This window comes from Treponema sp. R6D11 (assembly GCF_054786075.1).
Genome location: NZ_BDHD01000003.1, coordinates 1 through 57,671 on the forward strand (window position 1 = coordinate 1; position 57,671 = coordinate 57,671).

The window sequence follows — 57,671 nt, forward strand, 5'->3', positions numbered from 1 at the left end:
ACAGAGCGTTAAATCTTCTTGACGGTCTTTTAATCGACAACCCTGACGATGAAGAAGCTCTTGCGCTTCAAAGCGCCATACTTAGTATGGATCGCAATAACAGCAACGGAACGGAAGCCTTAATCGAAGCGCAGCGTAGATTTCTTGAGGAACAACAACGGCAAAACGCCGCAATGGTTTCCAATATGCAGAGGGTAAACGTAAACGCAAGCGCCGATTCTACCGCAAATTCAAAGTCAGCGGCGGAAGCTGAAGCCGCCGCCGCGCGCAGAGCCGCCGCAGAAGCGGAAGCGGCGCGTAAAAAAGCGCAAGATGAAGAACTGGCTAAGACAAGCCGTGAAATGCAAGAGCTTATGCGGAAGGTAAATAATCTTGTCGCTGACGGCAAGGCAAGGCTTGCTTCAGATAACTATTCAGGCGCGGTGCAATTATTTAACGAAGCTAAAAAAATGCTTCCGCCCGGAGAGTCTCGTTTTGACGCTCAAAAGTTATCTGAAATAGCAGACGCATATTATGATTATGGTTCAAAAAATTCAAATTCCGCTAATGGAAAAGAAGCGACTAACAACGCGTCGCAGTTGGCAAACGAAGCTATATCGCTGGATTCGTCTCAGGCTTTGCCGCATTATGTTGTGGGGCGTATTGCGCGCGATGTTAACCAGAATGAAAAAGCAATAAGCGAATTCAGAGAAGCGGCGCGTCTTGATTCTACAAACGCCATGTACTTCCACGATTTGGGAAGAGTGTTATTTATGGCGAAACGTTATTCCGAAGCCAGAGACAATTTCCAGACGGCTACAAAAATAAATCCTGGGTATGAACCTTCATGGTACAATCTTGGCGGAACATTGCGCGCATTGAATCGCCCCGATGACGCTCTAGCGGCGTACAGGCAGGCTGTAGCCGTAAAAGCCGATTATTCAGCCGCGCACCGCGAAATTGGCAGGCTTCTTTTGGCAAAGGGCGATACGCAGGGCGCGATAAAATCTTTTACTAGCGCGTTACAATCGAATCAAAATGATTTTAATACAATATGCGAATTAGCCGCCGCTCACAGTCAGGCAAGAAATTTTACAGAAGCGGAAAATGTTTTTGCAAGGGCGATAAAAATAAACGCTTCTGATCCGCAGACAAATTACAATATGGCTGTAGTAAAATTGGAATTAAAAAAGAATAACGAAGCGCTTAGTTTTGCAAAAATGGCTGTAGACTCAAGCCCTAACAACGCAGTTTATGTATACACATTGGGGCTTGCGTGCGAGGCAATAGGAGCGTCAGATCAGGCTATTGCGGCGTACAAAAAAGCGGCGTCTTTAGACACAAAGTACGCGCGCCCCAGAATTAACCTTGGCAATCTTTTTCTTGCCAATGGAAATACTTCCGAGGCTATTTCATGGCTTAACGAAGCGTATTCAGCCGAACCGTCTAACTTTGAAGTAAATAACAATTTGGGCGCGGTTTACGCTAAACAGGAAAATTGGTCTTCCAGTATTAATCATTATGAGCGGGCTTTAAATGTAAAACAGAATGATCCTATAGTGCGTCTTAATCTTGCCCGCGCCTACACAGGAGCAGGCGATCTTCAAAAAGCTCAGAACTCTTACCAAGCTGTATTACGTTTAACACCAGATAACTGGGACGCTATGTACGAGCTTGGAATGACATGCGTATCGCTTGGGCAGACTGCCGACGCTAAACGTTATTTGCAGGATTTGGTAAGCCGCAACCCCAATTATTCGGGAAAAGCCGAAGCGGAAAGGATATTAAGAAGTTTATGAACGCAATAATTACAGTTGTAGGAACCGATAAGGTTGGAATAATAGCTAAGGTATCCGCTTTTTTGGCTGAACGAGGCATCAATATTGAAGACATATCGCAGACAGTTTTAAGCGGCAACTTTGTAATGATGATGATGGTAAGCCTAGGCTCCTGTTCAAAAGCGCTTGAAGAAATAAAAAAAGAACTTGCTACGTTAGGGGATACGCTCAATGTAAGTATCAGCTTGATGCACGAAAAAGTTTTTTCTACTATGCACAGGATATAGATGAAGAATATAACCACGAACCACACGAACCAATGCGAACCAAGAGATATTTTCTTGGGTTCGCTCCGTGTTCGTGTGGTTCGTGGTAAAAAAAATAAGGGATATTATGTTATTTACGCCGTTTGAAATTAAAGAAACTGTTGATATGTTCATGCGTTACAAGCTGGACATACGCGCAATAACGCTAGGTGTCTCTCTTTTGGATTGCATAGGCTCTACAGGAGAAGCGACACGCAAAAAAATACGCGAAAAACTTTTACGCGTCGCAGGTTCGCTCGTAAAAACAGGCTGTGATATTGAGACCGAATACGGCATTCCAATTATAAACAAACGCATATCTGTTACTCCGATAGCCCTTGTCGCCGCTTCTTGCGAAGAAAAGGACTATACGCCTTTTGCCAAAACTCTGGACTCCGTAGCGAAAGAATTAGGCGTTGATTTTATCGGCGGTTTTTCCGCTCTTGTTCAAAAAGGGATTTCCTCAGGCGATGAAAAACTTATCCGCTCCCTGCCTGACGCTCTTTCGCAAACTGCTCAAGTTTGCGCTTCTGTCAATGTGGCGGCGACAAAAAGCGGCATTAACATGGACGCTGTGCGTTTAATGGGCGAAATAATTAAAAAAACGGCGGAAGCTACCGCCGACAAAGACGGAATAGGTTGCGCTAAACTGGTTGTCTTTTGCAACGCTCCCGAAGATAACCCATTTATGGCGGGAGCGTTTCACGGAGTAGGGGAAGCTGAAAGCGTTCTTAACGTGGGAGTATCGGGACCGGGCGTAATAAAAGCCGCCATTGAAAACTGCCGTGAGATGACTTTTGACGCATTAGCTGACACTATCAAAAAAACAGCTTTTAAGATAACTCGCATGGGGCAGCTTGTAGGAATGGAAGCCGCTAACCGCATAGGAGTCCCCTTTGGCATTTTAGATCTCTCCCTAGCGCCGACTCCGGCTGTAGGCGACTCTGTAGCCAGAATACTTGAAGAAATGGGGCTTGAAGCCGCCGGAACTCACGGCACAACTGCGGCGCTTGCGATGTTAACCGACATGGTAAAAAAGGGCGGCGTAATGGCATCTACCCATGTAGGCGGCTTTTCCGGCGCGTTTATTCCAGTCTCCGAGGACGAAGGCATGGTGGCTGCTGTAAAAAACGGAACAATCTCCCTTGATAAACTTGAAGCGATGACATGCGTCTGCTCAGTAGGATTGGACATGATTCCCCTTCCCGGCGACACAACACCCGCTACAATCGCCGCAATTATCGCCGATGAAATGGCAATCGGCATGGTGAATAACAAAACAACCGCCGTGCGTGTAATTCCCGTCCCTGGCAAAAAAGCAGGAGAGTGGGCGGAGTTCGGCGGTCTTTTAGGCGGCTCTCCAATAATGGCTGTTAACAACGCAAAGAGCGACGCCTTTATCAACCGTGGCGGACGCATTCCCGCTCCGATTCACAGTTTTAGGAATTAAGAAAATATTTTCCCGTGAACTACAGGAACAAACATGAACAACGACAAGATTTCGGAGAATGAGTTTGTGATGTTCGTGTGGTTCGGTTAATTTGTTTCGGTTATCATTCTTGAACGGGCAATTTAGTAATTAATATCTTATCTATTCTATTGCCGTCTTTATCTAAAACTTTAAATTTGTATCCCTGATAATTAAAACTGTCGCCAATACGCGGGAGCTCTCCTGCGATATGCAGAATAAGTCCCGCAAGTGTGTGAAAATCTTTTTCCTCTTCAAAACCGGTAAGTTCCAGCGCTTTTGCCGCATCGTCAATATTAAGCGTGCCGTCCGCCAAGAAACTGCCGTCTTCCTGTTTAATGAGCGGTTCTTCACTTACGGCGGAAATTGAAAGCTCTCCGACTATTTCTTCAACTAACGATGTAATGGAAAGAAGTCCGGCAAGCCCGCCGTATTCGTCCATTACAAATAAAAAGTTTGATTGCCCCTGCTTAAAAGAGCTAAACGCTTTTATAGCCGGCATTGTTTCGGGAATAAATTGCGCTTTTTTCATTATTGCGCGTAACCCAAAAGGCGTCTTTAACGCGTGATCAATTATAATGTCTTCCGTGTAAACCGCGCCTACAATCTCGTCCGGGCTTGCGTTTACAACAGGGAAACATCTCTGTTCTCGATATTCAACCGCTTTAGCGCGGATTTCGTCATAAGGGGAATTAATATCCAATAATTGAATTTCAGAGCGGTGGGTCATAAAAGCTCGCACGGGACGATCCCCAAGATAAAAAACGCCCTCTACCATGTCGCGTTCCCCGCTTTCTACAACGCCTGATTTTTCGCCTTCTATAAGAGTGTTGCGCAATTCATCTTGGAGCTCAGCTTCTGTAATGTTGCTGTCGTCAATTTCAGAACGGATTTTTGAATTAAAAAACGAATTAAATTTTATTGCAGGAAGTATAAAAGGTATCATAAAAAAAGAAAAAAACTTCATGGCAGGTAAAAGAAGAGCGGCTATTTTTTCAGGTTTTGCGTTTGACAATAATTTTGGAAGGTTGTCTCCCAGTAGTGTGATAATTACGCCTAAAATGATTATATATAAAGCAATAAAAAAAGGAAGAAAAGTAAAATTTACTGAATGTTTAAACATAGCGATCAAAAATGATAAAACCGCTATTGCGGGAAATACGGCAAAAACTTTAAATATATTGCCCCATAAACGGCAGGAAAGCGATAACTTATGCGGAGCTTCCAATGTTTTTAGAACAGCCTTGTATTTCTTTGCCTCTTCTTTTTCTAAACGTGTTTTTCTGCATAAACTTAAAGCCGAATCAAAAAGAGAAAAAACTCCGCTTAAAATAATCAGTGCAAACGTGATTAATATAGAGATAAATAAATGAGAATCCATAACTAATTGTTGATCTCCATGCGTTTAAGCGGACGAACAATTGTCAGTACATCAGGAGCGGTTTGTACCGTTTTTATTTTTCCGTCGGGAGTGAATTCGTCAAAAACCTGTACAATTGGGAAACGCGGATTTTCGGGGTTTACGTCTACAACCTGACCTTTTTTTCCGTTAGATAAAAGCACATAAAGACCGATTGGGTAAATAGACAGACACAGAACAAGCGCTTTTACTATCGTATCGTCGTATTGTTTACCTTCGTTTTTTAACAATTCTAACATTCCCGTATAGCCGTCTTTGGCTTCTTTGTGCGGTCTCTTGGAACTTAACGCCTCGTATGAGCAGGTAACGGCTATTATTTTTGAATACAGGCTGATTTTTTCTTTAAACAATTTTCGCGGATAACCTGTTCCATTTTCACGTTCATGGTGTTCAAGCGCCGCTAAACAAACTGGAAGCGGAAAGTTAAAAGACTTAAGCATACCGTAACCAAGAACAGGGTGTGTTAAAATAGCTTTTTGCTCAACAGGATTAAGCGCCCTCTGGCTTAAATAAATATTCGACGGTAATTTTAACATTCCCGCTTCATGCATTAAAGCGGCTACTCCAAGCTCTATTAAGCGGTAGGTTGGCAGTTTAAGGTATGTGCCTATTATCATAGAAAGTATGGTTGTTCGCACCGAATGTGTGGCAAGATAATTTTTCCCTTCCGCAGGTTCAATATTTTTTAAAATCCTCATTAAAAAACGACGATCTTCTTTTATGTACTCGGCTATTTCCTTAATTTTTTCAGTTACTACTTTTTCGTCCAACTCGTCGGATACAGACGCTTTAACAAACATATTTTCCACATAGAAAAGAAAACTTGAATAAAATTCCTCAGCTTTTTTTAACTTGTCAAAATCTGTTTGCTGAGAAACTCCCGCTACTGTTCCTATTCCTACTCCTGTTCCGGCTCCCGTTCCTGTTCCTGCTTCTGGAATATAAGTGCCGGCTTCTCCGCTTCTGACGTATTCATTGCTGCTTTCACCTTCGCTGTATACAGTTTTAAAACTCCATTTATCCAGTAATTTTAATAACTCATCAGAAAAAGGAGTTTCCGGCGCGGTAAGCACAAACGCTTTATCAAGATAAACCGGTTTTGAGAAATAACAGTTGGGTTTTATATCTTTTACAGTAAAATCGTTCATTCTACCCCCTGGAATAAATAACAAACCCGGCATTGTTGACGTAACATGCTCTTTCTTTTATTATATCTATTATTAGGAGAATTTTCATTGAAATTCAAATATTTGATAATCGCTTTTAGCGTATTAATCATAATTATCGTTTTAATTACAGCGTTATTACCTTTACTATTCTCCGGACATGGAAGTGCGGTAACTTTCCGATACATTACTTTACCGCTTCTATTGTTCATGGCTATTCTCCTTATCTGCATGAGCATATTTTTCTTCTTTAATTATCGGCTTTTTTCGCTGTTAGAAAGAGAGGATTGGCCCGCTTTAGCGTATTATTTAGAGAAAAAAATCTATGTAAAACACAGATATTCCAACCGAAATGTAAGGCTTTTAGCCAGTTCTTATCTGGTAATTTCGGACTTTCCGTCGGTTTTAAAGCTGGAAAGTAAGGCTGTTTTAGCCAAACCGTCTGTAATTGGCAAAAATATACTGATTTTCGGCTCCGCAAGAGTTTTAAGCGGCGGTTATAAAGAAGCTGCTACTTTTTTTAACTCGTATATTGGAAAATGCAAGAAAAAAGATAAACAATGGGTTCTTTGGTTCTACGGTTTTTCACAGCTTTTAGGCAGCGACTTTAAACAGGCGGAGTCTGAATTTTCCTCGTTGGCTGTTTCTTCAGATAATGTTTTGATAACGGGGCTTTCAGCGTATTTTTTGCAGACTTCAATAGAAAAACATTCTTTAACTCCCCAAAAATGCCATGAAACGGCAGAAAATGGTCGTGAACGCGTGAAAAATGCGATAAATAACGCTGATAACTGGAAAAATGAAGCGGAAAAAATGGGCGCGGAAATACATATTGCCATAATAAAAAAATATATCGATGAAGCCGGAAAATGGCTTTTTACCGAAAAGCCCGCCGAGCCGCCGCTTTATGTTGATTTGCCGCCTGTTGCTGATGATAATGTGGAGAAAGAAAGCCAATGAAAAAGATAGAAAAATCGACAAAATTGGAAAATGTATGTTACGACATACGCGGACCTGTTCCAAAAGAAGCAAGACGAATGGAAGAAGAAGAAGGGGTCAAAATAATTAAACTCAATATAGGCAGTCCCGCCGCTTTTGGCTTAAATACGCCCGATGAAATTGTCCACGATATGATTGTAAATTTGCAAAACGCTCAAGCGTACGGCGAGTCACGCGGACTTTTTTCCGCGCGTAAAGCCGTAATGCAGGACTTCCAGTCCAAGGGAGTAATGGACGTAGGTATTGATGATATTTTTATTGGGAATGGGGTAAGCGAGTTAATATCTATGTCGATGCAAGCCCTCCTTGATTCAGGCGACGAAGTTTTGATTCCAATACCCGATTATCCCCTGTGGACGGCAGTCGTTACTCTTGCAGGCGGCAATCCTGTTCACTATCTTTGCGATGAATCTGCAGGTTGGAATCCCATTTTGGAAGATATTCGCTCCAAAATTACCCCGAAAACAAGGGCGATTGTAGTAATTAACCCCAATAACCCGACAGGCGCGGTTTATGACCGCTCCGTTTTGGAAGGAATCGCCCAAATTGCCAGAGAAAAAGACCTAATCGTATACGCCGACGAAATCTACAGCCGTATCACCTACGATGACGCTGTACATATTCCATTTTCCACGATAGCGCCTGATATTTTAACAGTTAGTTTTGACGGATTAAGCAAGGCATGGCGGGCGACAGGTTTCCGCGCCGGTTGGATGGTTCTTTCCGGCGATAAAAAACGAGCCGCAGGATATGTTGAAGGGCTTGATATGCTTGCAAGTATGCGTCTTTGCCCCAATATGCCCGCTCAATACGGCATTCAAACCGCTCTTGGCGGCTATCAGAGTATTAAAGACTTAATCCTTCCTGGGGGCAGATTAAGAGAGCAGAGGGACACGGCGGTTAACATGGTCAACGAAATCCCCGGTCTTTCCGTGGTAAAACCCAAGGGCGCTCTTTATTGTTTTCCAAAAGTAGACATAAAACGCTTTAATATAAAGAGCGATGAAAAATTTATGCTGGATTTACTGCACGACCAACGCCTGCTACTTGTGCATGGAACAGGCTTTAACTGGAAAGAACCAGACCATTTCCGTATCGTTTTCCTTCCAGACAAGACAACTCTTACAGATGCCATGCGCAGATTAGGAAAATTTTTAGAAAAATACAGGCAAATTTAATTATCTTTTTTTTCCTTCATTCGTGAGCGTACCGAAGTTACGCAATTCTTGTTGTTCTTGATAAAAAATTCTTAATGTGTTTCCAATATTTTTTCTATTTGATTAATACAATGATTTTTTGTCTCTTCAATTAATTCTGCGGCTGTTTTATTGTTCGTGCTACGGTGTTTGATGGCGGCGGCTGTGGGTAGAAGCGTTGTAAAAATTTGTCTTTGTTTTTCATTTAATTCGCTTGCGGGCAGAGCGACTATGTCGTTACGGTACTGTTCAAGAAACTCAATACCGCTTTTTTTTTGGTTCTCTGTAGCGCCAAAAGTGTAATTTTTATTGTTAGCGTTATGTGCTACTTTATTTGTCAGGTTAATTGGAGCGCCTTCTCCTTTAAAGGCGCTGATTTGCGCGTCCATTGCCGCCGCTTTTTCTTCCAATTTTTTTCTGTAAAAACGAAGTGACGATGTTTCATGATAAATTTGGTTTTCGTTTTCTTTTGGCAAAAAAGGACTACGATACAAAAAAGTTGACATTTGCGCTTCCGCAGGGGAGAGGCGATTTTGCCTTCTGTTAAAGTAAGGGTAGACGTATGTTCCCCTTGCGTAAGTTTGAGAGCGGACATAAGAAAAATCCGCGCCAAAGAGCGTTATGTGTTTTGCTCCGAGCGTTTGCGCAAGGGATAGACAGGCGTAAGTTACATTACCGCCTGAGGTATCAAGCAGAGGCAAAGAGCGCCAGTAACGCGATATGTACAACGCACGAGGGTGTCCGATAGAAAAAAAGACAGGCCAAGTTGCAAATCTTGAGAGCCATGTCGGCCTTGCGATGTCCAAAATCAGCGGAATTTCGCGTATGTTACAGCCAAAGAAATGATAGTGGCTGATATGTTGGCAGTCAATAGAAACTACAGCGTCAGGCTCAATGTTGTTATGCAAAAGGACGGGCAGGGCGGTATCGGAGCAGATAATAAAAACGCCTTTAGAGCTATATTCCGCAAGAGCGGTTATTTGCCCGTCAAGCGAAGGACCTGCCGCTACAATTGCTGCTTTATCTGTTTTTTTTACGCAAAAAGATTGATCCGCAGTTTCCGCTGTTTTTATGTTGCGTATAATGTTGGAAAACCAGCGAAGCCCAAAATGCGCCTGAACGCTAAAGTCCGAGGCGGCAATGTCTATCGCTTCCTGAATAACAGAGGCGGCTTTCTCAAACTTTTCTGAATCATGCTCTGTTCTTGTCCGCATGGGGAGCACTTTAATACCGCCCTGTAGAGCGGGGTTGTAGTGTTCAAGGATATATTTTTTTATTTCATCTAATGTAAAATCAGTTAAAAGGCTAAAACGTCCGTTGCTTAAAAGCGGCGTGTAGTCTTTTGATGATAAAAGTTCTTTAATGCCGTCTTTGTTAAAGTCTATTACAACAATCTGTGCACTAGTATTGGAAAGGGCGAGTTGTTGTGCAAAGCCGCCGCAAAGACCCAAAAAAATCACGAAGCCTGTATCTTGCGGTATGGTAGACACAAGCCTCTGCGCTTCGCGTATTGGGTCAATAGTAGAGTGTAATGGGCGAGATGAGCCGTCTTTTGTAATAATTGCAGGGACTATTTCACCTGTACGGGAAGTTAAAAACGTATAATGGGTATTATTCATGTAAGCGCCTTTATACAAGTTTCTTTTAATACGGTTTCCAATTCCTGCTCCGTTACTTCATTTTCGCCTGAAAAAAGCAGAGAATTAAGTTCCCTTTTTATATTTTGCGAATATTCTGGATTTTTTAAGGCGTTAAGCAAGGCTTGTATTCCATTCCGGCAAAAAACATTTGAGTTCTCAACTTTTACCGCTTTAAAAAAATCATCAGTCTTTTTTATACTGCTATGCGTGGAAGGTTCTCCGTGTTCAAAAATTTTATTGCCGCCTATAGAATATATCCGTTTTGACCATTTATTTAGCTGTTCCTTAAACCATGAAGCGTATATGTTCATGCTTCCACCTTCGTGAAGCAGTCTTGAACGTGAGTAACTTTCCGAATAAAAAGGAACAAAACGGTTAGCTCTACTGTAAAATAAATTGTCAAAACCGTACGGTTTTGCGTGGGTTCTTATGTCGCTAACTGAAAAATCCAAACCGGCAAGATAGATGTTTCCGCTTGAAAGAACCAAAGCAAGCTCCACGGCGGTTGCGGTTACCGTGCCTCTTTGCGGAATAATTACAGAAGGCAAATTGAGCTCATGAAGAACAATGTTTTGCCAAAAACTGCCGTCGTTTAAGATTAATTGCGCGTTGTTTGCGCATTGAGAGGGCAGGGCGGCACAGAGGTTTACGGCAAAAGCGGAAGTGTTTGAGTATTTTTTATCTCGGTAAAAAGGGTAAATATGTTTTAACGCCCAACTGCCGCCGTCTGTCGCAATGACAAGATCCGCAGTTATACCCGCAGACGACAGCGCAAGAACTGAAGAAGACGCGGCAATGATAATGCAGTTACCCTGCGCTTTTTGAATAACAGGCAAGGCTTGTTCAAGGCTTGGACCTGATCCTGTAACAATAACGGGAATTTCCATTTGCCTGTATAAAAGAGTATGATTAATATTACCGATGTTTTTAAAAAAGTTTTTAATCCATCTTTTTCCAAAGACGGCTGTTGTTCTTTTTTCAGCGTCCGCGCGTTTTAAGAATGCGGCGACAGCGGAGAGGGTTTTTACATAAGCGTCTTTAAAGTAATTAAGAGACGGACGCCATTCAATTACGCGGATACTGTCGGCGCTGATATTTTGAATATGAGTTTCTAAAAACTTATAAATTTCTTCGGTATCAAGGCTTGTTAGCGTGTGTACGTCTTGAAGGGGTTTAACTTCAAAGTTTTCAATATGAAGAACCAATATTTTGCTTTCTTTGAATCTTTCGCGTAGTACGGGAATTAAATAACCTAAGCCCGGCTCAATTAAAATAAAACATTCCGTTTGTTTGTTTAAATTTAAAGAGTCAATATAACGCTGCGCTTCCGCCTGAGGATTGTAACGTGAATGAAGTTGTGCGCCAAGCTCAGATAAATCGGCGATTATACCAGCCCCAAATCCTTAAAGAGTTTCTTGTAGGAATCGAAGTATTCTGATTTTGCGAACTCTTCGATTTTTTCTTCCGGTAATGATTCAAGAAGTTGATCCATGTAACTTAAAATATTTCTAAGCTCTGATCTTAAACCTGAAGGAATGACAAATGGAGACTTGCCTCCGACTTGTCCGCCGCCTCCGCCTCCTCCTGCTGCAACTATAGGAGCGCTGGCTTGAGGAGCGGGCTGTTGCGCAGGTTGTGGCGCAACTTCTTCCTGAGCGGGCGCAGGAGCTTTAGCGGCAGGCTGTGGAGCGGACGCTTTTTGTACAGGAGCTTCTTCCGGTTGCGATGCGGTATCACCAATAGAAGAAAAATCGTCTAAAGTATCTGTATCGGAATCAAGTGACAAATCGTCAAAAGAATCCATGTCAAAATCTTCTCCGTCTAAAGAAGGTTCCGCTAATTCGTCATTAATAAGATCCGTTGATAATTCCGGTTCGTCGATTACCGCGTCTGACAGATCTAATGATTCATTTTCAAGATAATCGCTGTTGTCGGGAGTTTCTGTTATGGGTGTAGCGCCTTCTTCGCGCAGTTTGTTCAATTCATCATCATCTTTAGCTTTGGCGATTGTTTCTGAATCTTCCTGTGAAATGTCGGCAAAATCGTCTATGGCAAGGTCGCCTGCGGCTGTGTCGTCGTCTAACGAAATGCCTGCAAAATCATCGTCGGCAAGACCGGCGTCGTTTGAAGCAGGGGCATCTGCCGCAATGTCATCTGACGCAAGGTCATCTGACGCAAGGTCATCTGACGCGAGGTCATCTGACGCGAGGTCATCTGACGCGAGGTCATCTGACGCGAGGTCAGGAGAAGAAGTGTCATCTAACGAAACATCTGCTGACGCTTCGTTTTCTGATGTTTTGTTATCAGATGAAATGTCGGCAAAATCGTCCATAGCAAGGTCGCCTGCGGTTGTGTCGTCGTCTAACGAAATATCGGCAAAATCATCGTCGGCAAGACCGGTGTTATCTAAAGCAAGGTCATCTGATGCGAGGTCATCTGACGCGATGTCAGGAGAGGAAGTGTCATCTAACGAAACATCTGCTGACGCTTCGTCTTCTGATGTTTTGTTATCATCAGATGAAATGTCGGCAAAATCGTCCATGGCAAGATCGCCTGCGGTTGTGTCGTCGTCTAACGAAATGCCTGCAAAATCATCGTCGGCAAGACCGGCATCGTCTGAAGCGGCGTCGTTTGAAGCAACATCATCTGTGGCTGTTTCGTCTAACGAGATGTTCGCAAAATCATCAGAAGCAAGATCGGCGTCGTCGGTTTTGGCTTGTTCGTCTGCCGTATTGCTTGTATCAATGTCTATGTCAATATTATCAATATCATCACTGGAAGGCTCTGGCTTATCGGCGGGGTTTTTGTCTTCCGCAAAGTCATGTTCCGGTGTTTTTTCGGGTTCCGATTCTTCGGGAAAATCCGCCGAGTTAAGGATATTGTCTAGTTCATCGCCTGTAAGCGCGATTGTTTCATCGTCATCATCATCATTTATTTCGTTGCTTATCTCGTTAGTTGTTTCGTTATCAATGGTTTCCGGTATTCCTTCTTCTGTAGTTCCGCCGGAGCTTAATATGTTGTCAAGCTCATCGCCTGTAAGCGCAATTGCTTCATCATCGTCATCGGAGAAGAAACCGCCCCCCTCGTCGGTTTTCCCTTCTTCGGCGGGAAGAGAGCGAATGTTGGCAAATTCTTTTTTAAGGTCTGTAAGTTCGCTTCTTATTGATGAAAGCTCTGTGGCAATCTTTTTAAGAAGATGAGTCGAAACATTCCCATCGCCGTCTTGAGCGGCGTCTAAATCGCTGGAAATAGAGTCAAGGTTGTTTTCGATTGATTTTACAGTTGGGATACTTAAATCTTCAGTGTCAAATTCATCGTTATCCGCTTTGCTGTCTAAATCATCAATGGCTAAACTGTCATCGCTGAAATCATTTGTTTCTTTTTCATCTCCAGACGAGGGAAGTTCAAATTCATCAAAAGAAGTGTCTTCTATGTCGATATCTTCGCTTCCAGATTTCGCGCCGAGGCTGTCGTCATTAGGTATACTAAGATCCGATAAATCTTTTTGAGAAGTTAAAGGATCGTCATCAAGATCAATGTCTATATCGTCATCGGGGAATTCAACTTTTTCAGCTTTTGGGCTTCCTGCGGCTCCGCTAACGTCGAATACCGCGTCGTCAAAAGTTAATGATTCGTCGCTGTCGGTTGATTTCCCTGATGAAGGCAAATCAAGATCATCTAGACCGGAAGATAAACCGTCTTTATCAAGAACTTGGGGTTCGCTCTTTACCCATACGCCGTATTCGTCCAGATCTTTTGCGCTGCCAATATGTGCGCGATCAGAGTATATCGAAGGTTTTTTATTACTAGCCATGAACCGCTCCCTAAATTAACACTTATGGTCAATTATCGGTACTTTTTCCTGTTTTCAAAAGACTATATCATATTAAGGATAACCTTTTGTCTTGTTGTTGTCAATGCCGCTTTTTGAATATAACTGTTTTTTTTGAGAAAAAGCGGTTTCTGGCGGTTTTTGGAAGAAAATTTAAGAATAATTAATAAATCTCCGTAAATCGAACTATGAGAGTCTTTAAATACCTCATAGGGGTTTGGACTGCAATAGTTGTATACACGCTTTTTTCCTTTCTGGGCGGTCCTTCAGGCTTATCATCATACAATTATCTGTTAGCCGAGAAAGAACGCCAATGTGAAAACATCAAAGATCTGGGGATTATTAACGAAGAATTGGAAAGAACAAGGTTTAATTTACAATACGACCAGGATACCATGCTAGTTCAAGCCCGCCAAATGGGTTATGGTCAGTCTGATGAACGTTTTATACGGATTGTAGGGCTTGGAACCCCAAAAAGCGCCGCTGTAAGGGCTGGAAATGTATATTCAACATCGTATCCAGACTATATTTCCGATAAAAATATTAAAATAGCCGCTTTTTGCGCGGGTTTATTGGTTTTTGCCTTCATTTTAATGATGGAAATTATAGAAAAAAAGTCCCGATAACACCAAAACATCTAAAAACTTCAGTTTTTAGATGTTTTCATAACCTAAGAAGAAAATCGCTCTACAAAAAATCTTTATTTTGTAATGTATTGACGATTTTCTTCAAGGAACATATAAAAACCTAACCGAGGTTTTTATATGTTCCACCATGCCTGAATTCACGGGCAATTTCACGTTTTAAGTCTTTTTCTCGTATTCCCGCGCGCTTATCATAAGCCTTTTTACCCTTACATAGCCCAATTTCTACTTTTACCCTGCCTTTTTTAAAATAAAACGACAGCGGGATTAGCGTATAGCCCTTTTCTTCAACTTTTCGCTGAATTCTTTTTATTTCGTCCTTATGCAAAAGAAGGCGTTTTTTCCTGTCAGGTTCATGGTTAAAAATTGATGAAAAAGGATTTTCCGCTACAATCAGTGAACGCAGCCATATTTCGCCGTTTATAACTTCCGCCCACGAATCGGGAAAAGAGATTTTTCCGTCGCGGAACGATTTTACTTCTGTCCCCAAAAGCTCCATTCCGCACTCATAAGTTTCATCAACAGAGTAATCATGCCGCGCTTTACGGTTCTGCGCGATGATTTTTACGCCTTCACTCATAATTTTTTAACTTTAGTTCCGATGGAGTAATAGCTATACGGAATGTTACAATTGGCGATGACAGATCGGGGGGCAGGGAAGCCCTTGTTTCCGCAGAAGTTGCCGTTTGTCTGCCGCGCAGAGAGCGTTCAGGGGAACCGACAAATTGTTTTGCTTGATTTGATACGGCTGTAAATTGAAGGGGAGCGTATGGGTCGTAGCACCATTCCCACCCTACATTTTTCATGTTGCCGATGCTTTGAGAGGCGATTGCCCATTCAACTTCCGTAGGAAGCCTTACTTCGCCTATGTACGGCGAAATGCGCGATGCTATCCAGTCGCAAAACGCCTGCGCCGCGTACCAAGTAACGCCTGTAATTATGTTTTTATCGACTTCCCATGGATAACTTGAAATTTCCTGTGGGAAATAATCGGTTTGATACTCTCTCCACTGCGGGTTTTCATTAAGAAATGTTTCAAATAAGGAGCGAGATACAGGGGTTTCGCTTATCAAAAAACCCGATGAAAACCTTATAAAATTTACCCCTCCTAGCCTTTGGCTTCCTGTTGGCGCGTTTGGTTTCATTTTTAACGATACAGCGGATTGTTTTTTAGCCCAGTCGGAAGATTCGATAATTGAGGCTTGTTCGCGAGGAAGTACCTTAGAAAGCCATTTTGCCGAGTCAGAGTTTTCAGATAAAAACGCCAATATGTCTGATATTGAATTAAGAAGCGCCGTAGAAACTGGCGCATTGCCGCAGTTATCTAAAAGTATTTTAGCGCGGATAAGGTCTCGCATTGCCGCCCTTGTAACGGCAAAACTGGCGGAGGCTTGTAATATTTGTTGCATATCATCATTTGAGCTTTTGACGTTCCCCGCGCGGTATGCGCCTTCCGAAAGACTCATAGGTATCTGCCAAGAAGCGGTAGGCTCTCCTGCAAATGTCCATTCGGCGTAATCTGCGGCATACATGGCAAAAGCCGCCGCCGCGTCTTTTGTTTTCAGTGTAAAATCGACATTGTAGCGCAAAGGGAAAAAAAGCGAACCCAAGTAACGGGCTGGGATTTTATGAATGGCGCTTTGCGTTTCAAAACCGGGCATAACCGCCTCTATTGAGTGGTTTCCCTTTGAAATGGGGATTTTACTGCCTGTTATGCCCATGTAAACGCCGTCTATCCTGACAGCCGCGCCGTCAGGCTCTGTTTTTACGATTAAAACCGCCCCTGGATTTTTTATGCCGGGATATAAAAGAAGGAAAAAGAGGATAAGAAGCAAAATAAATGAGTATAAAAAAGTAAGGTAAACGCCGGGGCGAATACCGTAAATAGGCTTAAATTTGACTTGAATTTCGTTATCAGTCTGTTTTTCCTGCATGAGGCATTATATAACTATTAATTGTTTTAATCTATAAAAAAAGAGCTGCCCGAATTTGTGTTTCCGGACAGCTCCATGCCCTTGAGGCATATCGGAACTATAGTGATTTGGGAGGGGAACTATAATCCCGACATTAAAAGTATCGGTTTAGGGGTCGTTTTTCATGAACCTTATTTTTATGATTTTTGCTAGTCTTCTTCTTGGACGTTAAGGTCTACAGACAGGGACACGCGGTAGGTTTTTCCGCGCTGAATATTTAAAGTTCTGGTTATTGTATAGTCGCTGACATGAAATTTAACCTCGTGCTGACCCGGATTTACAGTTACAGACTCGCGACCGCGGGGAATTAGGTTATTATTCAGATAAATTTGGGCATTTTGGGGAGCTTCAAAGATAATAATAGGGCTTGGATCTTGTAATTCAATCGTTAAATCAATCACTTTTCCCTTTTCTATGACAAAACGGCGGCTTTCGTTGCGGTAATCTTCAGAAATAACGACAAGATGATGCTCGCCTTCGCGTAAAAACACCTGATCTGATATGTTTGGGATAACAGAATCGTCAATAAGGACTGTAAATGGCTTGTTTCTAAGTTGGGAAGGGTAGCGTGGGATAAGCCTTACAGCCCCTTCGTCGCTTAAAATGGGTCTTGCGGTAAAGTTGAAGGTTATATTTTCAAAATCATCGGGAAGCCCTTTAGAGATCTGCATTAACCTGAAAACAACCGGAAACGAAGTAGGTTGTATTATATTTGTTGGAATGGTAACCGATGTAGTCGCTCTTAACCCATGATGTTGTCGAATAGGGATATGGTAGATGATTCTTAACCTTGAGGGCAGAGGCTCAAAGGCGATACGGCTGCCGTCAATGTCGGTTAACCCGTCTGCGGTTTGGGGATTGATTTTATTGTACATGATCATGACAAGAGAGCCGCGGTACGGCAGCCAGCTTTGGGGGGCGGAAATTTCAATTTCGACGCCTTTTAAAAAACGTACGTCCGAACCAAGGTTGATGATAACAGCGCTGTTAATGCCAATGGGAACTACAGTGTCCGTTTGCCCTGTGGACACCTCTACATTTCCGCTGACAAGCGTGCGAAATGATTCCGCCTGTAAACGGGAATAAAAAGAGAAAAGCAGAAAAATAGCGAGGGATATTTTAACCTTGGGCATACACCATCCGTTTTTTCCGCCAATATTCAGGGGCGGAGTCTTCCTGCCGGATCAAACGCCTTTCCGTCCTGCCGCAGTTCAAAATGAAGATGCGGTCCCGTGGACTGACCTGTCGATCCTACTCTGCCTATAAGCGTACCCGATTTTACATCTGTTCGCAATACCGTATCAATAGACGATAAATGCCCATAAAGGCTTTTCCAGTTGTTGCTGTGGCTGATAATTATATAATTTCCGTATACAGGGTCAGACCCTGTCGCTGTTACGACTCCGTCCGCCACGGCAAAAACCTCCGTTCCTTCCGGCGCGGCAAGGTCTATCCCCTGATGCATCGAAATATTGCCGGTTATAGGGTCTTCTCTGTAACCATAGCGGCTAGTAACGCGGTACTGCCGTAACGGAAACCTAAAACCCGAATTAAGAAAGAACGCCCTTTCCGTTGCGGTAAAATCCGCGCCGGGAAAGAATAAAAAAGTTTCCTGTTTTTCATGAATTTTTATTTTTATCTCGACAGAACCTTTGCCGTTCTTCCTTGCCGCTCCCGCTATTTTTTCCAAATCGGTCTGTAAAATTGCCGGAACAAAAATTCCGGGGCATGACGGCAAAAGAAGAGGTTTTCCCGTTACTAACGCCGACGGGTTATTAAGTCTGTTTAAACTTGTTAAAGATGAATACGGAAGATTTAACCTTGCGGCAAGGGATAAAATGCTATCCTCCGGCTTGACTGTGTATTGATAAATTGTCAAATGCTGGGCTACTTCTTCCGGCGGAAGGCGGTTTTGGGTGTTGAAAACACGCCTCCTGTTGCCCTCGACATCGTTGATAAACTGCTTGAACATGGTATCGCTAGGATCAAGCCGTTTAATTACGGGAAAATCATCGCAAAAAAGGGGAAAATTTAAAAATATTAAAAAAAAGGCAAGGGATACGCCCTTGCCAGTTATCGATTTTGACAAATCTCAGCCTGCTGAAATTGCTTCTGTTGGGCAAGCGCTTACACAAGCGCCGCAATCTGTGCATTTAGCCGGATCAATCTGGTATTGACTGCCTTGTTCGGCAATCGCTTCCGACGGACATTCGCTAGCGCATGAGCCGCAGCTTACGCAAGCATCGCTGATTTTATGAGCCATATTATACCTCGCTATTATTTAGACTTATCTAAAGATAGCACATTATATACTATATGGCAAGTCAAAATATACCGAAAATATAATATGATTTTAGCAGGTATAGTAATCGTTATAGCAATTCTGGCGGCTATGATTTATCTTGCCGTTGATAAGAAATCGACATTAATTATACGTTTGGCAAGCCTTGGCGCTATTGCCGTAATGTTTATTACATTGGTTATTTGTGCGATAATTATACTTACTGACAATACCGTACCCGTAGATCCGTCTACATTGATTGTGGGCGCTCCGGCGGAAACAAAGGAAGTAAAAAATAATTCAATTGCCATTATTTTTGTCATTGTTTTTGTTATTGCAATGTTTGTATTTATCGCTATTGTTACCATGAAGGAACATAAAAAGAATTTGCCTAAAGCTGGCGATAACGACAGCCCCGCCGAAAAACCTATTTCTAACTGGTAAAGTTATTTTTTGCAGTTTCAAGGGCGGCGATGACTTTATCGCACCATTCGTCAAATTCAGGGTCTTCCTGCTGTAAATCGCTGTTGGCAAGAACGTTTTCAATTGTTGTTTTTATGCCGTCGTCAGCCCTTGTTTTTGATGTAAAACTAGGCACAAGCCGTTTAAGTTTGGTGTTGTCAAAAACAACAGTATTGGCTTTATCGCCTAAAAGACCCCCTTTAAAATCATAACGCCCCCGCGAACATTCTTCCAAAAATTCGCTTGATACATGCACGGCTTTTAATTGGACATTTAATACAGAGGCGATAATCTGATAAATCTGGTTCCATGTTACGCTTTCTTCGGAAGTAATATTTACCGCCTCTCCTATGGCGTGGATATTCCCCATGATACGGACAAAGGCGCGGGCAAAATCGCTGTTGTGGGTCAGTGTCCACAGGCTTGTGCCGTCGCCGTGGATAATGACGGGTTTGCCGTCTAACATTCTTTTTAATACTTGCCAACTGCCCTTATGTCCATGAACTCCAAGGGGGACACTTCGCTCGTCGTAAGTGTGGCTGGGACGGACTATGGTTATTGGAAAGCCTGAATCGCGGTATTTTTGCATAAGGAATTCTTCGCAGGCGATTTTGTCTCTTGCATAGCCCCATAACGGGTTTGAAAGGGGAGTGCCTTCGGTAATAATGTAGGAAGAAAGCGGTTTTTGGTAAACGGAAGCCGAGGAAATAAAAATGTACTGTTTACAAAGTCCGTTAAAAATATCAAAGTCTTTTTGGACATGATCGGGAACAAAGGCGAAGAAATCGGCGGCGACATCAAACTTGTTTCCCTTGCCTATGGCTTTTTCCAATTTTTCACGGATAGCGGAGGTTTCTTCTGTTCTTATATCGCAGGGGATATGTTTGATTTCCAGTCCCTTAAACTCATTTTTGCGGTTTCCTCGGTTAAGAAGCCAGACTTCCCACCCCAACTGCGCCGCCCTTCTTGTAATAGCGCTTGAAATAGTGCCGGTTCCGCCGATAAAAAGAACTTTCATGGTTTCTCCATAGTTATATATTGATTGAATCTTCTTTTTATTGCGGATATATGTCAAGTAGGCTTAATGTATGGGAATTTTTCGTTATATTGTGCTATAATATAGAAGGTAGAGAAAATGACCGATAATTTTAATATATTTAAATTGGGAATCCCAAAATATCGATGAAAAAAGCCGCAGTTTTTATTTTATTCTTAATTCTCGCAAGCGTCGTATGGGGGCAGACTTATACATGGACAGGCGGCGCTAATTCTTCTGCTTGGAACGATTCGGGTAACTGGACTGGAGGGGCTTCCCCTGGAAACGGAAATCCATCGTATACAATAATTATTCCACAAACAACAAATGCTCCTGTTTTTAGTGGTGGTACAGAACTTGAATGTGATGTTTTGACAATACAGACAGGCGCAAGCCTTGATATGGGCACGTCAAATCTTACTTTAGATACGCTTCAAAATAGCGGCAATTTAATTCTTGCCGGAAGCGGAAGTCAAGCCGTAACGTTTAAAACAACGCCCTCTACTGTTGGCGGAACGGTAACTTACAATGCTGGCGGCACAGACTTTGCCGAGCTAACAAATTTTACTAATTTGGTAATAACGAACGGGACAAGAACCGGCGTAGGCGATATAACAGTCGGCGGAAATTTTACTCTTACCGGTGGCTCGTTAACAGCGACGTCAATAAGTGTTACAGGAACAAGCAGTATAAATGGAAATGTTACAACTTCGGGAAATCAAACGTATACAGGCAATGTAACTTATTCAGGGGCTAGAGCATTAAACGGAACAATCAAAACGCTTGGAACAATTAGCGGGGACGGAAATCCATTAACAATAACTGGAGACGGCACATTGAACGGTGGAAGCGTAATTGGCGCTTTAACAGTAAACGGAAATTTCTCTTTGGCAAGCGGCGCTTTAAATGCGGCGTCCGTTAGTGTAACAGGAACAAGCACCATAGCCGGAACTATTACTACAACAGGCGGAACGCAAACTTATGGGGCGGTAACACTTGGCGGAAATGTCACGTTAGACGGAACAACCGTAACGCTTGGAGCGATTACAGGGAATTCACGCTCATTAACAATAACCGGGGACAGCGTGCTGAATGGCAGTGGAAGCAATATTGGCGCTTTATCAGTATCAGCAACAGGATCGAAAACGGTAACGATTGGTGGAGATGTCACGTTAGACGGAACAACCGTAACGCTTGGGAATATTGCCGGTGGCGGAAACTCATTAGCAATAACAGGAGACGGCGTATTAAACGGCGGAAGTGGGATTAACACCTTGTCAGTATCAGGGACTTCAACTATTAATGCGGATATTACAACTACGGGAACTCAAACATATACAGGAGCGGTAACGCTTGGCGGGACTAGAGCATTAACTTCAACTAACGGTATTGTAACGCTTGGCACGATTACCGGAGCTATTCACGCATTAACAATAAACGGGAACGGCACATTAAACGGCGGCGGAATTGACGCTTTATTGGTGAACGGAGATTTCACCCTGGCAAGCGGGACTTTAAGCGCGGCGTCGGTTAATGTACCAACGGGAACAAGCAACATAGCCGGAAATATTACTACAACTGGAAATCAAACATATAATGGAAATGTAACTTTTAACGGGGCAAGAACTTTAACAAGCTCAGGCGCGAGCGGAATTATTTCAATTACACAAACAGAGGACTTGTCTCTTGGTTCTCTCCAAACGGCTACAACCGGTAGTATTTCCATAGATGCGACAGGGGCGGTAACCCAGACGGGTACGATAACGACAGGAACTTTAACGCTTTCAGGACCGGGAAGCTATGTGTTAAAATTGGCGAATGAAGTATCAACTATCGAAACAACAGGAACAGCCCCTGCAAGCATTGAATATACAAATAATAACAATTTATTAACTCTTGGACTGATGACAGTACCAATGGTGTCAACAGGGACGATTTCCATTAATTCCAAAAATGATATAACAGTTAGCGATAATATAACTGCGTATAAGCTTAAATTGATAACTACCGGTGAAGTAATTGTTACCGCTACAGGTTCAATTGAAACAACGAGCACCGGAAATGAAGACGAAGACGCGGCAATTTATATAGAGGCGGATGATTTTAATGTATTATTAGCGGCGCCAGGTTCCATTGTTCCCGGAGACAAAGGGGTAAAATGGGGACAACTTTGTTTGGTATTAAATAAAAAATGGGCGGATCTGGATTTGTATCCGTCTCTTACTAGTGTTGTTGACGGACCTGAAGATCCTGAGCCTGATAGTCTTTCACTAACAGGCTACCGCTGGCATCAACATTATATTGATTTATCAAAGAATCTGGCTTATGGAAACAGGGATGTGCTTCTGGCGTTAAATCTAGATCCGGACTTTTATGAAATTGTTTACGACACTAGCAAGAAAACATCATTTCCCCTTACTGCTCCCGCTACAAAAATTGAAATATACAATGCCAAAAACACTTCAGATTTAACATTTGCAACAACCGCTACAGGCTCCATTGAATTCTTTGGAACGAATGATTTTAAAAATATTGCTCTTACAGCCGGAAGCGGCGGCGTTATACTTGCTGATGCTGATATAAAGGTAACAGGTGGCTTTGTTTTAAGTGCCGGTACAGGAATAACGCTTGCGTCTAATTCACCTTCCGGTACAGGAAGCAGTATTACAGCTGCCAATATTACGCTTAACAGTATTACCACCGCCGACCAAAAAAACTTAGCTCTTACATCAAAAACAGGAAGCATTACTGTTAATGGAGCGGTTGGAACTTCAACCAATAAACTTGGCGATATTACCGTAGAAAGCGCGGGTAATGTTACATTATCCGGCGTGATAAACGCGAACAGCATTGCTGTAACAAGTACAACTACGACCATTGGCGCGAACATTGACACAACTGGTGGAACGCAAACTTATTCAAGTACGGTAACACTTGGTGGAAATGTTGAATTTATCGGTACAACTGTAACTCTTGGAACAATTACCGGAGCTACTCACGCATTAATAATAACTGGAAACGGCGTGCTAAATGGCGGTGGAACAGGTATCGGCGCTTTATCAGTTAGCGGAGACTTTAATCTGGCAAGCGGCACTTTAAGCGCGGCATCAGTTGCGGCAAATACTGTTACCGGAACAAGCATTATAAACGGCAATATTACGACAACAAGCGGAACGCAAGCTTATGGGGCGGTAACGCTTGGCGGTTCAGGAACTCTAATATTAACTTCACCTGCCGGTACAACCATAACTCTTGGTGCGATTACTGGAGCTAATCACGCATTAACAATAAACGGAAATGGTGTTTTTAATAATGGCGGAATCGATATTGGTGCTTTAACAGTTATTGGAGATTTTAATCTGGTAAGTGGTAATTTAAGCGCGGTATCAGTTGCGGCAACTGCTACTACCGGAACAAGCACCATAGCCGGAAATATTATGACAACAGGCGGAACGCAAAATTACGCAGGAGCGGTAATACTTGACGATGCTGTCACATTAGCTGGAACAACCGTAACAATGGGAAATATTACCGGAGCTACTAACGCATTAACGATAACAGGGAACGGCGTTTTCAATAATGGCGGAACAAACATTGGCGCTTTAACAGTTAGCGAAAACTTTAATCTGGTAAGCGGTACTTTAAGCGCGGCATCAGTTGCGGCAAATACTGTTACCGGAATAAGCACCATAGCCGGAAATATTACGACAACTAGCGGAACGCAAACTTATGGAGCGGTAACGCTTGGCGGCGCAGTAACATTAAATGGTACAGTAGTAACTCTTGGTATGATTACTGGAGCTAATCACGCATTAACAATAGACGGAGATGGCGTTTTCAATAATGGCGGAACCGGTATCGCCGCTTTATCAGTTAGCGATAATTTTAATCTTACGGGTGGCACTTTAAATGCGGCATCAGTTGCGGCAAATACTGTTACCGGAACAAGCAATATATCCGGAAATATTACAACTTCCGGAGATCAAACTTACACAAAGGCGGTAACATTAAGCGGTTCCAAACGAACAATAATTTCAAATGACGGCGATATTTCATTTTCAAAGACTTTAAATTCACAAAATATAATTGAACTGTTAGCCCCAAAAGGAAATATTACCGTTAGCGGTTTATTAAAGGCATATCAGTTGATTGCAAAAGCCTCAAGCGGCACTGTATCAGTTGATAAGATAGAAATAGATTCAACAAATACCGGAAATAACGGCATAAATGCGGCGATTTTTATTGAAGCTAACACATTTGCTGTTACAACAGCAACGCAAGATTCTATTAAACCCGGAGGAACAGGCGGACAACTGTGTTTGGTATTAAATCATCATTGGGACGATATAAGTCCTCCTGATAGTGTTGTTGACGGTCCTGAAGATAATCCTAATAATCTTGGTACTGTCCCCGGTGCCCGCTGGCATCAGCATGGATTTATTAATTTAACAGGGCTGGATCTGGTTTATGGAGCAGTACCATCCGGACTTACAGACCCTTATGAACATATTACGGCAAGCAGCGTTCAAACTACCTTTATTCTCGATGATGATCATCATATCTACATAAACGATGCTAATAATAATGATAATTCCTTGGTATTTAAAACCAGTGGATTGGGATCTATTAAAATTAGCGGAACAAATTCATTTGAAAAAATTACCCTTGAGGCGGGTAGTGGTGGCATACACCTTTTTGATACTAATATAACAGTTATTGATGACTTTGAATTAACTGAAGGGATAACGCTTGAAACAAATTCCGGCACAGGCAGTAGTATTAAAGCCGCAAATATTACACTTACTAGCATTAGCGCAACAAACAATGAAAACCTAACCCTTACATCATTACCAGGAGAAATAAATATTACAGGAGCGGTTGGAAATTCAACCAATAGACTAGGCATTATTACCTTAGACAGCGCGAATGAAGTTACATTATCTGGCGCAATATTCGCAAATAGCATTGGTGTAACAAGTACGGGTACGATTATCGGTTCGAACATTAACACCACCGGAAATCAAATATATGGGGCGGTAACTCTTGACGGTACGGGCGCAACACGAACATTAACCGGAACAACTGTAAATATTGGTACGATTACTGGTGGTGGAAATGCATTAACGGTAACAGGAAACGGCACATTAAACGGCGGCGGAGACGGAATCGGCACTTTAACAGTTAGCGGTAATTTCAATCTTGCAGGCGGCGTTTTAAACGCGGTATCAGTTACGGCAAATACTGTTACCGGAACAAGCTCCATAATAACCACAGATATTACCACAACAGGAGCGCAAACTTATGGAGCGGTAACGCTTGGTGGCTCTGGAACTCGGACATTAACAGGAACAACCCTAACGCTTGGAGCTACAACGCTTGGCGGAAATGTTGAATTAACTGGTACACCCGTAACGCTTGGAGCGATTACCGGAGCTACTCATGCGTTAACGATAACGGGAAACGGCTCATTAAACGGCGGCGGAAGTATCGGCGCTTTAACGATTAACAATAATTTCACTCTTGCAAACGCCGCTTTAAGCGCGACATCAGTCAATGTAACCGGAACAAGCAACATAAACGCAGATATTACCACAACAGGAGCGCAAACTTACACAGGAGCGGTAACGCTTGGCGGTACGGGAACTCGGACAATTACTTCACAAAGCGGTAATATTGAATTTAATAGTACATTAACTTCCACGGGCGTAATAAAACTATTAGCGGCAAATATAATTATTAGCGGTAGCACAAGCGCTAATCAGCTTATAGCTAAAGCCCCAAGCGGCATTGTGTCAGTTAATGCGATATCGATAAATTCATCATACGCGGGAAATGAAGGCGAAACCGCGGCGATTTATATTGAAGCTAATACGTTTGTTGTAACAACAACAACGCCTAATTCAATTATTCCGGGTAGAAAGACAGGAGCCCAGTGGGGACAACTTTGTTTGAATTTATCTAGTAATGATATATGGACGAATCCTAATGGCGTTGTAGACGGTGATAAAGACACTGATCCTGATAATCTTCATGCAACAGGCTACCGTTGGCATCAACATCTTCCTCCTGTTGTTGTAGTCGGCAAGATACTCTACAGCTTTACCGAAGATTCAAACGGCGACGGCAAGTTAGACAGGATAAGAGTACAGACCAATAAAGAATTAGACGGGTTTTTTGGTGGTCTCATTGTAAGCGTACAAGGATATGCCGTTGAAAAGATTGAGATGGTTAATAATTCTTTTGATAATGATTCCTTTTATATTTACCTTACAGAGAAATCTGAATTTGACGGCGGTAATCGTCCTGATTGGAAAATTGAGAGTAACACATCGCTTAATTATAAAGGGTCATTGCCTGAATTAGTTGCCAATTTGCCGGCAGGTAAAAATCCCACCATTGACACCATTCCGCCGCGTATAACATATACCCTTACTCTTCCGATGCGTTCGGAAACTTATGCGCAAATGTCTGAACCATTGGCTTCTTTTACTGGGACTTCTGTTTCATTTGGAGTTGGTGCTGTTACTGTAAGCGCTGCACCCTCGACAAATCTTGGGTATCTTTTTAGTCATTCTGCCTCTTATACAGTAAATGTTCTTGCGCAATTACCTAATATTTATAATGACACCGCATCAACTGCCGGTAATGGTTATTTCCAAATGAGTAATGTAGTTGATACCGAGCAAGAACCAAATTGGGCAGAAGTTGATCCTAACTTTCCGCCCAAATATCCTTTAAACTGGGGGTATACAGCATATGCAAAAGTAACTAACAATACCAGTAATGCGCAAGGCGCAAATGGTACTATACCTTTTGCTAATGTTTTTACTCCGCCAAACAAATTACTTACTGTTGATATGATGTCAAAACTTGCCAGTAATCAGGGCGCTTCTGTTACGCCAAGTATTAGCGCCGTAACGCGCCGTGTCACAGATGTGTTGGTTTCATTGTCTTCCAATAATTATTTTGTGTTGCCGACGTTTGCAAAACCGTCTGACGACAACAACAGTATTACTGAATTTGACGGCTCTAAATATATTGAAAAGGAATCTATCGAAAAAAGCGGTATAGAGTTACAGGCGCGTATAAATAACAATTTGACGATAACCCCGCAACTTTTCTGGACAACAGCTGATATTCCGGCTAATATGCGAAATCCAAAAGAAGCAAGCGACGCCAAAAAAACCGGCGGGTTATGGTTGCCCGATGTACTGACAAATCCGTTATATTATTATGTTCCAATGTCGGGTGGAATTAAAACAGCGCTTGTTACTAATGTTTCGCCGTTGTTTAATTATGATATATCCGCTAACGATCTTGCAAACAGCGGAGCAAAATTTGAATTTATTTTCCGTCTGTCAAACACTTCCGATATGTTTGTCGCGCGGCTTGACGCGCCACCGAATACAATTCCTAGTAACTGGTACACACTTGTCCGTCCGTTCGGGTTTAATATTCAAGGTATACGCTATCAGCGCGGCGGCGTTACCATTCTAAACAATGTAATCAACTCGGATAATAAAGAAACCGCTATTATACGTTATGATCTTCCGCGCGCAGGCAAAGTAACAATTCAAATTTACACGCTGGACGGAACATTGGTTAAGTCTATCAGGAGAAATGAAAGCCGCGATTCAGGCGCTCATGTTGACACATGGGACGGTTCCAACAACGGAGGAAGGGCGGTAGCGCGAGGTATGTACTTTGTTCGCGTTGTTGGTCCAGATATTGACGAAATCAGAAAAATAATGGTTGTTAAATAATGCCGGAAAGCGACATTAAAAAATGTGTCCGTTGCGCTTTTACAGCGATTATTGGACGTCCCAGTGTAGGAAAATCCACTCTCCTTAACAAAATGTGCGGCAAAAAAGTAGCTATCGTAAGCTCTGTGCCGCAGACAACACGGAACGCTATCCGTGGAATAGTAAACCGCGAGGAAGGGCAGCTCATTTTTGTTGATACTCCAGGGCGGCACTCAAGCGAAAAGAAAATGAATAAAAAGCTAATGGAAGTTTCCACCCGCGCTTTAACGGAGAGCGAACTTGTTCTGTATGTGTTGGATGCCGTTCGCGCTCCCGGGGTGGAAGAAGAAGAAATCGCCGCGCTTCTTGCCCCATTAGCTGAAAAAACAATAATCGCCGTGAACAAGATGGACTCTAACGGCGCGGACTTTAACCGCGCAAAAGAATTTATCACCGCGCGTATGCCGTCCCTTGCAAGTGAGCGTATTTTTGCCGTTTCCGCCGAAACAGGTTCTGGGATAGACGAGCTTCTTCGCGCCTTATTCGCTCTTGCCCCCGAAGGACAGCCCCTATACGGCGATGAATACTACACGGATCAGGACACGGGTTTTCGCATAGCGGAAATTATCCGAGAACAGGCAATCAACCGTCTGCGCCAAGAGTTGCCTCATTCGCTCTACGTTGATATTGCCGACATGGAATTTAAAGATGAAAAACTTTGGGTAAGGGCGTTTATTATCGTAGAGCGTGAATCGCAAAAAGGAATGGTAGTCGGCAAGGGCGGCGATATGATCAAAGCAATCCGCCTTGCCTCTCTAAAAGAATTTAAAAAAATATTTGACTGGAAGATCGATCTTGATCTGCGTGTAAAGACAGGCAAGGACTGGCGACACAATGATCACACTCTTAGGAAATTAATAGACTAATTCAAAAAATTATTTATCTGTACAAGCAAGTCATCAAAGGTGTCCACACATTTAAGATCGGAACAGTCCTTACGGATTTGTTCCGGTGCACGGAAGAGACAACCGCCATCGGCTTCTCGGATCATCGCAAGGTCGTTAAATGAGTCGCCTGCCGCGAAGATGCGCATGTTTATCGACTTCATCGCTTTTACGGCTTCTTTTTTGCCGTTTTGTTGGCGTAAATGAAAACCTGTAACAGTTCCGTCTTTGTCAACTTCTAGCGAGTTACAAAATAGGGTAGGGTATGACAACTTTGCCATGAGGGGCTTTGCGAATTGTTCAAAGGTGTCAGACAAAATTATAAGTTGGGTTTTTTCGCGCAAGGCGTTGGTAAAATCAATCGCTCCCGGTAAAGGGTTCATGCCTGAAATAACTTTTTGAATATCTGGGAGTTTTAAATTGTTTTTTTTAAGCAGATCTATGCGGAAGTTCATCAATTTGTTGTAATCGGGTTCGTCCCTTGTCGTTCTGCGTAATTCGCCGATGCCTGTCGCTTCGGAAAAAGCAATCCAAATTTCGGGGACAAGGACTCCTTCAAGATCAAGACACACCATGTTCATGTGGGTATAATAGCATAGAGAATAAATTGTTTCCAGAGTTTCAGGAGAAAAAATGACAAGTTTGAAAATCAGCAATCCTTTTAACGCGCCTGTTTATTACGAAGAAACTGTTTCCAGCACTATGGATATTTCGCGTAAATTGGCGCAGGAGAACTGTCCGCACGGCGCGCCGAATGGTACTGTCATTTTGGCGGATTTTCAGGAAGCGGGGCGCGGGCGCAAACAGGATCGCCGTTGGGAAATGGAACGCGGGGAAAATCTGTCTTTTACTATTTTGCTGAAGTTTCCCGGCATAGAGGATATACCGTCCGCTCTTACGTTAAGGGCGGGACTTGCCGTCTGTCTTGCCATAGAAGACTTTGCGCCTAGTTTGCGAGGCTTATGTTTGGTTAAATGGCCTAACGATATACTGATTAAGTCAGCGCGCGGCGAAGGTTATAAAAAAGCGGTTGGAATTCTCTGCGAAGCGGACGGCGGAAACGTTCATCTTGGAATTGGTATAAACGCGGCGCAAAAAGAGTTTCCTTCCCACCTTAAAGAAAAAGCCGTAAGTATCGCTCTTGCCGCGGAAAGAGATATTTCGCAAGATGAGCGTTATACGTTATTGGAAAATATTTTATCGCGCCTATATAGCGAATTGAGCGCGGCAAATAACTGGAAAGCGCGTCTTGAACAAAAACTTTACAAAAAGAACGAACAAGTTTTGTTTATAGAAGGAGTTGCAGGTTCAGGCAAAGAAGTCAAAGGAATCCTTATCGGTATCACGGACATAGGCGAACTTTTGATAACGCCCGAAGGTGAGACAAAACCGCGCTCTTTTATTACCGGGGAATTGAATTTTTTCTAAAATATGATAAAGTAAACAAAAAGAGAGGTACAAATATGTCGTCATTATCGATTCCTGCCGCCAATGGAATGGCGCATGATTTATTGGCGCTTGGCGCTTTAGTAACAAGGCTTGATCCCGGAATTATTCCTTTTGCGGAGGCAAATGAATATCTTTTGCATGTTTCAGGCGGCGAGTACAATGTGGCGACAAATTTGTCTACCTGTTTCGGCATGAAAACCGCTATCGCAAGCGCGATGGTAAATTATCCAATCGGGCGCAGAATTGAGTACGCCGTACAAAAAGCGGGAGTTACCCCATACTACAAACGTTTTGAACATGACGGTGTGCGCGGTCCAAATATGGCTATCGTTTGGAGCGACCGAGGGCAGGGAGTGCGCGCGCCCGTGGTTTTTTACAACCGTTCCAATGAAGCCGCCCAGCAGTTAAAGCCGGGAAGTTTTGATTGGGACGCTATTTTTAAAAAGGGCGTTCGCTGGTTTCATTCAGGCGGAATTTTCAGCGCGCTTTCGCCTACTACAAGCGAATTGGTAATAGAGGCAATGCAGGCTGCAAAAAAAGCAGGAGCGGTTGTGTCATTCGATTTAAATTACCGCGCGAAATTGTGGGCTGTAGCCGCCGCAGAGCAAGGGCTTAGCGCGGCGCAGGCAAGCGAAGGCGCGGCAAAAACATTACGCAAAATCGCGAGCTATGTTGACGTGCTTGTAGGCAACGAGGAAGATTTGCAAAAAGGACTTGGGCTTAAAGGACAGGACGTTGAATCAAAAGGACAGCTTGACCCTTCAGCTTTTTTTGGCATGATGGAAAGCGTAACAAAAGACTTTCCAAATATAAAAGCTGTGGCGACTACGTTACGCGAAGTTCATTCCACTAACCGCCATTCATGGAGCGCGGTATTGTGGCTTGACGGCAAAACTTACCAAGCTCCTGCGGCAGAGCTTGACGTATATGACCGCGTAGGCGGTGGAGACGGTTTTGCGGCGGGTCTGTTCTACGGACTTTTGTCGGGTAAATCGCCTGAAGAATCTTTAAGGCTTGGTTGGGCGCACGGCGCGCTTGTAACTACCACACCCGGGGACACTTCGATGTTCAGCCTTGAACAGGTAGAAGCCTTTGCCAAGGGCGGCTCGGCAAGAATACAGCGGTAAGTTAACCAAAGTACCTTTTTGCGTTTCCAAATGAAATATCGCGCACAATTTGTTCCAGTTTTTGAGAGTCATTAGGGTACTCCCCGTTTTCAACCCAGTTGCCGATTAAGTTGCACATAATGCGGCGAAAGTATTCATGGCGAGGATAAGAGAGGAAACTTCTTGAGTCTGTCAACATTCCAACAAAGGCGGGTAACATTCCCAAATTGGCAAGGACGCACATTTGTTCTTCCATGCCGTCCCTGTTGTCGCAGAACCACCACGCAGAGCCCAACTGCATTTTCCCGATACAGCTTGAGTCCTGAAACCCGCCCATGATTGTAGCGATAGGGTAGTAGTCTTTTGGGTTTAGCGAATAGAGAATTGTTTTTGGAAGACCGTTAGCGTTTTCACCGCCAAGACTCATTAAGTCAAGAAGGGCGCTAAGGTTTTCGCATAACGCTTCGTCATGAACGGCGTCAAAGCCTGTATTTATTCCCAATTTTACTAATTGTCTTGTGTTTACATTGCGAATACAGGAAAGATGTAATTGCATTACAATATTTTTGGCGGCGTAAAGGTTGCTCAAAGAAGCGAGCATCAATGTTTTGTAGGCGTCCGCTTCTTCGATAGACACATTTTTTCCAGCCATGACTTTTTTAAAAGTTTTTTCAACATCTTTAAATGAAGTTTCAACATAAGGCGGATATTCAAGCGCGTGATCGGAAGCCTTGCAACCCATAGAAACAAAAAAATCTAAACGATTATTAAGAGCGGCAAGAACGTCATCGGGAGTTTTAATATTTACCCCGCTTGCGCGAGACAATGATTCAATGTATTCGATAAAATGGAGATCGTTAATATCAAGAGCTTTATCGGGGCGGAAAGTGGGTATTACTTTTGTATTGATTTTTCCAATAGAGGCTGAACCTTCGGTAATAGCGCGATGATGTTCAAGCGAATCTACAGGATCGTCCGTTGTGCCTACTGCGTAAATATTCATTTTTTCAAAAATGCCTTTTACAGAGAGTTGCGGAGTTTGAAGTAGAGCGTTCGCCTTTTCCCAGATTGCAGGAGCGCTTTTTTCAGTAAGAGGTTCGTGAATATCAAAGTAACGCTGTAATTCCAGATGAGTCCAATGGTATAGCGGGTTTCCTATTAAATTTTCCACAGTACGCGCCCACGCAAGATATTTTTCGTAACCTGAAGCGCCGCCTGTAATAAATTCTTCATCAATCCCCATGGCGCGCATCATTCGCCATTTATAATGGTCGCCTGAAAGCCAAGCGTCGGCAAGGTCGCTCATCTTCCTGTTTTCCGCTATCTGAGACGGAATAAGATGACAATGGTAATCAAAGACAGGCTCGTCCTTAGCCGCCCTGTACAAACTGCACGCCGTCTCAGTCTCAAGTAAAAAATTTTCATCCAAAAAACCCTTTGCCATAATCTTCTCCTGTTTAATACTTGATATATTATCATAATATGTATAAATTTAAATATGCCTGCGCGTGTTTCATTAAAAACTTCTATATTTATGTTTCTTGGCAGTCTTGCCCTCGCCGTGGGGCTGATTTTTCTGCTTGATTTCTTGTTTTCTGGTCCAAAACTAGGTACGCATTATGATTTTCTTTTAAAATACAAAAAACCCGTTGTCTCCAACGAAATTTTAATCATCGAAACCGATGAATTCATAGAAGGTGGCGACTTTTTTACTGTCTTGGTAACTTTAACAGAGATGGAAGCCGCCAATTTAGTCTTGGCGGGCAGACTTTCTCCTTCCGCAACACCAATAACATTGACGGAAGCCGATATTCGCAGATCTTTTGTCGATGAATACGAAAAAATAGACTCTAATATTCGCAACCTGTTTGAAGGTATTCGCATGGGTTTTGTTACGCCGCAGAAAGCCCCGCTTTTTGTAGAGCAGGTAGTAGAATCTGCACAGCAGGGTAAAGAGCGGCTTATTAGAATTTTAATTGATAGGGACGAGGATTTAGTTCGATCCGTCGCCGTCTTTGGCAATTATCTTGATGCGTACTCAAAGCCTCAGTTGGATAAAGACGGAAAATTAAGACGGGTAAAACCTGTCGAGATTGACGGGTCTGCCGAGTATCCCTTGTATGTCAACTTAAAAAACCGTTACGCGGTTTCACATATAGAAACAACGGATAAAAAATTTATTTTATGGCTGCGCGGACATGACGGAAAAGATTTAGATATAACGCTGGATAACGACGGCAATATTATTACTCCGTGGAACTGTAATTTTCGCCGCGTTAATATAGAACTTTTTCGCAAATATGAAACAGCGGATAACGTTATGCTAGACCTTCTAGCGCAGGCAAATGAATTAAAAGTTTTCGCTGATATTTTACCCGAATCAATTCCGCTGTTCCTTGGCGAATACGCTAAAACTCTTCTTGAAGATTTAATAAAAACACCTAACAAAGAAAACCGCGCCGCATGGTTAACCGCTCGTACAAATTATTTTAAGAGCTTGAACGATTTTTTTGATAACTTTAATGAAACAAGTTTTATTGGCAGGTATGAAGATTTAATCGCTGATACAGATTCATCAAGAAAAGCGGAACTTGACAAATTAATTGATACAAAAAATAAATTAATGAACTTGTTTGCATTGATGCGTGGAACATACGGGGAATTATCCGTAAGCCAATCAAAATTAAAACAAGAGCTTGGTTTGTCCCTTTGCATAATGGGTAATGAGCCAAACGCTAAATATTCCGCTATGCTTGCAAATGCGTTGATTACAGGCAGCCATATAAAGCCTGTTCTTCCACGTTATGTGATACTTTTGTCAATTGCCGTTGTTTTTATCATTTTAGTAATTATTTTTATGATGCGTCCTATCGCTCTTTTAATTGTCGGATTGTTTTTAAGCATAGTGTCCACAGGTTTATATAGCGGAGTTTTTATTATTTATTCTTACTGGATGGATCCGTTAATAGTTTTTTGTTCGTCTTTTGCCGCCGTTCTTTTTATGTTTTTTTGTAAATATGCCTATCTTAATTACAGGGCGCGGGCTTTTCGCTCTGCATATAGGACTGCTGTTTCAAAAGATGTTTTACAAAAACTTATTTTTTTAGGAAGACCTGGACTTTCTGAAGTTAATGTTTCTTATGCGGCGGTTATCGCAATTAAAGATCCCAATCTTTTTGAAAAAGAGGAAGTAGAGACGACAAAAGAAACGGCAAAATTAAAAAGAATATTTTACGCAACGGCTAGAAGAGTCCTTTTTAACGCGGGAGCCGTTATCGCGGGCTTTGAGGGCGATACAATACTCGCCTGTTACGGCTCTCCGCTTGATCTTCAGCCAAAGTTAGCCGCTTACAAGTGGACGGAAGACGGAAAGGCAATCGCCAAATCGTATCACCCTGCGGATAAAGCCTGCGCTCTTGTAAGACAATTATTAAGGGACAAAAAAATTACTTGGCAGTTTGGCGTAGACTCAGGCGACTGTACTTTTTCATGGTCGCCTGAAAGCGGATTTACAGTAAGCGGAAGTCCGGCTGTACACGCAAGAAATCTGGTTTTAAAAACAGCGCGGTACAAAGCCCGCGCTCTTATTTCTAATGTAGTTCGTGAAAAAATCGGTCTTAATAAAAATCAAACCGTAGCTTATTATGCGGGGAATGATTCTTTTTTTGAGTTAAAGACTTAAAGTTTATTCTTTGGTCTTGTAACTTCTTTTGTAATAGAATTGTCCTGACCTATCCACATTCTCGCGTTGGTTTCGATATTGGTAAGTTCTGCGGTAACAAAATATGTCCTAACGCTGCGGTTTCCATCTCTGTCTACTATCGTTCTTACAGAGCCTGTCATCATAAAATCAGCGCCTATTTCTTTGCCAAGAGCCGCAGCTGTAGCTTCGCTTGCGTTCCCTTGCTGCTCCTGTTTTTCCGCGCGAAGATCGGCTCTTGTATCTCCGCCTGCGACAAAGTCAAGTTTGCCGCTGTTAAAAATTACGTTTTCCATAATGGAAGTAATAATTTCCGTGTCGATATGCTCGTCGCTGGCATTTTTAAATTTGCCTACGATAACAACCGGTTTTTTGTTTCCTCTTGCCTTGATTTCCTGATTGACTCTTGCGCTGGAAAGGCAGTCATTAACCAAAGTTTCACAAACAATTTTTACATCGACGGCGTTCCAATAGCCGCTTAACTCTTTTTGTGTTCCCGACTCCACGCGTTTTACTTTTGTTGTTTCGCACGCGGACAATAAAAGAACAACACTCAATACGACAGCAATTTTTTTCATATTTATCTCTCCTATCTTAATTTAACGGACTGTATTAAATTTAATCCGTCGATTTTTACAGTTACATCTGTAAAATTTTCATTGTAAATTACTTTATTACCATTACAATACTTTATTATAACAGAATATGTTCCAGGGTCAAGATTGATGCCGCCGATATATGCCTTGTCCGGCAGATAGCGGGACATTCTTATATCGGCTTGTTCCGAAGCGTCCATTGCCGCCCTTGCGCCTGCGGCTATTGCTAATCCAGCTAAAGCGTCGTCCTTTCTTACCGCTTCCATAGCCGCTATATCGGCAACTACATATTTTATAATGGTGCGTATATATGTCTTTAATAAAATATTGGAATAATGGGCTTTAAAAGTTTCTTCGATAACGGAACCCATATCTTCAAGTAATTCAAGATCGAATTTTTTATCGCCGTCTACTTCTACCTCTATTCTGTTTATTATACTTGGTCTTTTTACCATTACCGGAAGTTTAAACGCGGCAATTTGTAATATAGGGTGTTGAAACGGAAGGTAATGAATGATAAGTTTTTGCTCTTTTATCGGAGACAATCCAGTAAAACTTATTATGTTAAGCCTTGCCATTCCGTCTGGAATATCGCGCGCTTGCTCTACCGCGTTGGGAACCGCGCCGTTGTAAATATTTCTGTTAGTTGAATAAGCCCTGTAAATTTGGTCAAATTCAATGCGTGATGAGTCCTCGTTTCCGTCAGCCTGATAAAAAAGAGCGCCCAGGTAACGGGCAAGCGCGGAATTGGAAAAATTTACAGACTTTACTTCGGGAAGACTGCCTACCCCTGTTTCTTTTTTTACCGTGTCGTTTAAACTGGCTCCTGTTTTTGGATCTCTATATTCGTATTTTCGCGCAAGCATTTCCAGTTTTCCGCTTGAATTGCTTAATTTTCTTATTTCCACTAATGCGCCTTCTATGTCGTTTCTGCTGTAATAATTCAGCGCGTTAAAAACATTTAAATAGATATTTTCAAAATCCTCGCCGGGATATTCTTTTATATTGTCGTTGGTAATGTAGGATAAAAAACCTTCGGATATACTTTTTGTGTACGCTTCTTCGATTAATCGTTCCGCGTTTTGTAAATCAGCTGAAGAAGCGGAGTAGTTACCCGCGTAATGCTCAAGCAAGCCTTTATCCAAAAAGAGCATAATAGCGTTTTTTTGCGAGTAGAGAACTTTCTTGCTATCCTGTTTTTTTACAATTGTATCGACTGCTGTTGAATAATTAGATTGGTCAACAGAATGGTCAATTTCTTTGTACGCGCCGGAGCTTGTCGCGCAGGATAATACAGTAAAAGCCAATAAAAAGATTTTAGCGGTTTGTAATGCTGTTTTTATTTTTTTTGCGCTAAATTCAGTCATTTTTAATTTATTAACGGTTATTAATGTTTTGTCAATATGCGGTATTTATGACGTAAATGGTAAAATTGTCATTATTTATTTATAAAAATTGTTTGACAAATATTATAATAAGTTTTATAGTTCATTAATGATATTTCTTCATATATTAAGGAATATTTTTACTCTACCTTATATTTTGTTTTATACAAAACATAATAATACCAAAAACAGCTTTTGTTTGTTTATCTGCTTTCTGTTTACGGTCGGCAGTCTTTCAGCTTTATCCGGCGAGTTTGCCGGTTTGGGTGTTGAAGGCAACGCTAATACCCGCGAAGGCGCGGCTTTTGGCGGAAGTTTGTCTGGCGGCGTGGATTTGGATAATCAATTTAGTCTTGGGCTTAGAATTGCTTTAAGTTCAAATATGGATACAGTAACAACAATGGAACCTGCGGTTTTCTTTCGATATTATGTTCCATTAAAAATCAGCGGGCTTTTTACACAGGCGGAGTTGGGTATGTCGTTCTTTTTTGAAGACGGCGAGAGTTATCCAGCGTTTTTGGGAGGTCTGGCTTTTGGTTGGCGTTACAATGTGAATAAGAATTGGTATATAGAACCTTCGGTCAGGATGGGGTATCCTTTTCTATGGGGATTGGGTTTTTTGGCTGGATTTAGTTTTGATATAGCCGCGTTGCGGCAGTAATAATTTTATTTGTTTGGGAGAAGATGATGAAAAAGTGTACTGTTATAACGCTTGTAATAATGGCGCTGTTGACAGCTTGCAGTAATCCCTTTGTTAATGATATTCTGCCGGATAAAAATGATATAAATAGCCCAATCATTAACAATCCCAACAATCAATCTGCTTCTCCTATCACAATCAGTATTGTGATGTCTGGTAATGTTGGAACCGACAATGTTAATGCGACACCCACATCAGGTAATGTCGGAGATGAAATAACGATCAATTATACCGTTGCCAATGACAAACTTCACAATCGGCTTGTTTTCTCCGGCACAAGAATGGCTATCGCTACGGTGGACAGTTACGGCAGTGGTACAAAAAAATATACAATAGCAAATGAAGACGCAACTGAAAGCACTATCACTATTAATGCGGTATTTGCACACTCGGATAAGATACTTAATACCATAGCATTTGCAGATAACGGTAATGTAACCAAAGAATACGGCGATCCTCCGTTCACTAAAGCAATTACAAATACAGGATCAGGCACAGGAGCGATAACATATTCCTCAAGCGATACAAATGTAGCGACAGTGAACAACAGTGGAGAAGTAACCATACTTTATATTGGAACAACAGAAATCACCGCGACAAAGGCGGCTGACGCGACTTATGAACAAGCCATAGCCATGTACACCCTGAATGTCATACCAAAGACCGTGGATATATCCAGATCTACGATCATTGATTTTGAGGCTGACGTGATAGGACAAACGTATGACTCCACCAAGGCAGGTTCAGCGCCAACTGTAAAAGTAGCTGCCGACCCGCTCCATTCAGGGCAAAAATCTCTGCAAATTACCAGCACTACCTATAATCAGGCTGCTATCGTTCCGGTTAATCTGCCCACTGAACTGCAAAACTACAAATCTTTCTCATTCAGATTTAACCTGTTAAGCAGCGCCAATTTAACCGATCAATCAATAATGGTTTACGTCGCGAAGAATCCTTCGGCTTTCCTGCAATACGGTTTTGGAAACCCGGCGGACAGCTCATACCCTCAATTTGCGGACAAACTGCTGGGAAGCACGCCGGCAGAAACTATCGGCGACAACCATAGAAACAAATGGACTTCTTACACGCTAACCATCAGCAATCCGGGCGCGGCAATCAGGGATTTAAAAGGTGATATTTATATCGCTATTGGGATTAACATTCAAAATGGCGCGGATTATTTGTTAGACGATCTTACCTTCCTGATGAAAGACGATTTTAATCCGCCACCAATTATAATACTGCCGCCGCCTAATCCGCCTGCAATCGGAGCCGTGTCATCAGGAAATTACCGCAATATGTTTAAAGAGTGGGGAAAAACAGATGCGGAAGTAACCGCAAAGGTAAACACCACATGGAATAAATTGTTTTATGGTTCCGCTACTGAGAAAGTCTATTATGAAGTGGCTTCTGACATGGCATACATTCTGGATTCGGGTAACAACGATGTGCGTTCCGAAGGAATGTCATACGGCATGATGATGTGTGTGCAACTGGACAAAAAAACTGAGTTCGACCGCCTTTGGAAATGGGCAAAAACAAATATGTATAACACAACAAATGGCGGAAAAAATGGACGTGGTTATTTTGCATGGCAATGCGGTACAGACGGCAGTAAAAAAGATGTTAACCCCGCCCCTGACGGCGAATTTTATTTTGTAACCGCGCTGTTGTTCGCGTCCGCTCGCTGGGGAGACGGAACAGGCGATTTTAATTACGGGAAATGGGCAAGACAGGTTCTCTATGATATGTTGCATCGTACAGCGCCGCCTGATCCTTATGGTGAACCGCCATTGTTTAACAAAACAAACTATATGACCTACTTTACCCCCTATGGCGGAGATCTGTTTACAGATCCTTCTTATCATTTACCTGCGTTTTATGAAGTTTGGGCGTTAGAATTGGAAAATGACTGGAATCATAATCAACTATACGATACTACTAATACATGGAAAACTTTGGCAGAATTAAAAACTGACATTGATTTTTATAAACAGGCGGTGAGTACAAGCCGGACTTTCTTCCCAACAGCAACAAACGCAACAACAGGACTTGGACCCGATTATGCCAATTTTAACGGAACGCCCAGAAGCGGGGAGCATGGTGATTTCCGATATGACGCATGGCGGATTGCAATGAATATTGGTATGGACTACGCATGGTGGGCGGCAGATTTATGGCAAAAGACGTTTGCCGACAGGATTCAGGCGTTCTTTGCCGGCAAAGGAGTCAGTTCCTATGGAAGCCTGTGGACATTAAGCGGGACGCTACTTAGCGCAAATAACGCGGGAGATCATTCGCCGGGGCTGGTTGCCTGTAATGCGGTCGCGTCCCTTGCGGCGACAAATGAGAACGCATGGAAATTTATAGAAAATTTCTGGGATATGCCAATGACATCAGGGCAATACCGTTACTATGACGGATGTTTGTATATGCTTGGTTTGTTACATGTAAGCGGCAACTTTAAGGCGTATCTCTCTGCCAATACTACGCCAATTCCAAGTTCAAGTATTAGCCCGACAACCGCAACATTCGATAAAAAGACCAGTCTGCAAGCAGACATTGCCGTAACCATGACGCTTAACGGCAATACTTTGACAAACATCAAAAACGGCGCAACAACACTTACAAGCGGTACTAATTATACTGTAAACGACAATGCGGTAACTATTAAGAAAGAATACTTGGCAACACAAGCTGTTGGCACAACAACGCTAACATTCATATTCAGCGCCGGGTCAACCCAAAACCTTGTTATCACGGTTGTTGATACGTCCAATTCAAGTATTAATCCGACAACTGCGACATTCGATAAAAGATCTGACTTGCAAGCAGATATTAATGTAACCATGTCGCTTAATGGGAATACATTTACAGACATCAGTAATGGTGGAGCAACACTTACAAGCGGTACTAATTATACAGTAAGCAATAATACGGTAACAATTAAGAAAGAATATTTGGCAACACAAGCTGTTGGCACAACAACGCTTGTCTTTACATTCAGCGCGGGAACAGCCCAAAACCTTGTTATAACGGTAAAGGAAAGTCCTGCTGGTGGAGGAACTGGGACGAGTTATGACTTTGCAGTTGATACCATACCTACAGGATACCCGACAATTAGCGGCGCAACAGGCACTGTGGAAATAATTGGACAAGTTCTAAAAGTTGTAAAAACCGCTACTAATTATGGAACCATGAAGTTTACATTACCTTTCAATTTGGGAACAAAAAATCTTTCCAATTATTCCAGTATTAAAATAAATATACGGGGAGTGGGTACTCCTGCAGGAGGAGATACCACTGATTACAATAATAAATCGCTGACGGTAGAAATTGGTAATACTGGTACTGCGCTTGGAACCGTAAGCAACTCTGGTTTGAACGAATCTTTTAAAGATGTACCAGTGAATATTACTTTAGGTACAGCATCTAATTATTCTGGAGAATTAGAGCTAACATTTGTAATCGGTACTACTACTAAGGGGTATACTTGTGAAATAACAAGCATAGAATTAGTACCCTAACCAATAATACCCCTGCAGAGGCAAGCCGCGGGGTATCTCATTTTTTTAAATTATTTGATATACTCTAGTTGTGAATATTATATTATTTGAAGAGCATGAATTGGGTCATAGTCTTCCCAGAAGGGACGAGCGGACAATTCATCTCTTGAAGGTTTTACATAAAAAAGCAGGCGATGAATTTGAAGCCGGTATACTCGGCGGGCTGAAAGGGACTGGCAGAATCGAAAAAGTCAATTTTGACGGTTCTGTTTTTGTTACAGTCCAAGCCTCAGAGCCGCCGCCTGAGCGTCTGCGGTTAAGAATGGCTGTCTCCTTTGTGCGCCCGATACAACTTCGCCGTATTTTCAGGGATCTTTCCTGTATAGGAGTGTCCGCGATTGATCTTGTAGGCTCCGATATGGGAGAAAAAAGTTACCGCGATACAAAATTATTAATAGACGGCGGTGCGCACGCCGCGCTTGTGGAAGGAGCGGCGCAGGCGCGCGATACCATAATACCGACGATCAATGTATTTGACAGTCTTGATTCATGGCTGAATGAGAGTCCTTGGAAGAAGACCGATAATTTACGTATCCCTATGTTAATTGCGGCTGATAATGTGCGGGCGGAAGGCTCTTTCTTTAACCTTTCCGTAACAAGCAGACCGATGGTAGTCGCCATAGGTCCGGAAAGAGGCTGGTCAGACAGGGAGCGCGACTTGTTTGAAAGCGCCGGATTTTTACGGCTATCCATGGGAGCGCGCGCCCTTCGTACAGAAACAGCTTGCACGGCAGCGGCGGCGCTTGCAATGGAAAAAATAGAGGAGAGTAGTTTATGAATCAGGACAAAGTAAAACAAAAACTACTGGCAATCGAAGACGCGCCGCTAGAGTTCTCTCTTATTTATTCTGGAAAGAAAAGCAAAAAAGTAAACGGACTTTACAAACCCGCCACAAGAGAAATTATAATTCATAACCGTAATTTCCAGCCAGACGAAGCAGGGCAGAATTTACTGCTTTATACGGCAATACATGAATACGCTCATCATCTGCACGCCTGCTCGCGGGGAGGCACACTTTCGCCCAGAGCGCATAACAGCGAGTTTTGGGCGATTTTTCACGCATTGCTTGAAAAGGCGGAAAAGAAAAAAATCTACAGCGATGTTTTTTCCGTATCGCCTGAATTATTAAAATTGACGGATGTTATCCGCGACAAATTCTTAAAAAACAACGGAGAGCTTGTAAAAGAAATGGGAAAACACCTGCTAAAAGCCCATGATCTTTGCACGGGAATAGGCGTGCGCTTCGAGGACTATGTTGACAGAATGTTACGCATTCCAAGAACAGCCGCAAACATGGCGATAAAAATGTTCGAGTACGATCTTGCCCCCGAAGTCGGAGCCGATAATATGCGCTTCCTTGCTGGTATTCGCGACGGCGATGAGCGAAAAGCCGCCGAGAGCGCGCTTATTAAAGGCAAGAGTCCCGACAGTGTTAAGGTTCAGGTGCGTAACAAAAACAAAGAAGAAGACCCCGTTGTTTTGCTGGAAAAAGAAAAAACAAGACTTGAGAGGACAATTGCCACTCTCAGCAAACGTCTTGATGAAGTGAAAAAGGAATTAAAAGAAAAAAAATGAGAAAAGTGTACATTGATTACAACGCGACAACTCCGTTAAGAAAGGAAGTAAAAGCCGCGATTACGGAAGACTTGGAAATATTCGGGAACGCTTCCAGTATGCATGCGTCTGGAAGATTGGCTCATGCAAGGGTAGAGCAGGCAAGAACCGCCGTAAAAAACCTTATCGGCGCAAAGGACGGAACAATAGTTTTTACGTCGGGTGGGTCGGAGTCCAATAATACTGTCTTTCAGACAATGCGGCATTTAATCGATACTTCCGCCTCAAAAAACCGCGATGAATTTATTACAACCGCTATTGAGCACCCTTGCGTAATGAATTCAGCTGCTTTTTTAAAAAATTCAGGGTATAAAGTTACAATTCTGCCTGTTGATGAATACGGAAAACTTAAAATAAATGAGCTTGAAAAAACGCTTAACGATAAAACTTTATTTGTATCTGTAATGACAGCTAACAATGAAATTGGCACTATACAGGATATTAAAAAAATTACCGCCCTTGTAAAAAAAGCGGGCGCATATATGCATGTAGACGCTGTGCAGGCGGTTGGAAAAATACCCATAAACGTGGAAGAACTTGGAGTAGATTATCTTACAATGTCGGCGCATAAAATTTATGGTCCAAAAGGAATAGGCGCATTATATGTAAGGAAGGGCGCTCCTCTGTTTCCGCTTGTACACGGCGGTCATCAGGAAGACGGTTTAAGGGCGGGAACTTACAACAACATTGGAATCCTCGGTTTTGGAAAAGCGGCGGAACTTGCCGCAGGCGAAGTTGATGAATACGGTAAAAAGCTCTCCGTACTGCGCGATAAATTGCGTCGGGAACTTACGGAAAAAATCCCGAATATAAAAATAAACGGTCACCCTACGGACGTGCTTCCAAATACGCTGAATGTTTCTTTTCCCGGCGCGGAGGGGGAGTCTATACTGCTTTCCATGGATATGCAGGGAATTGAGGCTTCTACAGGCTCAGCCTGCGCTTCCGGGAGTCTTGAGCCGTCTCATGTGCTTCTTGCTACGGGCGTTGGTCCTGAATTGGCGCACGGTTCTATCCGTTTTAGCCTTGGGTGGGGTATTACAGAAGACGATATTGATTATATAATAGAAGTACTTCCGCCGATTATCGCGCGGCTTAGGGCAATGTCAACATTGGCGGAAACTTAAAAAAGAAGGGGAAATATGTCGGACTGGTTATACTCGGATACAGTTAAAGAACATTTTACAAATCCGCGTAATGTGCTCTTGGAAGACGAGGCTGTTTTCGCGCCAGACGCGAAAGGGCAGACCGGAAACATAAAATGCGGCGATCAAATGCTTATGCTCTTAAAAATTAAAGACGACGTTATTACGGACGTGCGCTGGAAAACTTACGGTTGCGCAAGCGCCATCGCTTCTACCAGTATGCTCTCCGAGACAATAAAGGGAATGAAACTGGAAGACGCTTATAAGATTCGTCCCGAAGACCTTGTAGTCAAACTAGGAGGGCTTCCAAGTTTTAAGATACACTGTTCCGTGTTAGGTGATAAAGCCCTTCGCGCCGCAATAGACGATTATCTTGCAAAGACCGGACGTCCCGGACTTTTTGTAGAGGAAACTGTTGTTATTTGTCATTGCGTAGGCATTACGGATAAGGATATAGAAGAAGCTTTTCATAATGGAGCGAGAAACTGGGAACAGCTTCAACAGGCGACAAAAATAGGAACAGTCTGCGGAAGTTGCAAAGAAAAAGCCGTGGATCTTCTCCACGGCTTTGAACACATTTACGGTAATTAGGCTATTTGTTGCCGCCGCCGCTTGCGCTTGCGCTACCGCCGCCTTCGGTTAAATCAGCCGCATTTAACGATAATGCGGAGCCGTCTTCGCGCTGAGTTAAGAGACGACCCTGCTGTACAATTACAGTGCTTTCAGGATGTACCCTAACGGTTGATTTTGCCTGTAATTCAAGGTTTGTGTTAAAGCGTCCTATGTAATACTGATTTTTTGCAAGATCAACTATTATCGCGTAAAGATCATTTCCGTTTACCCATAACAGGCTTCCCGATTTAATATCGTCATTGCCCTGTCTTGCCATTTCAAGACCGACAGGATTTATTTCGATAAGGCGTACCGCGCCCTGACCTTTGTTTTCACCGGCAATGGCAAGAATTCGTCCGCCGATAATCGCAACCGTTCTTACATGGACTGAATCAAGAGGAGATCTTTTTGTTTCTTTTCCGTCGGCAATGCTTAGGCGGACAATGCGACCCATCGTTGTCGGAGTTGTTCTTTCTATTGTTACGCCATAAACGCCGCTTGTATCCTGCGCAATGGCATTCTGCTGATCTTTTGCGATTTCCTGTCTCTGTTGCTGGGCTTCATCTGATTTCTTCTCGGCAAAATCTTCAAGCTTTTGGGCTTCTTCTTTTTTCTGATCAACCGCCTCTTGTTTTTTATCTAAATCTTCATTAGCTTTTTTTGCGTCATCTGCAGTGATTTTCCCTTGCTGTTGATCTTCCTGTACTTTTTGCCTGTCTTGCGCTATTTGTTTTTCTTCTTGTTTTATTTCTTCGCGTTGGGTCTTAGCTTGCTGTTCCGCTTTCTGAGCTTCGCGTTCCTGCAGATTAACCATATCGCGGCGCTGAGGAATACCCTGATCGTCTTCCTTTCTCATTTCTTCTATGACTTTTTTGTCGGTGATGGTGCTGGTATCAATAGAGCTTAAACCGCCGATTCCCAAAGGAATAACCATTAAAGTCCTTCCGGGCCATTCGTCATAACGGAGAGAAAGCCCCGCTTTTTCTTTAGTAAGATTGTTAATAACTTGAGTTTTATATCGACTTGTAAAATAATCCCAATTACCTCTGTATACGGCGTTGTAAATGGTAATATATTCAGCTAACAACGCGGCGTCTTTTTCCGAATAATTGTACGCTGTTTGCAGGTAACCCTGAATAATAACGCGCAGGTTTCTTACATGATCTACGCCTGTATCGACCCCAAGACCCATAATATCAGAGTCGATTTTGTTCCCTTCTGCGCCTGATACGCAGTGAATTACAAAATACCTGTTGTTTGTTCCGGCTTCAAAAATGTACGAGTATGTCTTTTTTTGTTCGACAGTCAAACCGGCTAATTTTGCCGCATTACCTTTTTCGCTGTCGGAAATTTGCTGTCCCAAACCCACGCCAATCTGCCGTATTTGCTCTCTTGTGTCCAAAATAGCATGCGGACCTTCATAATTAATAAATACAACAGGCGGAAGGTTTTGCAACTCGTCTTTGTTAACCTGAGAATAACCCATAACCGCAGTTACGGCAAAAATGATTGCGGCAATTAAAAATTTACTTTTTTGCATTTTCATAATATGGTCGCTCCTGATACTTAATTATAGTATATATTCTTGAATTTAGGAATAGTATAAGAAGAATCATGTTGACGGAAAAAGCTGATATTGTGTCATTTGACAGGTATGCCCATTATTGCTATATTTTATAGATAATAATGAATATACTGGAATATACGCCTAAAAACTACACAAAAGATAACATAAGAGCTATTGACGCTAAATTTGAAGCCCAAAAAATCGCCTTTGCCCCCCTTACTTTTCAAGCGGTAAGGGCTCTTTTGGAATTGGGGCTTTTAAAGGCTGTTTCCGATTCCGGCGAAAAAGGGATTACCATTGAGAAGACGGCGGAAAAAGCCGAAATTTCCCTCTATGGCGTGAAAGTCCTTTTTGAGATTGCTTTAGGTATGAACCTTATAAAGATGCTTTCGGAAGGCGGCGAGGCTCGTTTTGTTCTGGGAAAGACAGGCTGGTTTTTGCTGGAAGATGAAATGACTAAGGTGAATTTTAACTTTAGCAACGATGTATGTTATAAAGGTGCTTTTGAACTTAAACGGTCAATAGAGGAAGGAAAGCCTCTGGGACTTGAGGTTTTTGGGCATGAAGGAAAAACCATTTATGAGGTTCTTTCGACTTTGCCTGAAAAAGTAAAGGAAAGCTGGTTTGCCTTTGATCATTTTTATTCCGATATAGTTTTTGAAGAAGCTATCCCCATTGTTTTCTCCCACAAACCAAAAAAAATTATTGATATAGGCGGAAATACCGCTAAATGGGCTATTTGCTGTTGCCGCCATGATCCCAATGTAGAGGTAACCATTGTAGACCTTCCCGGACAGACTCATGTAGCGGAACAAAAAATAGCGCAAGCCGGTTTTTCAGACAGAATAAAAACTCTTGCCTGTAATGTTCTGGATAATAAATCTATTATTCCTTCCGGCGCAGATGTAATTTGGATGAGCCAATTTCTTGATTGTTTTTCGCTTGATGAAATTACAATGATTATGGAAAAAGCGCATAACGCGGCGGGAACTAATACAAATGTTTATATTCTTGAGCCATTTTGGGATAAACAGCGTTTTGAAGCCGCATCTTTTTCGCTTCAAGCCACGTCGCTTTATTTTACTTGTATGGCAAACGGGAACAGTAAAATGTACCGCTATGGTGAATTTGCGCAGGCAATTGAAAAAGCGGGCTTTGACATTGTTGACGCTCGGCATAATCTTGGTTCTAATGATTACTCGCTTCTGTGTTGCCGGAGCAAGTCGTGAACGCCCCTTACATTTCCCGTCTTTGCGCGTGGGCTCCAGGAATAGAGAACCCAAGTGAATGGGAGCAATGGGCGCAGGGCAAAAGGGACATATCTTCCGATACGCAATCGCCTGCAATCGCCTTTACCGATTCACTGTTCCGCAGACGATTAAGTCAAATTTCAAAAATGACAGTGCAGGTTGTTCATGATTTATTGCCTGTGGGAGAAAATACAAAAATGTTTTTTGTCTCATTTAGGGGAGAACTTTCACGGCAGTATCAAATTAACAAGATGTTGATAGAAGAAAAGTCCCTAATGCCTGCGGCGTTTTCGCTTTCAGTTTTTAACGCTCCTGCGGCGCTGGCTTCAATTGCGTTGGGGCTAAAAGGGGGATACTCGGCGCTATATCCGGGAAATAATTCTTTTGCCGCAGGTCTTTCTGCCGCGTCAGCGTCTTTTGTTTCCGAAAAACAAGAAGAACTTATTTTTGTTTATGCCGATGAACAAGCGCCGCCTGAATACGGACGCTATGTTAATGAATGTTCTCCCGCAATAGCCTTCGCGTTTCTTTTAACACGAGAACCTCAATCTTTCTCTATTCCGCTTTCGTCAGTTAAGGAAGGAGAGGATTACCTTTCGGGTCGCCCGCTTGATTTTCTCAGGCGGCTCCTTCTTTGCGGGAAAATACATGTTACCTCCTGAATTGCCTCCAATATCAAATAAACTACTCTATGCGTATCGTGTATTGGCAAAGTGGTTTTCGTTTTTTGTTTTTGGATTAGGTACGCTGGTTCTGGTAATAATATTTTTTCCCATTATGTGTCTTTTGTTTCATCCCAAAGAACGTTTTAAAAAATATGGAAGGCGTTTTGTATCAGCTTCCATGAGATTTTTTATTTCAATTATGCATTTCATTGGAATTGTAGATCTTAAAACCGATAATACTGAAAACTATCGGCATCTTTCGTCAAAGATAGTAGTTGCAAATCATCCGTCCCTTCTTGACGTAGTTATGCTTCTTTCTCTTATTCCAAATGCCGACTGTATTGTAAACACGGATTTAAATCGCAATTTTATTGTAAGAGGAGTAGTACGCTGTCTCTATATACTTAATTCCCTTGATCTTGAAAGCATTTTTCAAGCTTGTACGGAATCTTTAAAACAGGGAAACTGTTTAATTATTTTCCCGGAAGGAACAAGAACCCCACGCTATGGAAAAAATATTATCAAAAGAGGAGCCGCCCGTGTTGCTCTTGTTTCTGGTTGTAATATTGTTCCATTGCATATAGGCGGTACGGACAAATATGGTCTTGGGAAAAAAGATCCTTGGACAGGATTTAATCCCAGCGAGCGTTATATCTATGATATAAGCATGGGATCTGAAATTAATCCCGAAAAATACAGAGATCTTCCCGCGCCAAGAGCGGTAAGGGCTATGACCAGAGAAATGGTCGCTTTTTTGTTTCCTGAAAAAAAGGTGTAGGCAAAAAATGCTGAGAAAAAATACAATGAATAATAAATTTGCGCCTTTTATTGCGCCGCTTCTGTTGCTTTTTCTATCCTCATGTATGAGTATAAATCACAGCAGGGCGGAGCTTAATATTCCTCGCTCCACAGTTTACTTTAGTTTTGATGACGGACCTAACGCCCAAGACGATACAACCATTCGGTTGCTTGATGTGCTAAAAAAATATCAAATTAAAGCAGTTTTTTGTTTGTTAGGTGTAAATGCAGAGCGTGCTCCAGAGCTGGTTAAACGCATATATGATGAAGGACATTGTATTGTCAATCACGGATACTCTGACAAATGGGCAAGCCGAATGAAGCTGGAGGAATTTAGAGATAACCTTATTCGCGGTGGAGCGGCAATTTCATCGGCTTTGGGACGCAATATGTATCCCAAGTTGTACCGTCCTCAGGGAGGGTTTTATAATTCAGCGCAGGAAAAGATAATTCGCGATGAAGGTTATATATTAGTTCCAAGTAATATTAGAGCGTATGACGCTGTTATTGACGGAACAAAAAAGAGTAAAGTTGTAAGGGAAATTATCAAAAAAACTGATAAACAGGGCGGCGGAATTATTTTACTCCACGACGCAAGGGATTCTTATGTTCAGGCGGAAGCGCAACTTGCCAAAGATCCACAAGGCGTTTTTAACCGTTCATGGATTCCCGATACTGTAGAAGAAATAATAACTATCCTTTTGGAGAAGGGATTTATCTTAAATAGTCCTGATATTTTAACAGTTATCGGTAATTGACAAAAACCGCTATTTAGGCAATATTTTCATATAACCGTATTATTGTTGAAATGGGGTTTTTTTTGAACAAGACAGCTATTTATGAAAAAATAAAAGAATTAATGGTCTGCGAATTTAAGCTTGACGCTGATTCAATCACTCCTGAGAAACACTTGAGTAATGATCTCCAGTTGGATTCATTGGATATAGTTGATCTTATACTCAGATTAAGCGACTATATAGGGAAAAAAATTGAACCTGCCATTTTCAATGACGCCCGCACAGTGCAAGATTTAGTTGATTCTATTACTCCGTTTTGGAAATCAGATTTATAACCTCATTGGCGGCAAGTTGCCGATAGGCAGGTTCCGCTCCGTCCGTAAACTTAACTTCAAAAAATTCTTCGTCATAAAATGAAAGTTTTGAACCTGTATTGGGACTGCACTCAAGGTACATAATCTCGCTTAGGCTCAGTCCCTTGCTGGCGCAAATCTGCTGTGCAAGAGTTTTTCCGGCGGCGGTAATCGAAGTTCCCGGATTATCCTGATAAAGCTCCGTAACAATAACAATGGTTTTTTCTTTTTTAATAATTTTAAGACCGCAACGGGAAGGCATATCCCATTGTCCCTTAAAATCGAAAACTTCATCGTAGTATTTTTCGGGTACTCGCATTTTTTCTAACCGCTTACCCCAATGTTCCGTACAATGTCTTTTCCAAATGATTTATGAATCAGCCGCCGGTTGCGTGGGCGGTAAGTTCCGTCTTCCATTTCACGGTCAACAACCGCTGAAAGCAAGTGGAACATTTTTTCTTCCTGAGTCTCATCTTTATAAAAAGTTTTCCATGCATAATCGTACAGTTCTTGCAAACGCTCGGCGCTCATGTGTTTTGGGGTAAATACCACTTGCCCAGCGTTAAAATGATCCCAGTCATGATCAAAAATGCGTCCCTGCCTTGCCAAGTCGTCCCATGCTTTGGTGTGTGGGAAAGGAGTCATTACCGTAAACTCCGCAAGATCAAGATTTATTTCCAACAGAAAGTCGATAAGCCGCTTGCAATCGTCTTCTGTTTGATTATCCAATCCCAAAAGAATCGTACCTTCTACGCCGATGCCGTAGTCGTGATAGCGTTTAACACGCTCTTTTATGTAATCTGACGTGTCATAAACAGCCTGATACACATACCAAGCTCCTGCGCGGGCTGCAAGTTCCAGCACTTTTGGGTCGTCTTCGATGGTGTGGCTGATCCATTTCTTTTTAAGCGGTATCATTTCGCGGAACAGCTCCATTTCCCATTCTTTGTCCTGCGCCAACGAATTGTCCACTACAAAGAGACGATTGTTTTCTATACCAGCCAATTCCTCAACTACCTTTTCAAACGGACGTGGGCGGAATGATCTTCCGCCGAGATAGGAAACTGCGCAGGGGTAACAACTGAAGCGGCAGCCTCGTGACGCATGGAAGAGGTCTACCATCTGAACGCCTTTGTGGTTGTACAATTCACGTTGGTACAGATCGCGTCTTGCCGATCCTACCGATTCAATCGGCGGCTGTTTGGGCATAAAGTTGTACACCTTTTGAAGTTTACCCTGTTTCCAGTCCGTGATAACTTGTTCCATGCGAGTTTCCGCCTCACCAAGAAATACAGAGTCTGCGTGCTGAATGGTTTCCTCGGCGTGCAACATAGTTGAAATACCGCCAAAGATAACTTGCTTGCCTCTTTTGCGGTATTCGTCTGCAATAGCCCAACCCCGCTTTACCTGCGTGCTTAACATCATGGAAATTGCTACAAGATCGCAAGTCTCATCAAAGTTAAGGGTTTGGACATTTTCATCGGTAAAAGTAACTTCCACATCGGACGGCAAAGCGGCTGCAAATACCACAGGTCCATGTGGAGGCAGATTAAAAGTAGTTTGTCCTGGAAGTTTATTCCATTTTGGATAAATAAGTTTTATTTTCATGGACGCAGGCTAAAATGCCGTTCCTCTATTAATTTTAAGGTCTTACGCAGATCGTCTTCTAACGGACGGTCATCTGCAAGCGGTTTAAAATAAGCGGCAATTTCGTTATATGTTTTTTTCGCCTGTCCCAAGTCGTTTTCTTTTAGTTCGCCCTTTTTCAACCGGAGATCGATAGCCTGAAAAGCGGCTAACAGAAGGGCGGCTGTTACCTGCGCCGTCAGTTTATTGATACGCGCGCAGTCACGGGCGGCTATAGTACCCATGCTTACCTTATCCTGATTATGACATTCGGTAGAACGGGAAAATACGCTCATTGGCATTGTGTTTTTTAACGCCTCGGCAGTCCACGCTGAAACGGCAATCTGTACGGCTTTGAATCCGTGATTGCAGGCGATGGCTCCGCTCGTTCCTGTAAGATTTGGAGGAAGCCCTCGGTTGTATTTGCTATCAACGATAAGTGCAAGTTGTCTGTCCATAAGATCTGCTATATTGGCTATGATGTTTTTAAGCGAATCCATAGCAAAGCAGATGTGTCCGCCGTAAAAATGTCCGCAGTGGTATACCGATTGCGTTTCGGGATCAATGAGCGGATTGTCGTTTGCGCTGTTCATTTCGGTCTCGATGAAATTGCGCAGGGTATCGCGCATGTCGTAGAATAAACCGATTACATGCGGAGCGCAACGAATAGAGTAGGGGTCTTGAATCCTTGCCGGCGCGGAAAGCGTTCCCTGATTTTCTTTTGGCAGACTTTCGCGTATTTTTTCTGCGGATAAAGCCTGTCCCACATGGGGCTTTAACTCGAAAAGCCTTTTGTTAAAATGATAAGCGTTGCCTTTAAGCGCGATTGAATTCATCGCTGTTATACGACATGAAAGATCGGCAAGATATTCCGCATCTGAAAAAGCGAGAGCGGCAATTGCGTTCATCACTGCGGTTCCGTTCATTATGGCAATGGCTTCTTTGGGACGGAATTGATAGGGAGCTTTGCCCAATTCCGCAAGCACTTCGGAAGAAGAGCGAACTTTACCCTGATAGCGGACTTGCCGCTCTCCGATAAGAGCGCCTGCAAGGTATGAAAGAGGGGTAAGATCGCCTGATGCGCCTACGGAGCCTTCTTGAGGGACAAGCGGCAGAATGTCATGCTCAATAAAAAAATCAATGTAGCGCAACAGTTCCATGCTTACGCCAGAATATCCCATTGCCAGAGTATTGAGTCTTACGATCATCAACGCCCTGACTGTTTCATCGTCAAAATAATCTCCCATGCCGCAACCGTGGAAACGGGTTAAATTAATCGGCAGCTCTCGGTATTGTTCCGCTTTTACGGTTTCAGTGCAGGAATCGCCGTAACCTGTGGTAACGCCGTAGATTCCGCCGTGTTTTGCCAACATCGAATCAAGAAGGGCAGACCCCTTCTCGATCTTCGCCTCAAATTCTGCGCTCTGGCAGAGCCGTGCTTCTATTTGTTTTTTTGCCGCAGAAACAAGAGTTTCTATAGTTAATCGAGACTTGCCAATTTCAAATATTTCTTTACTCATAGTATGTTCCTGAAAATAAGCGAAGTATTGACTCCTCCAAAGGCGAAATTATTTGACATGATATACTCCCCGTCAATCTTCCGTCCGTCTCCGGTGATATAATCAAGCGGTCCGCAACGAGGATCAAGTTCTTCAAGATTAAGGTTGGGGCAGAACCATTTTTCTTTCATCATGTTAATTGCAATCCACGCTTCAATAACGCCGCACGCTCCCAAAGTGTGCCCTATGTAACTTTTTAACGTGCTTGCCGGAACAGGTCTATTAAAAATATCCGCTGTAGCCCAACTTTCGGCGACATCGCCTGTATCTGTGGCGGTTCCGTGAGTATTCACATAAGAAATTGAAGAAGGATCAAGTTGAGCGTCTTCCAAAGCCAACTTCATGGCTATGCCCATAGTACTGCGGTTCGGCTGGGTAATGTGAGTGCCGTCTGTATTAGTTCCAAATCCGACAACTTCGGCAATTATCTTTGCCCCGCGTTTTACCGCATGTTCATATTCTTCCAGTATTAGCGTTCCAGCTCCTTCGCCGACAACAAGACCGTCGCGGTTTTTGTCATAAGCCGCCGGAGTTTTTTCGGGGTTGTCGTTTTTGGAACTTGCGGCAAAGAGAGTGTCAAAGACAGCGGCGTTTGCGGGACTTAATTCTTCCGCGCCGCCTGAGAGCATAATGTCTTGAACGCCATGCTTTATGGTTTCGTAAGCGAATCCGATTGCCTGACTGCTTGAAGTGCAGGCTGTGTTAGTTGTAATAATTCTTCCGGTTAAACCGAAAAATACGCCGATATTTGCGGCGCAAGTTTGAGGCATTGCCTTGATGTAGGTAGTGGCGCTCATGTTGGTCAGATCATTAAGAACAAGCATACTGTAAAAATCCATTAAAGAATCAACACTGCCCATTGAGGAACCATAAGCGACTCCGCAACGACCGTTTTTTAATTCAGGATCGTCCGCATTTATGCCTGCGTGCGCCAATGCTCTGTCTGCTGAAACAAGGGCAAGCTGGGCGACTCTGCCGAGTCCTCTGGTTTTCTTACGCGGATAGTCGGGCATAGTAAAATCTACCGGAACGGCAAGCCTTGTATTCATGCGAGTATATCTGTCCCATTCATTCATTCTGCGGACGCAGTTTTTTTTCTCTTTGAGCTTTGCCAGTATATCTGACCATTCGCTGCCCAATGCACTGACTATTGACCCGCCGGTAATGACCACCCGTCTCATGTTGACCTCAGTTTAGCGCGGCTGTAAACCGCACAGTATATATCGAATATGAAACTTTGTTTCATGTCATTCCCCCATTAACTGATATTACCTGCCGTGTTATATACGAAGCTTCTTCTGAAAGAAGAAACACTGCCAAAGCCGCAACTTCTTCAGGTTTTCCTGTACGACCCATTGGGATTGCCGGAAGAACCATCTCCATAGGCACATCACGGATCATTTCAGTTTCGATAATACCCGGCGCAATACAATTTGCCGTTATGGAACGGCTTGCAAGCTCTACTGCCAAAGCTTTTGTCGCTCCGATAATGCCGGCTTTGGCAGCGCTGTAATTTACTTGTCCCCTGTTTCCGTTTATTCCAGATACCGAAGAAATAGTAATAATGCGTCCTTGTTTTTTTCGGCAGATCGGCATCATAAGCGGATGAAGCACATTATAAAAACTGTCAAGATCGGTGCGAAGAACTTTGTCCCAATATTCTCCGCTCATGCCCGGAAACGAATCATCGGCGGAAATTCCGGCGTTGCTGATAATTCCCCAAAACGCGCCGTTTTCTTCCGACCATTTATCAAGTTTTTCCTGACATTCTTCCCTGTTGCTCACGTCAAATTGAAGCAATTCTACGCTTCCGCCTTTTTGGAGAATTTCTTTTTGTAATGACTCGGCGGCTTCTTTCCCTTTGTGATAATGAGCCGTTACATGATAACCGGCATTGGATACGGCAATGGCGATGGCTCTGCCTATACCCCTGCTTGCCCCTGTTATCAGAACTTTTTTCTCCGTATTCAATTAAATCTGCCCCGCAGTCAATTTTTTGAACCGCTCATCGTTTACTTCCATAACCATTAAACTTCCTTCCATAACTTTTTTGTCTTTTAAAAAAACTTCTCCTTCAAAAGTATAAATCAAATCCGTACAATCACTTTCTTTTAATCGAACTTCTATTAAATCATTGTTCTTAAACACAGGAATTTCCATTCGCATAGATGGAATACTCAAAATAAACCCGATATTGGGTTTTTCTCCTTTTTCCCTTTTTCTAATTCCGGTAAGAACGGAAATCGCCTGAGCCATAAATTCAAAACCTACCCATGAAGGCACGCCTTCTAAAGCAGGATCGTAAAAAAGACAATTCTTGGTAATATTATATTCCGCGCGGATACTATGTTCAATATCATACTCAATGACTCTGTCCAGAAGCATCATTTTCCCTTTGTGCGGAATTAATGTTTGCAGTTCTTCTTTTTCGATCAAAATTATCTCCTTCAAGAGGGGAACCTTCGCCCTTCGGGCTCGGTTGAGGTTCCCAAAATTAAACTGACATTACAACCGCCAAAAGCAAAACTGTTACTCATACATACAGAAGGCGTTTTTTGTCCTTCCGTTACGGCTGGAAAAACGGGAATTTCCTCATCTCTTACGCCGTCCCAACAGTGTACAGGAAGACCCCTTTGTTCGGTCAATACCATCCAACAAATTGCCGCTTCCAATGCCCCTGCCGCGCCTAAAGTATGTCCTGTTATGGGTTTGGTTGAACTTATTGGCGGCACATCGCCAAATACTTCTTTCATGGCAAGCCCTTCGGCTTTGTCGTTTAATTCCGTGCCTGTTCCATGAAGGTTGATATAGCCGATTTGTCCGCTGTCCAGTCCTGCGTCAACAAGCGCGGACATCATCGCCTTTGCCGGTCCAACTCCGTCTGTTCCTGGAGCGGTTATGTGATATGCGTCTGCGCTTTCCCCAGCCCCCAAAAGTTCAACGGCGGAATCTGTTTCGGAATCGAGCAGAAAAAAAGCCGCTCCTTCTCCAAGGTTGAGTCCTTTTCGGTTTTTGCTAAACGGGTTAGTTAGGCTGTCCGAAATCGCTTCTAGCGAATGAAACCCCGCGAAAACCGTATCAGAAACAATGTCCGCGCCTCCGGCTATTACCGCGCCGCACAAACCTGAGCGTATCAATTCCGCCCCTCTAATAATGGCGCTTGCCCCTGAAGCGCACGCTGTGGCGACAGTGAACACATGACCGGAAAGACCGAATTTTTCGGCGATAAATTCCGCAGGAAATGACGCGCTTTGAAAACGTAAATTGTAATCTTGCGGGAAAGAACCTTGCGCAAGAAACACTTGATGAGCCAGAAGGGAGCCTTCGCTGCCGTTGTCGCAAGAACCGAAGCATACCCCTATTTTTTCTTTACCGTATTTGGCAACGGCTTTTTCTATATCGGGACGTATTTGTTCTAAAGCCGCGTTAATAATGCGGATAATTCTGGTTCCTCCGGCATAAGCGTCGGGTGGAAAATCAACTTTGGGTAAATCTGCGGAAATTAGTCCAACGGGGAATTTCCCGCTTTTATCTGGCAATTCACGCATTACTATTCCGCCCTGATACCCTTTAAGGCAGGAGTCGTATAATTCATTTTTGTTTTTTCCGGCGCAACAAATAAGTCCCGGAGCTGACAGTCGGATACTTTTTTTCACTCAAAATTGCCTTCCAGCGTATTGCAAAGAGCGGCTGTATTGTAGAAACAGAGTTGAAAATAGGCTACAATTTTATCAGCTTTTTTACCGCTCAAAATAAATACCCGGAGTTTAATGATATGTCATATTATATAAATTTATCTACTTTGTCAAACGAGCAAAAAGATATGCATAGAGCTGAACGGCAAAAACTTTTAAGCGCCGAAGCAAGACGTATATTATCTGTATGCGAAGGCAGACCTATTACGGAAGACGATATAGCCAAAGAAGCTGCGGGTAGACCTTTTTTTCCAAGCCATGATACGGATTTTAGCATTTCCCATTCAGGGGACATTGTGGCGGTTTCATTAGTTAGGGGCAAAAATCTGCGTACAGGCTGTGATGTTGAGCGTGTGCGTCCCCGCGCAAGGGCGCGTGAAATAGCGGAAGAATTTTTTACCGCCCCTGAAAGAGATTATATTGAACAAGACAGCCGCCCTGACGGAACAAGGTTTTATCAAATTTGGACGCTAAAAGAATGTTATTTAAAACTAAAGGGTCTATCAGTTTTTGACATGCTAAGTGTTCCGTCCTTTGTCAACGGCGTAGAATCGGCGGTTCGCAGTTCACTTCTTAATACCCGTTTTGAACAAATCTCATTCAGTCTTTACGAACTTACAGGGAGCAGTGAACAGTATATACTTGCAACGGCGCTTGAGGGGACAGAAGCGGAACCACCCGAA

At 42.8% G+C, this 57,671-nt stretch carries 47 protein-coding genes (1 of these 47 running past the window's edge); 24 read left to right on the top strand and 23 right to left on the bottom strand.

The annotated features are described in order from the left end of the window. From ACYVTD_RS00835 to ACYVTD_RS00845, 3 genes are all read left to right on the top strand, one after another. Window positions 1-1,778, top strand: a 1,778-nt coding sequence (locus tag ACYVTD_RS00835) for a tetratricopeptide repeat protein (protein WP_461245882.1), incomplete at its 5' end; no start/stop codon positions are given. Next, complete coding sequence (locus tag ACYVTD_RS00840) at window positions 1,775-2,044, top strand: ACT domain-containing protein (RefSeq protein ID WP_461245883.1); 270 nt, start codon at window positions 1,775-1,777, stop codon at window positions 2,042-2,044. The genes ACYVTD_RS00835 and ACYVTD_RS00840, both read left to right, overlap by 4 nt. 106 nt (window positions 2,045-2,150) lie before the next feature. Next, window positions 2,151-3,512, top strand: a complete 1,362-nt coding sequence (locus tag ACYVTD_RS00845) for a DUF711 family protein (protein ID WP_461245933.1) — start codon at window positions 2,151-2,153, stop codon at window positions 3,510-3,512. Window positions 3,513-3,615: 103 nt separating this feature from the next. Here the strand turns inward: ACYVTD_RS00845 and ACYVTD_RS00850 are convergent, their stop codons facing one another. Continuing rightward, complete coding sequence (locus tag ACYVTD_RS00850) at window positions 3,616-4,911, bottom strand: hemolysin family protein (protein WP_461245884.1); 1,296 nt, start codon at window positions 4,909-4,911, stop codon at window positions 3,616-3,618. A gap of 2 nt (window positions 4,912-4,913) precedes the next feature. Beyond that, on the bottom strand, window positions 4,914-6,098 hold the full coding sequence (locus ACYVTD_RS00855) for an HD-GYP domain-containing protein (protein ID WP_461245885.1): 1,185 nt from the start codon (window positions 6,096-6,098) through the stop codon (window positions 4,914-4,916). A gap of 87 nt (window positions 6,099-6,185) precedes the next feature. On the opposite strand from ACYVTD_RS00855, the gene ACYVTD_RS00860 reads away from it, so the two are divergent. Together ACYVTD_RS00860 and ACYVTD_RS00865 are read left to right on the top strand one after the other, a co-directional pair. Further along, window positions 6,186-7,076, top strand: a complete 891-nt coding sequence (locus tag ACYVTD_RS00860; protein WP_461245886.1) for a hypothetical protein — start codon at window positions 6,186-6,188, stop codon at window positions 7,074-7,076. Continuing rightward, complete coding sequence (locus tag ACYVTD_RS00865; RefSeq protein WP_461245887.1) at window positions 7,073-8,293, top strand: pyridoxal phosphate-dependent aminotransferase; 1,221 nt, start codon at window positions 7,073-7,075, stop codon at window positions 8,291-8,293. The genes ACYVTD_RS00860 and ACYVTD_RS00865 overlap by 4 nt, the downstream gene beginning before the upstream one ends. A gap of 71 nt (window positions 8,294-8,364) precedes the next feature. Here the strand turns inward: ACYVTD_RS00865 and ACYVTD_RS00870 are convergent, their stop codons facing one another. From ACYVTD_RS00870 to ACYVTD_RS00880, 3 genes are all read right to left on the bottom strand, one after another. Further along, entirely contained in the window at window positions 8,365-9,930 is a 1,566-nt protein-coding gene (locus tag ACYVTD_RS00870) for a 6-hydroxymethylpterin diphosphokinase MptE-like protein (protein ID WP_461245888.1), read from the bottom strand. Then, window positions 9,927-11,156, bottom strand: coding sequence for a 6-hydroxymethylpterin diphosphokinase MptE-like protein (locus ACYVTD_RS00875; protein ID WP_461245889.1), 1,230 nt, complete (start codon window positions 11,154-11,156; stop codon window positions 9,927-9,929). Before ACYVTD_RS00875 ends, ACYVTD_RS00870 begins: the two co-directional genes overlap by 4 nt. 179 nt (window positions 11,157-11,335) lie before the next feature. Next, complete coding sequence (locus tag ACYVTD_RS00880; protein ID WP_461245890.1) at window positions 11,336-13,765, bottom strand: hypothetical protein; 2,430 nt, start codon at window positions 13,763-13,765, stop codon at window positions 11,336-11,338. Between the two features lie 206 nt (window positions 13,766-13,971). Between ACYVTD_RS00880 and ACYVTD_RS00885 the strand changes: the two genes are divergently transcribed. Then, window positions 13,972-14,409 carry an FtsB family cell division protein gene (locus ACYVTD_RS00885; RefSeq protein WP_461245891.1) on the top strand — a complete coding sequence of 146 codons (438 nt, stop codon included), beginning with the start codon at window positions 13,972-13,974 and terminating at the stop codon, window positions 14,407-14,409. A 121-nt stretch (window positions 14,410-14,530) separates the two neighbouring features. On the opposite strand, the gene smpB is transcribed toward ACYVTD_RS00885, so the two are convergent. From smpB to ACYVTD_RS00910, 5 genes are all read right to left on the bottom strand, one after another. After that, on the bottom strand, window positions 14,531-15,007 hold the full coding sequence (smpB, locus tag ACYVTD_RS00890; RefSeq protein ID WP_461245892.1) for an SsrA-binding protein SmpB: 477 nt from the start codon (window positions 15,005-15,007) through the stop codon (window positions 14,531-14,533). Further along, a complete protein-coding gene (locus tag ACYVTD_RS00895) occupies window positions 15,000-16,361 on the bottom strand; it encodes an SUMF1/EgtB/PvdO family nonheme iron enzyme (RefSeq protein WP_461245893.1) in 1,362 nt (453 codons plus the stop codon). Before ACYVTD_RS00895 ends, smpB begins: the two co-directional genes overlap by 8 nt. A gap of 188 nt (window positions 16,362-16,549) precedes the next feature. Next, window positions 16,550-17,533: a hypothetical protein gene (locus ACYVTD_RS00900; RefSeq protein WP_461245894.1), complete on the bottom strand. Its 984-nt coding sequence runs from the start codon at window positions 17,531-17,533 to the stop codon at window positions 16,550-16,552. Between the two features lie 26 nt (window positions 17,534-17,559). Further along, window positions 17,560-18,489, bottom strand: a complete 930-nt coding sequence (locus ACYVTD_RS00905) for a LysM peptidoglycan-binding domain-containing M23 family metallopeptidase (protein ID WP_461245895.1) — start codon at window positions 18,487-18,489, stop codon at window positions 17,560-17,562. Between the two features lie 3 nt (window positions 18,490-18,492). Beyond that, entirely contained in the window at window positions 18,493-18,663 is a 171-nt protein-coding gene (locus ACYVTD_RS00910) for a DUF362 domain-containing protein (RefSeq protein ID WP_461245896.1), read from the bottom strand. A gap of 84 nt (window positions 18,664-18,747) precedes the next feature. On the opposite strand from ACYVTD_RS00910, the gene ACYVTD_RS00915 reads away from it, so the two are divergent. Beyond that, window positions 18,748-19,125: a hypothetical protein gene (locus ACYVTD_RS00915; protein WP_461245897.1), complete on the top strand. Its 378-nt coding sequence runs from the start codon at window positions 18,748-18,750 to the stop codon at window positions 19,123-19,125. On the opposite strand, the gene ACYVTD_RS00920 is transcribed toward ACYVTD_RS00915, so the two are convergent. Continuing rightward, complete coding sequence (locus ACYVTD_RS00920) at window positions 19,115-20,161, bottom strand: SDR family oxidoreductase (RefSeq protein ID WP_461245898.1); 1,047 nt, start codon at window positions 20,159-20,161, stop codon at window positions 19,115-19,117. The two genes, ACYVTD_RS00915 and ACYVTD_RS00920, sit on opposite strands and share 11 nt — an antisense overlap. Window positions 20,162-20,325: 164 nt before the next feature. On the opposite strand from ACYVTD_RS00920, the gene ACYVTD_RS00925 reads away from it, so the two are divergent. Further along, the gene (locus tag ACYVTD_RS00925) at window positions 20,326-27,942 is read left to right on the top strand and encodes a hypothetical protein (RefSeq protein ID WP_461245899.1); all 7,617 of its coding nucleotides are present in this window, start codon (window positions 20,326-20,328) and stop codon (window positions 27,940-27,942) included. Next, window positions 27,942-28,847, top strand: a complete 906-nt coding sequence (era, locus tag ACYVTD_RS00930; protein WP_461245900.1) for a GTPase Era — start codon at window positions 27,942-27,944, stop codon at window positions 28,845-28,847. Before ACYVTD_RS00925 ends, era begins: the two co-directional genes overlap by 1 nt. Here era and thrH read toward each other — a convergent pair. Continuing rightward, a complete protein-coding gene (thrH, locus tag ACYVTD_RS00935; protein ID WP_461245934.1) occupies window positions 28,844-29,446 on the bottom strand; it encodes a bifunctional phosphoserine phosphatase/homoserine phosphotransferase ThrH in 603 nt (200 codons plus the stop codon). The two genes, era and thrH, sit on opposite strands and share 4 nt — an antisense overlap. A gap of 52 nt (window positions 29,447-29,498) precedes the next feature. Here thrH and ACYVTD_RS00940 point away from each other — a divergent pair, with 52 nt between their 5' ends. Beyond that, window positions 29,499-30,293: a biotin--[acetyl-CoA-carboxylase] ligase gene (locus tag ACYVTD_RS00940; RefSeq protein ID WP_461245901.1), complete on the top strand. Its 795-nt coding sequence runs from the start codon at window positions 29,499-29,501 to the stop codon at window positions 30,291-30,293. A gap of 35 nt (window positions 30,294-30,328) precedes the next feature. Next, entirely contained in the window at window positions 30,329-31,441 is a 1,113-nt protein-coding gene (locus ACYVTD_RS00945; protein ID WP_461245902.1) for a PfkB family carbohydrate kinase, read from the top strand. Between the two features lies 1 nt (window position 31,442). Here ACYVTD_RS00945 and uxaC read toward each other — a convergent pair whose 3' ends face one another. Continuing rightward, window positions 31,443-32,864 carry a glucuronate isomerase gene (gene uxaC / locus ACYVTD_RS00950; protein ID WP_461245903.1) on the bottom strand — a complete coding sequence of 474 codons (1,422 nt, stop codon included), beginning with the start codon at window positions 32,862-32,864 and terminating at the stop codon, window positions 31,443-31,445. Between the two features lie 54 nt (window positions 32,865-32,918). On the opposite strand from uxaC, the gene ACYVTD_RS00955 reads away from it, so the two are divergent. Continuing rightward, a complete protein-coding gene (locus ACYVTD_RS00955; RefSeq protein WP_461245904.1) occupies window positions 32,919-35,102 on the top strand; it encodes a hypothetical protein in 2,184 nt (727 codons plus the stop codon). Here the strand turns inward: ACYVTD_RS00955 and ACYVTD_RS00960 are convergent. Next, window positions 35,099-35,698 carry a penicillin-binding protein activator LpoB gene (locus tag ACYVTD_RS00960; RefSeq protein ID WP_461245905.1) on the bottom strand — a complete coding sequence of 200 codons (600 nt, stop codon included), beginning with the start codon at window positions 35,696-35,698 and terminating at the stop codon, window positions 35,099-35,101. The genes ACYVTD_RS00955 and ACYVTD_RS00960 overlap by 4 nt on opposite strands. A gap of 11 nt (window positions 35,699-35,709) precedes the next feature. Beyond that, on the bottom strand, window positions 35,710-37,083 hold the full coding sequence (locus tag ACYVTD_RS00965; RefSeq protein WP_461245906.1) for a COG3014 family protein: 1,374 nt from the start codon (window positions 37,081-37,083) through the stop codon (window positions 35,710-35,712). 217 nt (window positions 37,084-37,300) lie between these two features. Here ACYVTD_RS00965 and ACYVTD_RS00970 point away from each other — a divergent pair, with 217 nt between their 5' ends. From ACYVTD_RS00970 to ACYVTD_RS00995, 6 genes are all read left to right on the top strand, one after another. Then, window positions 37,301-37,762, top strand: coding sequence for a hypothetical protein (locus ACYVTD_RS00970; protein WP_461245907.1), 462 nt, complete (start codon window positions 37,301-37,303; stop codon window positions 37,760-37,762). A 26-nt stretch (window positions 37,763-37,788) separates the two neighbouring features. Further along, window positions 37,789-41,328: a glycosyl hydrolase family 8 gene (locus tag ACYVTD_RS00975; protein WP_461245908.1), complete on the top strand. Its 3,540-nt coding sequence runs from the start codon at window positions 37,789-37,791 to the stop codon at window positions 41,326-41,328. Window positions 41,329-41,398: 70 nt separating this feature from the next. Then, window positions 41,399-42,145, top strand: a complete 747-nt coding sequence (locus tag ACYVTD_RS00980) for an RsmE family RNA methyltransferase (protein ID WP_461245909.1) — start codon at window positions 41,399-41,401, stop codon at window positions 42,143-42,145. After that, on the top strand, window positions 42,142-42,942 hold the full coding sequence (locus ACYVTD_RS00985) for a hypothetical protein (protein WP_461245910.1): 801 nt from the start codon (window positions 42,142-42,144) through the stop codon (window positions 42,940-42,942). Before ACYVTD_RS00980 ends, ACYVTD_RS00985 begins: the two co-directional genes overlap by 4 nt. Further along, window positions 42,939-44,108, top strand: a complete 1,170-nt coding sequence (locus ACYVTD_RS00990) for a cysteine desulfurase family protein (protein ID WP_461245911.1) — start codon at window positions 42,939-42,941, stop codon at window positions 44,106-44,108. The genes ACYVTD_RS00985 and ACYVTD_RS00990 overlap by 4 nt, the downstream gene beginning before the upstream one ends. A gap of 15 nt (window positions 44,109-44,123) precedes the next feature. After that, window positions 44,124-44,717 carry an iron-sulfur cluster assembly scaffold protein gene (locus ACYVTD_RS00995; protein WP_461245912.1) on the top strand — a complete coding sequence of 198 codons (594 nt, stop codon included), beginning with the start codon at window positions 44,124-44,126 and terminating at the stop codon, window positions 44,715-44,717. A gap of 1 nt (window position 44,718) precedes the next feature. Here the strand turns inward: ACYVTD_RS00995 and ACYVTD_RS01000 are convergent, their stop codons facing one another. Next, window positions 44,719-46,284 carry a P83/100 family protein gene (locus ACYVTD_RS01000; protein ID WP_461245913.1) on the bottom strand — a complete coding sequence of 522 codons (1,566 nt, stop codon included), beginning with the start codon at window positions 46,282-46,284 and terminating at the stop codon, window positions 44,719-44,721. Window positions 46,285-46,424: 140 nt separating this feature from the next. On the opposite strand from ACYVTD_RS01000, the gene ACYVTD_RS01005 reads away from it, so the two are divergent. From ACYVTD_RS01005 to ACYVTD_RS01025, 5 genes are all read left to right on the top strand, one after another. Continuing rightward, on the top strand, window positions 46,425-47,534 hold the full coding sequence (locus ACYVTD_RS01005) for a methyltransferase (RefSeq protein ID WP_461245914.1): 1,110 nt from the start codon (window positions 46,425-46,427) through the stop codon (window positions 47,532-47,534). Further along, window positions 47,531-48,217 carry a beta-ketoacyl synthase chain length factor gene (locus ACYVTD_RS01010; protein WP_461245915.1) on the top strand — a complete coding sequence of 229 codons (687 nt, stop codon included), beginning with the start codon at window positions 47,531-47,533 and terminating at the stop codon, window positions 48,215-48,217. Before ACYVTD_RS01005 ends, ACYVTD_RS01010 begins: the two co-directional genes overlap by 4 nt. Before the next feature lie 202 nt (window positions 48,218-48,419). Continuing rightward, window positions 48,420-48,998: a lysophospholipid acyltransferase family protein gene (locus tag ACYVTD_RS01015; RefSeq protein WP_461245916.1), complete on the top strand. Its 579-nt coding sequence runs from the start codon at window positions 48,420-48,422 to the stop codon at window positions 48,996-48,998. Window positions 48,999-49,005: 7 nt separating this feature from the next. Next, on the top strand, window positions 49,006-49,776 hold the full coding sequence (locus ACYVTD_RS01020) for a polysaccharide deacetylase family protein (protein WP_461245917.1): 771 nt from the start codon (window positions 49,006-49,008) through the stop codon (window positions 49,774-49,776). Window positions 49,777-49,838: 62 nt separating this feature from the next. Then, a complete protein-coding gene (locus tag ACYVTD_RS01025) occupies window positions 49,839-50,090 on the top strand; it encodes an acyl carrier protein (protein WP_461245918.1) in 252 nt (83 codons plus the stop codon). Here the strand turns inward: ACYVTD_RS01025 and ACYVTD_RS01030 are convergent. From ACYVTD_RS01030 to ACYVTD_RS01060, 7 genes are all read right to left on the bottom strand, one after another. Continuing rightward, window positions 50,062-50,427: a hypothetical protein gene (locus ACYVTD_RS01030; protein ID WP_461245919.1), complete on the bottom strand. Its 366-nt coding sequence runs from the start codon at window positions 50,425-50,427 to the stop codon at window positions 50,062-50,064. The two genes, ACYVTD_RS01025 and ACYVTD_RS01030, sit on opposite strands and share 29 nt — an antisense overlap. A 5-nt stretch (window positions 50,428-50,432) precedes the next feature. Beyond that, window positions 50,433-51,716: a B12-binding domain-containing radical SAM protein gene (locus tag ACYVTD_RS01035; protein ID WP_461245920.1), complete on the bottom strand. Its 1,284-nt coding sequence runs from the start codon at window positions 51,714-51,716 to the stop codon at window positions 50,433-50,435. Further along, window positions 51,713-53,254 (bottom strand): HAL/PAL/TAL family ammonia-lyase, encoded by a 1,542-nt coding sequence (locus ACYVTD_RS01040; protein WP_461245921.1) that lies wholly within the window; start codon window positions 53,252-53,254, stop codon window positions 51,713-51,715. The genes ACYVTD_RS01035 and ACYVTD_RS01040 overlap by 4 nt, the downstream gene beginning before the upstream one ends. After that, the gene (locus tag ACYVTD_RS01045; protein ID WP_461245922.1) at window positions 53,251-54,474 is read right to left on the bottom strand and encodes a beta-ketoacyl-ACP synthase; all 1,224 of its coding nucleotides are present in this window, start codon (window positions 54,472-54,474) and stop codon (window positions 53,251-53,253) included. The genes ACYVTD_RS01040 and ACYVTD_RS01045 overlap by 4 nt, the downstream gene beginning before the upstream one ends. A gap of 61 nt (window positions 54,475-54,535) precedes the next feature. Further along, window positions 54,536-55,264, bottom strand: a complete 729-nt coding sequence (fabG, locus tag ACYVTD_RS01050) for a 3-oxoacyl-ACP reductase FabG (protein WP_461245923.1) — start codon at window positions 55,262-55,264, stop codon at window positions 54,536-54,538. Beyond that, window positions 55,265-55,729 (bottom strand): ApeP family dehydratase, encoded by a 465-nt coding sequence (locus ACYVTD_RS01055; RefSeq protein ID WP_461245924.1) that lies wholly within the window; start codon window positions 55,727-55,729, stop codon window positions 55,265-55,267. Window positions 55,730-55,740: 11 nt separating this feature from the next. Continuing rightward, the gene (locus ACYVTD_RS01060) at window positions 55,741-56,949 is read right to left on the bottom strand and encodes a beta-ketoacyl synthase N-terminal-like domain-containing protein (protein WP_461245925.1); all 1,209 of its coding nucleotides are present in this window, start codon (window positions 56,947-56,949) and stop codon (window positions 55,741-55,743) included. Window positions 56,950-57,068: 119 nt separating this feature from the next. Here ACYVTD_RS01060 and ACYVTD_RS01065 point away from each other — a divergent pair, with 119 nt between their 5' ends. After that, window positions 57,069-57,671: the 5' portion of a 4'-phosphopantetheinyl transferase family protein gene (locus ACYVTD_RS01065; RefSeq protein WP_461245926.1), read on the top strand. Its footprint extends 57 nt past the window's final position; the window shows 603 of its 660 coding nt (coding positions 1-603); its start codon is at window positions 57,069-57,071; its stop codon lies beyond the right edge, outside the window.

Bases quoted from the DNA above. Each gene is read 5' to 3' on its own strand.
- ACYVTD_RS00840 (WP_461245883.1), top strand. From the start codon at position 1,775: ATGAACGCAATAATTACAGTTGTAGGAACCGATAAGGTTGGAATAATA.
- ACYVTD_RS00845 (WP_461245933.1), top strand. From the start codon at position 2,151: ATGTTATTTACGCCGTTTGAAATTAAAGAAACTGTTGATATGTTCATG.
- ACYVTD_RS00850 (WP_461245884.1), bottom strand. From the start codon at position 4,911: ATGGATTCTCATTTATTTATCTCTATATTAATCACGTTTGCACTGATT.
- ACYVTD_RS00855 (WP_461245885.1), bottom strand. From the start codon at position 6,098: ATGAACGATTTTACTGTAAAAGATATAAAACCCAACTGTTATTTCTCA.
- ACYVTD_RS00865 (WP_461245887.1), top strand. From the start codon at position 7,073: ATGAAAAAGATAGAAAAATCGACAAAATTGGAAAATGTATGTTACGAC.
- ACYVTD_RS00870 (WP_461245888.1), bottom strand. From the start codon at position 9,930: ATGAATAATACCCATTATACGTTTTTAACTTCCCGTACAGGTGAAATA.
- ACYVTD_RS00880 (WP_461245890.1), bottom strand. From the start codon at position 13,765: ATGGCTAGTAATAAAAAACCTTCGATATACTCTGATCGCGCACATATT.
- ACYVTD_RS00885 (WP_461245891.1), top strand. From the start codon at position 13,972: ATGAGAGTCTTTAAATACCTCATAGGGGTTTGGACTGCAATAGTTGTA.
- smpB (WP_461245892.1), bottom strand. From the start codon at position 15,007: ATGAGTGAAGGCGTAAAAATCATCGCGCAGAACCGTAAAGCGCGGCAT.
- ACYVTD_RS00895 (WP_461245893.1), bottom strand. From the start codon at position 16,361: ATGCAGGAAAAACAGACTGATAACGAAATTCAAGTCAAATTTAAGCCT.
- ACYVTD_RS00900 (WP_461245894.1), bottom strand. From the start codon at position 17,533: ATGCCCAAGGTTAAAATATCCCTCGCTATTTTTCTGCTTTTCTCTTTT.
- ACYVTD_RS00910 (WP_461245896.1), bottom strand. From the start codon at position 18,663: ATGGCTCATAAAATCAGCGATGCTTGCGTAAGCTGCGGCTCATGCGCT.
- ACYVTD_RS00915 (WP_461245897.1), top strand. From the start codon at position 18,748: ATGATTTTAGCAGGTATAGTAATCGTTATAGCAATTCTGGCGGCTATG.
- ACYVTD_RS00920 (WP_461245898.1), bottom strand. From the start codon at position 20,161: ATGAAAGTTCTTTTTATCGGCGGAACCGGCACTATTTCAAGCGCTATT.
- ACYVTD_RS00925 (WP_461245899.1), top strand. From the start codon at position 20,326: ATGAAAAAAGCCGCAGTTTTTATTTTATTCTTAATTCTCGCAAGCGTC.
- era (WP_461245900.1), top strand. From the start codon at position 27,942: ATGCCGGAAAGCGACATTAAAAAATGTGTCCGTTGCGCTTTTACAGCG.
- thrH (WP_461245934.1), bottom strand. From the start codon at position 29,446: ATGAACATGGTGTGTCTTGATCTTGAAGGAGTCCTTGTCCCCGAAATT.
- ACYVTD_RS00940 (WP_461245901.1), top strand. From the start codon at position 29,499: ATGACAAGTTTGAAAATCAGCAATCCTTTTAACGCGCCTGTTTATTAC.
- ACYVTD_RS00945 (WP_461245902.1), top strand. From the start codon at position 30,329: ATGTCGTCATTATCGATTCCTGCCGCCAATGGAATGGCGCATGATTTA.
- uxaC (WP_461245903.1), bottom strand. From the start codon at position 32,864: ATGGCAAAGGGTTTTTTGGATGAAAATTTTTTACTTGAGACTGAGACG.
- ACYVTD_RS00955 (WP_461245904.1), top strand. From the start codon at position 32,919: ATGCCTGCGCGTGTTTCATTAAAAACTTCTATATTTATGTTTCTTGGC.
- ACYVTD_RS00960 (WP_461245905.1), bottom strand. From the start codon at position 35,698: ATGAAAAAAATTGCTGTCGTATTGAGTGTTGTTCTTTTATTGTCCGCG.
- ACYVTD_RS00965 (WP_461245906.1), bottom strand. From the start codon at position 37,083: ATGACTGAATTTAGCGCAAAAAAAATAAAAACAGCATTACAAACCGCT.
- ACYVTD_RS00975 (WP_461245908.1), top strand. From the start codon at position 37,789: ATGAAAAAGTGTACTGTTATAACGCTTGTAATAATGGCGCTGTTGACA.
- ACYVTD_RS00985 (WP_461245910.1), top strand. From the start codon at position 42,142: ATGAATCAGGACAAAGTAAAACAAAAACTACTGGCAATCGAAGACGCG.
- ACYVTD_RS00990 (WP_461245911.1), top strand. From the start codon at position 42,939: ATGAGAAAAGTGTACATTGATTACAACGCGACAACTCCGTTAAGAAAG.
- ACYVTD_RS00995 (WP_461245912.1), top strand. From the start codon at position 44,124: ATGTCGGACTGGTTATACTCGGATACAGTTAAAGAACATTTTACAAAT.
- ACYVTD_RS01000 (WP_461245913.1), bottom strand. From the start codon at position 46,284: ATGAAAATGCAAAAAAGTAAATTTTTAATTGCCGCAATCATTTTTGCC.
- ACYVTD_RS01005 (WP_461245914.1), top strand. From the start codon at position 46,425: ATGAATATACTGGAATATACGCCTAAAAACTACACAAAAGATAACATA.
- ACYVTD_RS01015 (WP_461245916.1), top strand. From the start codon at position 48,420: ATGCATTTCATTGGAATTGTAGATCTTAAAACCGATAATACTGAAAAC.
- ACYVTD_RS01020 (WP_461245917.1), top strand. From the start codon at position 49,006: ATGCTGAGAAAAAATACAATGAATAATAAATTTGCGCCTTTTATTGCG.
- ACYVTD_RS01030 (WP_461245919.1), bottom strand. From the start codon at position 50,427: ATGCGAGTACCCGAAAAATACTACGATGAAGTTTTCGATTTTAAGGGA.
- ACYVTD_RS01035 (WP_461245920.1), bottom strand. From the start codon at position 51,716: ATGAAAATAAAACTTATTTATCCAAAATGGAATAAACTTCCAGGACAA.
- ACYVTD_RS01040 (WP_461245921.1), bottom strand. From the start codon at position 53,254: ATGAGTAAAGAAATATTTGAAATTGGCAAGTCTCGATTAACTATAGAA.
- ACYVTD_RS01045 (WP_461245922.1), bottom strand. From the start codon at position 54,474: ATGAGACGGGTGGTCATTACCGGCGGGTCAATAGTCAGTGCATTGGGC.